Consider the following 56,821-nt stretch of genomic DNA (forward strand, 5'->3'; position numbering starts at 1 on the left):
GCGAGCCGCCCAAGCGCGGCGCCGGCGTGAAGGTGCCCGACGTGGCGACCCTCGTGGACAAGCTCAAGAACGAAGCCAAGGTGATCTGACATGGCCGCACTCGTCATTGCCGAACACGACAACGCGTCCCTCAAGGGCGCGACCCTCAACACCGTGACTGCCGCAGCCGCTTGCGGCGGCGAAGTGCACGTGCTGGTGGCCGGCGAGAACGCCGCCGCCGTGGCCCAGGCCGCCGCCCAGGTGCAGGGCGTGAGCAAGGTGCTGCACGCCGACTCGCCCGCGCTGGGCAAGCAACTTGCGGAGAACGTGGCGGCGCAGGTGCTCGCTGTGGCACCGGCCTACAGCCACATCCTGTTCCCCTCCACCGCCAACGGCCGCAACGCCGCCCCGCGCGTGGCCGCCAAGCTCGACGTGGCGCAGCTCAGCGACATCACCAAGGTCCTGAGTGCCGACACCTTCGAGCGCCCGATCTACGCCGGCAACGCCATCGCCACGGTGCAGAGCGCCGACGCGGTGAAGGTCATCACCGTGCGCACCACGGGCTTCGACGCCGCCCCGGCTACCGGCGGCAACGCCGCGGTTGAAACCATCGCAGCGGTGGGCGACAGCGGCAAGAGCGCCTTCGTCGGCCGCGAGCTGACCAAGTCGGATCGGCCCGAGCTGACCGCCGCGAAGATCATCGTCTCGGGTGGCCGGGCACTGGGCTCCGCTGAAAAATTCACGGAAGTGCTCACGCCGCTGGCCGACAAGCTGGGCGCCGCGCTGGGTGCCTCGCGCGCCGCGGTGGATGCCGGTTACGCCCCCAACGACTGGCAGGTGGGCCAGACGGGCAAGATCGTGGCCCCGCAGCTCTACATCGCCTGCGGCATCAGCGGCGCGATCCAGCACCTGGCGGGCATGAAGGACTCCAAGGTGATCGTGGCGATCAACAAGGACCCGGAGGCGCCGATCTTCAGCGTGGCCGACTACGGCCTGGAGGCCGACGTGTTCACGGCGGTTCCGGAGCTGGTGTCCGCGCTGTAGCCGCATTGAGGCGCACCATGCCTCTGACACGGCGAAGATGCTGTTGTTTGTTGGCGCCGGCGTCTGCTGTACCGCTGCGTTACGTCGACGCCGAGCCTCAAGGTAGCCATTCATGAGACAGCGACAGCTTCCTTCGGGACATGAGTAGCCCGCGCGGACGAAGCGCAGGTAGCGCATCCGCTGGGGATTGAACATGCCGGGCTGCGGGTTGAAGAAAGGGTTGCGCCGGCCCCGGGTACTGGAAGCCTGCAGTCAAGTGCTCAACCGTGAGCGCGTCATGGCGCTCCTGCAGCGTGCGCACGTTCCGCCTCGAAGCGCCGGATCTCATCCAGCGCCTCGGCCAGGTCCATCTCGATGCGCTGCATGAGCTTGCCCACCAGGTGCTCGCTCAAGGGCATGAGCCGCTGCAGCAGCGCCTTGGTCTCGGCATACAGGCGCTCGCTCTGCATCTCCATGATGTTGCGCGTCTCCTCGTCCAGCGCGCGGCCGCCGCCCTGGCCGTCCGACAGTGCCCCAAAGTTCAGCCGCGTCTTGCGGTACATGCCCATCTCGCCCACGGCATGGTGCAGCAGTTGCGTCACGCGGGTGATGTCGTTGAAGGCGCCGTTGGTGGTGCCGTCCTCGCCGAAGAACAGCTCCTCGTTGGCCATGCCGCCCAACAGCACGCGCACGTCGTGCTCGATGTCCCCCTTGGTCTTGAGCAGATTGCCGCCCTGCTTGTAGAAGACGAAACCCAGCGCGTTGTTGCGCGGGATGGCCTTGAGCGAGATCTTGATGGTCTTCATCTCGGCCAGGATGCGGTTCCAGTCGTCGCCCGTCACCCGCCGCTCGCGTTCCAGGTCCACCAGGAAGTGCCCCCACTCGTGCACGGCAATGATGCGGCGGTCGCGTTCGCGCTCGTCGGTGGTGCTGGTGTTGACGTTGCCCACCAGCACGCGCTCGGCAGCCTGCATCAGCGTGTCGGCGCCGATGAGCGTGCCGGCCTGCACGGCCATGATGCCGGCCTGGTTGACGATGGTTTCCAGGTCCGCCGGGCTGCGGCCCTCGGTCACCGCTACCAGGTGGCCCAGGTCCAGGTCGGGCAGCACCTTCTCGGCGCGCTGCGCCAGGTAGTGGTGGATGATCTGCAGACGCTCGTCACGGTTGGGCAGCCTGAAGTCCACCTTCATCTGGAAGCGGCGCAGCATCGCTTCGTCCATCTGCAGGGTCGCGCTGTTGAAGTTGCTGGCCACGACCCAGATGAGTTCGGTGTCCTGGCGCGTGCGCACGCCGTCGAGGAGCGCCAGCAGCGTGTTGGCGGTGTCGTCGTCGAACTTGCGGCGGCCGCCGCGCTTCATGAACAGGTCCTGCGCCTCGTCGAGGAAGATGATGGAGCGCTTGCGCCGCCGCGCGATGGCCACGATGCGGTTGAGCGTGTTGGAGCCGCCGGCCACGTAGCCCGTCTCCAGCGCGGCCGCGGAATGGAACAGGATCGGCAGCCCGAGCTCGCGTGCGAGGTAACTCGCGAGCTTGGTCTTGCCGGTGCCCGCGGGCCCGCTGAACATCACGTTGAAAGGCTTGCGGATGCCGTACTCGGCGTACTCGGCGCGGCGCCGGTACTGGTCCACGATCTGCCCGACCTCGGCCTTGATGTCGTCCATGCCCACCAGTTCATCGAGCGAGCCGCTGATCTGCGACGGTTCGATGAACTTCAGGCTCTTGAATTGGCCCCTGAGCTGGATCGCCAGGAAGCTCAGCAGGCCGATGGTCAGCAGCGCCGACAGCACGCCGCTGGCCGTGCCCCGCCATCCGTCGTCCGCGGATTGCGGGCGGGCATTGGCGAAGCGCTGGTCGAGGCGGTCGAGCAGTTCCTGGCCCGACGCGCCGAGTTCGCCGCGCGGGACGAAGGCGAGCTTGGTGCCCCAGGGCGCGATGACGGCCTTCTCGGCAAAGATGCGGGTCTCGATGTCGCTGGGGTAGTAGGCATGCAGCCGCCCCCGCGACTCCACCAGCACGATGCCCGCACGCACGCTGAAGAGCTGCGGCTCGTAGATCACCGTGATGCGCTCGACCGGCTCGGCCTCCAGGAAACCCAGCAGCGAACCGCTGCCCAGCACCACCGGCAGCCGTTCATTGAGGGCGGATGCGCCGCCCGGTGTGGCCAAGGGGATGGCCTGCACCGCGTCGGCCAGGGCGGCGCGCCGCTGCAGCAGCATGGCCGAGTAGATGGCCGTGGCCGGGATCAGCACGGCCAGGGCTAACACGCCGAGCTTGGCGGCCACGGACTGCATCGCGAACCAGTCCTGCAGCCGGGTGGCCGCTTTTTTCAGCGCCATCCAGGCCCCATCCGTGCGGCTGCTGCTCTTGGGCGAATCTGACATGACCTGACCTCCGTGCTACCGGTGTACTCACCCCCGGCACCTTCAGTGCCCGGCGCCATGCATTCTTGTGCGTCCCGGCAGCATGTCCATGGCGCAGCCCGTGACCGACTTCGACCGCTCCATGCAGCTTCTCTACGAGGTCGATTGCACGGGGCGGCGGCACCGTCTGGCCCAGTACCAGAGCTTCAAGGGCCGCATGGGCGGCGGCGACCCCACGCGCGGCGGGATGGTGTTCGGCGACTGGATGACCGCGGGGCCGGGCACGGTGGGGGGCCACATCACCAAGGTGGTGTGCAACCGCAGCCGAAGCACGGCTGCCAGCCACAGGCATCGCTCATCGAATTCGGGCCGGAAGACAGTGGCCCCGGTGCGGTGAGCGCAAGCGGTGCCACGGGGATGGGAGCGGCGGCGTCCAGTAACGCAAGCTCATGGTCTACGGACTTTGGTCATGCGAACGATAGAGGGGGCTTCTCTGTCACGGACCTTTTCCGTAGATTGGTTGAGCAGTCACAGATTGCCGCCGCTTCGGCAGTCAAGGCAGCAAATTTCGCAAGAACAACAATTGGGAAGGTATTCACATGCCTCTGTGTCTAGGTGCTCTCCCGCTCGCTCCCGGGAAGTCATCGAAAACGGGGGGTTTATGCCCGCTTGCCGGGCATACAAAGGTAGAGCAATGTTGCCGCCTGCTTTGGCGGGAAATGCCGCCCGTCATCGCCCGGCGCTGGATTTTCGGGGCTGACCATGAGCAAACGGCTGTTTCCAGAAGAGGTGCTCTTCTTTTCGCAACCAATCGCGATATGCACCGGAATCTCAGTTGTTAAAGCATTGACGGCACATGAAGAGCCCATCTTTGAGATCGACATGAAAAAGCGGGGTTATCTCGTTGCCTCGTGGAGGCTGTGGGCCTGGTGCGCGGTTACCGGGGTAGTGGCCCTCACCGCCCGCGACGCCGTTGCCGAACCCTCCGCATGTGCCTCTACGCAACAGGTCGTCTTCTTCTGCGCGGTTGAATCACGTGCCGTCTCGGTATGCGCTTCCAGGGAGATCACGGCGGCCACCGGGACCATTCAATACAGGTTTGGTCGTCCAGCTCGCGCGGAATTGGTTTATCCCCGCGCGGGCGACGATTGGCGAGCCGTTACACAAGGCGGTACGCTGCTGTTTTCCGGCGGCGGCGGTGCCTTCATGGTTTTCGCCAAACCGCCGTACCGCTACATCGTTTATTCCGCCATAGGAAAAGGCTGGGGTCAAAAATCCGGAGTCGTGGTCGAGAAAGATGGCAAGCGCATAGCCAACCTGCCTTGCACGGGGCGAACGACCTCCGAACTGGGCCCGGAATTTTTCGAGCGGGCAGGCGTCCGGCCAGCCGATCATGATTTCGAGCTGCCCTGAGCGTTCATCATCAGTCGGCTGAAAGGAGTGACGACACGAGAATCGGATATATCCCTTGCCCACTTGTGTTTCAGTCAACGTTTCCCGCTCTGCAGGGGCGGTTGGTTCCAGGAGGATCTCATGATTGAAGTTGATGCCCAAACCATGCGCGAAATCGCTCCGCGGTTCAGTGGCGCCAATGCCGAACGGCAGAACGCCATCATTACCGCAGTCGGGGAGGTGCTGGCTCCAACGTTGAGCGCCTATGAGATCAACACGCGTTTTCGTATTGCTCACTTTCTTGCCCAAACCTGCCATGAGTCCGCGGGGTTTCGCACTACTGAGGAATTTGCCAGCGGGCAGGCTTATGAGCACCGGGCCGACCTCGGAAACGTCAAAGACGGTGACGGGCCGCGCTACAAAGGCCGCGGATTGATCCAGCTGACCGGGCGCGCCAACTACAGAAGAATGGGTGCGATTCTTCATCAGGATCTTGAAAACAATCCCGTGCTGGCGGCCGAGCCGGTGCTGTCCTTAAAAATTGCCTGTGAATACTGGAAAGACAGAAAAATCAATGTCGCGTGCGATGCCGACGACGTGGTTCGGGTCACGAAGCTGATCAACGGCGGCACGAACGGCCTGGATGATCGCAGGACCTTGACGTCCAAAGCCAAGATGGCGCTTGCCCGGTTGGAAGGCTTGGTGCTGACGGGCGCAGCGCCGCCCAGCCAGAACCGGCCGGTGCTGCGCCGCGGCTCCAAAGGCCATGCCGTGGGCGAATTGCAGCGGCTATTGCAAAAGCTGGGATATATGGTGGCGGTCGATAATGACTTCGGCGCCGGTACCGAAGTCGCCGTGGCGGCTTTCCAAAAGCAGAATCAACTGTTGGTCGATGGAATCGTGGGCGCCAAGACTTGGAAGCTGTTGGATGCCATGGAGGCGAAAATTCACGAAACTACCGTCCCTGGGTGACACGATTCTTTTTGACCCAGTGGCCGCAGTGTGAAATTCGCTGGAGTGGTTTGAAGCCGCGGACTGACGGTCCCATGCTGGCGCGCGGCTTCAATCCTGAGGCACGTACATGTAGCCGCCGTTGCGCATCGTGCGGATGCAGCGCGGCTCGCCTTGCGGCTCCGGCTCCACCTTGCGGCGCAGCCGCCCGATGCGGATGTCGATCGAGCGGTCGAAGGGCTCCCATTCGCGGTTGCGTGTGTGCATCAGCAACTGGTCGCGTGACAGCACCCGGTTCGGATTGGCAAGGAAGACGCGGATGAGCTCGTACTCCATGGCGGTCAACGCCACTTCCGCGCCGCCGCAGGAGAGGTCGAACAGCCGCCGGGCTTCGAGGTCGATCTCGCAGCGCCCGAAGCGTTCGCGCCTCCTTGGGGCACCGGCTGCGGTTGGCCTGGCTGCCGCTGGCGCAAACGATGGGGCAGGCGTCGAGGCAGCGGTTTCCGCGCGCCGGGGCTGCAGGCGCCGCAACACGCTCTTGATGCGCGCCAGCAGCTCGCGCGGATCGAAGGGCTTGCCGATGTAGTCGTCGGCGCCGATCTCCAAGCCGACCACGCGGTCCACCGTGTCGGTGGCGCCGGTGACCATCACGATGCCCACGTCGTGCCGCTCGCGCAGGAAGCGCGCGAGCGCAAGACCGTCTTCGCCAGGCAGGCGCAAATCGAGCAGGATGAGGTCGGGCAGCTCCCGTTCGAGCTGGGCGCGCATGGAGGCGCCGTCCTCCGCGGTGCGCACCGCGAAGCCATGGCCGCCCAGGTACTCCACCAGCATCTGGCGCACCGAGGCGTCATCGTCAACGATCAGCAGCGAGGCCACCGGCTTCATGGCGGGCGATTCTGCGCCGTGTCCGGCCTGGGGAAAACGTCGCGACAAGCCTCCGGCGCGTGTTACCTGCCGGTTGCAAGCCGCTGCCGGGCGCGGCAGCCTCGATACACGACGACGACAAACCGCAACCGGCGCGCAGCAGGCGCGTTACCGGCACGCCCGAAAGTGCTCTCACGCCCCGGCACCGCTGCCAAGGGCGAGTTCACCACCCCAGGAGCACACCATGTCCGTCACGATCGCCGCCGCCTCCGTGTCCAGCCGCTCGGCCCGCTATGCCAAGGTCATCCAGACCTCGCGCCGCGTGCGCTGGGAGATCGAGCGCGACCTCATCCGTGGCCGCCACCTCGACTACACCCGGGCCTTCCTGCCCAGCGGGCTGTCGCTGGTTCATGAGATGCCTTCGCTGAGCGCTGCCGACCAGCGGCTGATGAGCCAGGTGCAGGGCCGCACCTACGCCTACATCTTCGGCCTGGCCGAGCGTTTCATCGGCGCGAAGGTGCTGGAGATCAGCCGCGAGCACTGGCTCGGCGACCAGGTCGCGCTGGAAGCCCTGGTGCGCATGACCGACGAGGAGCTCAAGCACCAGGCGCTGTTCCGCCGCCTCGAAGCCATGATGGCCGCCGACATGCCCGCCGGCTACGTGCAGACGGCCGATGCCAATGCCGTGGCCCAGGCGGTGCTGGGCAAGAGCACCTGGGCGGTACTGGCACTGACGCTGGACATCGAGCTTTTCACGCAAGCCCACTACCGCGCCAGCATCGAGCCCGACGCCAGGCTCTGCGGGCTGTGGAAGGACGTGTTCCTGTTCCACTGGAAGGAGGAGTCGCAGCACGCCGTCCTGGACGAGCTGGAGCTCCTGGCCGAGGACGCGAAGCTCACGCCGGCTGCGCGCGACGCCGCGGTGAACGACCTCATCGCGCTGGTGGGCGCGCTGGACGGCATCCTGCAGGCACAGGCCGCCGCCGATGCACGCTACTTCTGCGCCGTGGCGTCACGGCCCTTCACGCAGGCGCAGCGCGAGCACATCGCCGCGACGGTGCTCAAGGCCTACCGCTGGCAGTACATCGTCTCCGGCGTGATGGAGCCGCGGTTCCAGAAGGTGCTGTTCTCGCTGGTCGATGGGCCGCAGGCCGCGCGCATCCGCGATGCGCTGGCGCCGCTGAGCGACGCCGTGCCGGCGCAGCCCGAGGTGCCGCTACCGATGGCCGCCTGAGCTTGCCTGCTCCGGAGCCGGCAGCCACTGCCGCAGCAATGCCCGCAGTTGCCGCGCCGCCAGCGGCTTGGCCAGCGTCGCGCGCACGCCGCAGCGCTCCAGCTCCTCGGCGTCCAGAGCGCCGAGCTGGCCGCTGATCAGCAGCACCGGCAGGGCGGGGCACAGCTTCACCGCCTCGCAGGCGAGCTGCAGGCCGGTCATCTGCGGCATCGTCAGGTCGGTGATCAGCAAGTCGGGCCGATGGGTGGGTTGCCGCAGCCAGGCCAGTGCAGCCAGCGGATCTCGCTGCAGCACCACCTCCAGGCCCCAGCCGCCGAGCTGCTCGGCCAGGTAGCCGCCTACCATCGCGTCGTCCTCGACCACGAGCACGCGGCCCGCGAGCGCGGGCGGGGTGGGCGCCACCGTCGATGCCGGCGCGCCTGCGGTGCCGGTGTGCGCCGCGGCGGCCGGCAGCAACACCGTGAACGTCGCGCCTTGCCCCGGCGCGCTCTGCAGCAGCAGGTGGCCGCCATGGTCATGCACGATGCCGTGCACCATCGCCAGGCCCATGCCCGAGCCCTGTCCCGGCGCCTTGGTGGAGAAGAAGGGGTCGAAGATGCGCTCGGCGATGTCGGGCGCGACGCCGCCGCCGCTGTCCGCCACGCTCAGCGCCAGCCAGCGGCTGCCGGCGATGCGCGCCTTGCACGAGGCGCAGGCCCCGTGCCCGGCCTGTGGCGCGATGCGTACCGTGATGCGCCCCCGGCCCGCCATCGCGTCGCGCGCGTTGATGCACAGGTTGAACAGCACCTGCTCCAGCTGCACCGGGTCGGCCGACACCGCGAGCGCCTGGTCGTCGGCCAGGGCCGCCGGAGCGTCGATCTCGACCGAGGCCGGCAATGTCGAGCGCAGCAGGCTCAGCGTCTGGCTCACCAGCGGCGGCAGCGCCAGCACACGCCGCTCGCCGCGCTGGCGCCGCGCGAAGGCGAGCATCTGCGCGATCAGGTCGCGTGCCCGCTGTGCCGCCAGCTGCGCCTGGCCGAGCTGGCGCACCAGTGTGGCGTCGCCGATCGCTTCCGCGCGCTCCTGGCCGAGCACCAGGTAGCCGATGACGCTGGTGAGGATGTTGTTGAAGTCATGCGCAATGCCGCCGGTGAGCTGCCCGATGGCTTCCATCTTCTGCGCCTGGCGCAGCTGGGCTTCGAGCTGCATGCGCTCGGCCTCGGCGGTGCGGCGCTCGCTGATGTCGCGCAGGTGGCCCACGAAGATGCTGCCCTCCGGCACCGCGGCCACGCTGATGGCCAGCTCCACCGGGATCTCGCGCCCGTCGGCGTGCAGCGCCGTGGTCTCCACCAGCCGCCCCAGCATCGGGCCGCGCCCGCTGCCGTGGAAATGGCGCAGTCCGCGCGCGTGGGCCTCGCGGTGGTGCTCGGGCAGCAGCACCTCGGCCAGCGTCCGGCCGAGCACGTTCTCGCGCCGGTGGCCGAAGCTGCGTTCGGCCGCGGCGTTGAACTCCACGATGCGGCCCTCGCCGTCCATGCCGACCACGCAGTCGAAAGCCGCCTCCACCGTCGCGCGCAGCCGGGCCTCGCTGCGCTGGAGCTCGCGCTCGCGCTCCAGGCGCTCGGTGATGTCGCGGGTGAAGGCCAGCAGGTGCGGCCGGCCGTCGATGACGGCGGGCTTGATGCGCACCTCGTCCCAGTGCAGCGAGCCGTCGCGGTTGCGCCGCTGCCACTCGAAGGCCGGGCAGCGCCCCAGGCGGCCGAGCTGCAGCCAGCGCGCCGCGTCCTGCGCCGTGTAGGGCGGTTCGCTGGCGCTGATGTCGGCCACGGTGAGCCGGCGCAGTTCCTCGCGCGTCCAGCCGTAGGTCTCGCAGGCCTTGGCGTTGACGTCGAGGATGGCGCCACTGTCCCAGTCGTGCACGAAGATGGCATCTTCGGCGGCGTCGAAGATGGCGCGGTAGCTGGCCTCGGAGCGGCGCAGCGCCTCGGCAGCGTTCAGCCGCTCGATCTCGGCCGCGGCGCGCAGCGCGAAGATCTTGAGCAGCGACTCGATGCGTTCGATCTGCTGCAGCGGCCGGCGCGAGGCCACCGACACGATGCCCAGCGCCGTGCCGTCGAGCGCCATGAGCGGGTAGCCGGCGTAGCCCTCCTGGCACTGGGCGCGGGCGTCCTCGTCATCCGGGAAGCGCTCTTGCAAGGCACTGGCATAGGCCCGGAACTGCTGGCCGAGCACGGTTTCGCAGGGCGTGCCGGCCACCGCGTAGCGGATGCCGTGCAGCAGCTGGCCGTCCTGGTGCAGGGCGAGCATGTGCAGCGCTGCCGGGTCCTCGGGCAGGTGGCGTGCGATGAAGGCGATTTCCACGCCCAGCAGCGTGGCCAGCAGCCGCACCAGCTCGTCGAACACGGTGTCGCCACTGGCGGCGGACACCGCCAGCGCCGCCGAGCGCCACAGCGCGTCGGTGCGGCTGCGCTCGATCTCCGCGGCCAGGCGGCTGGCGACGATCTTGAGCACCGCCTCGGCATGGCCGGCGTCGCCGCCGGCCACGGGGCGGCGGTCCATTGTCACCAGCAGGCCCAGCGGCGCGCCGGCGCTGTCGTGCATCGGGTAGGCGGCGTAGGCATCCATGCCTTGGGCGGCGAAAAGCGTTCCGGGCGGGAACTCTCGGCCCGCCCCTTGGGCCACGTAGCGGAACCCGTCCACGACGCAGGCGCAGGGCGAACCCTCAAGGCGGTAGTCGAAATTCGCCAGCGCCTGCCCGTCGAGGCGGGCGGCCAGGGTGCGCAGGCTCTGCCGTGACTCGTCGGCATGCACGGCGACGAAAGCGATGGCCGCGCCCAGCGCCGCGGCGAGCTCGCACACCAGGTCGTCGAACAGCGTGGGTCCTGCCGGCTGGGCCACTGCCAAAGCGATGCGGTGCAGCGACCGCAGTTGATCCGCGAGCCGGCCGGGTGCCCGGACCGGATCGTGCCGAAGCGAGGCGGTGTGGGCGTTCACGGCGCCAGTCTAGGAGTGCGATACCGGCCATGGGACACGATTGCCATGGCGATACCGGCTCGATACACGCGGGATACAAGGACAAAGGAAAAGAGCGTCGTGCCGCGTCTGGCGGCAGCTCGGAGCGGCCAACCGGGCTTCGAAAGAGACAAGCCGGGCATGCGCAAAGACGTCGCGCTGACTTCTACGGCGCTGTGTGCCATGGGCGCGGTTTCACCGGCATGGCACATGCTGCTTTGGCCATTGGGCCCGTAGCTGCTGTCGGCCAGTACGGGAGTTTCAGGTGCCGTACACGCCAAGCTCGGTACTGCTTCAGGGAAACGCGCTGCGAACGATGACGCGGCCTCCTTGAAACGGTTGCCCCGCACGCGTGGGCAGGACTCGATTCCGTGAAAACAGTCAATGCATGGCCGTGTGGCGGCGGCGAGATGGCGCAGCGCGTGCGCGAGTACGACTGGGCCGCCACGCCGCTGGGCCCTATCCGGCTGTGGCCGATGAGCCTGCGCATGATCGTGCAGACCGTGCTGGCGCACCCCGTCCCCAGCGTCGTGCTGTGGGGGCCGCAGCTCATCCAGATCTACAACGACGCCTACCTCAGCCTCATGGGCATCAGGCATCCGGCCGGGCTGGGACGACCCACGCGCGAGTGCTGGCCCGAGGCCTGGCACATCAACGCGCCGATCTATGAGCGCGTGTGGCAAGGCGAGTCGGTCAGCCTGGAGGATGCGCATTTTTGCGTCATGCGCTCGGGCAAGCTGGAAGACGCCTGGTTCTCGCTGGCGCACAGCCCACTGCGCGACGACGACGGCCTGGTAGCTGGCGTGTTCCTCACCGTCGTCGAGACGACGCAGCGCAAACGCGCCGAAGCCGCGGTGCGCCAGGGCGAGGAACAGCTGGCCATGCTCTTTGAGCGCGCCCTGGTGGGCTTGTCCGAGATTGCACCGGATGGCCGCTTCGTCCGGGTCAATCCCGAGCTCAGCCGCATCGTCGGACGCAGCACCGAAGCCCTGCTGGGCATGACGATCGCGGACGTGACCCATCCCGACGACGTGGGTCCCAGCCTGGAGGCCGCCGCCAGGGTGCTGGCGCAGGGTGGCAGCGCGACGCTGGAAAAGCGTTATCGGCGCCCGGACGGCACGCTGGTCGTGGCCCAGAGCAGCCTCACGCGGCTGGAGCCGCAGCCGGGCGGTGAGCCTCGCCTGCTGGCGGTGACGGTGGACCTCACTGCGCGCCGCCAAGCCGAAGCGGCACGGCGCGAGAGCGAGGCGCAGATGCGCGCCATCGCTGACCTGGTGCCCGACCTGCTTTGGAGCAACGAACCCGACGGCCACGTCAACTGGTACAACAAACGCTGGCACGAGTACACCGGGCTGGACGCGTTCGATAGTACGGGGCAGGGCTGGACGGCCACCATTCACCCCGACGACCTGCCCGCAACCCTGGCGGTCTGGCAGCGTGCCCTTGCCGAGCCCGGGCCGGTCATGCACGAGCACCGCATCCGCCGCCATGACGGTCAATACCGTTGGCACTTGGTGCGGGTCGAGCCCGTTTTCGACGGACGGGGCCGGGCCGTGCGCTGGTTTGGCTCGGCCACCGACATCCATGAGCAGCGCACCGCACGCGACATGCTGGCGCAGCAGGTGCACCAGCACATCGCCGAATTCCAGGCCCTGAGCGAGCGCGAGAAGGCCATCGTGGCCAGTGCACGCATCGCCGTGATCTCCACGGACCTGGAAGGGCACATCACCTCATTCAACCCTGCCGCAGAGGCCATGTTCCGCACCACGGCGCAGCAGGTCCTGGGGCGCCTGGTGACGGACTTCTGCGAGCCCGAGGAATTGACCTACAAGGCGCAGTTCTTCCCGTCCGACGTGCAGGCCGAGGGCTCACGCATGCCCGCAGCGCTGATTGCCGGCCTGCTGCCCGAGCGGGCGCGCCCGGGCGAAGGCCCGCGCAACGAGTGGACCTACGTGCGCGACGACGGCACGTCGTTTCCCGGGCAACTGCACCTGAGCGTGCTGCGTGACGCGCAGGGGCGGGCGATGGGCTTCCTGGTGCTGCTGAACGACCTTACCGAGCGCAAGGCGCTGGAGGAACAGTTGCGCGAACGCACGCGCCAGGCCGAAGTGGCCAGCGCAGCCAAGACGGCGTTCCTGGCCAACACGAGCCATGAGATCCGCACGCCGCTGAACGTCATCCTCGGACTCACGCACCTGATGTTGCGGGACACCCGCGACCCGCTGCAGCAGCAGCGCCTCGACCAGCTCCAGGAAGCGGCCCGGCACCTGTTGCAGGTCCTCAACGACATCCTGGACCTCTCCAAGATCGAGGCCGGCAAGATGGTGCTGGAGGACAACGAGTTCGACCTCGACGAGTTGCTGGGGCGGTCGCTGGCGATGGTGCGTGGCCTGGCGTCCGACAAGGGACTCGAGTTCACCCTGGACACCGACGACCTGCCCAGGCGCTTGAGCGGCGACCCCACGCGGCTGTCGCAGGCACTGTTGAACCTGCTGTCCAACGCGGTGAAGTTCACGGACAGGGGAACGGTGGCGCTGCGCGGCCGGTTGCTGCGCGAGGACGCGCAGCGGCTGCTGGTGCGCTTCGAGGTGCAGGACACCGGGCTGGGTATCCCGCTGGAGCGCCAGCAGGCGGTGTTCGAGGCGTTCGAGCAGGCCGATGGCTCGACCACCCGGCGCCATGGCGGCACCGGCCTGGGCCTGGCGCTGGTACGCCACCTCGCTGCCCTGATGGGCGGGGAAGTCGGGCTGCAAAGTGAGCCGGGCGAGGGCAGCACCTTCTGGTTCACCGCCTGGCTGGGGCGGGCTCGGCACGATGGCCAGGAGGTCGTGGCGCTGGCAGGCTCCGCACGCGAGGAGCTCTCCAGGGAGGAAGCCGAGGCGCTGCTGCGCTCGCGTCACGGCGGTCAGCGCGTGCTGCTGGTGGAGGACCACGTCGTCAACCAGGCCGTGGCCTCCGCGGTGCTGCGTGCCGCGTCGTTGGAGGTCGAGACCGCCGACAACGGACGCAGCGCGCTGGAGCTGGTATCCACCCGGTCCTATGACCTGGTGCTGATGGACATCCAGATGCCCGTGATGGACGGGCTGGAGGCGACAAGGCAGATTCGCCAGCACATCAGCGCCGAACTGCCCATCGTTGCCATGACGGCCAATGCCTTCGGAGAGGATCGGCAGGCTTGCCTGGACGCCGGCATGAACGACCATGTGGCCAAGCCGGTGGATCCCGCGCGGCTGTATGCGACGTTGCTGCAATGGTTGCCGCCGCCCAAGGCTCCTTGATCGCCCACGCAACCACAATGTCCATGGCGGCCACGGGCCGCCTCCCCACGGCCGCCGGCCAGCCAAAGCCATAGAGTCCCCACCTGCAGCACACAGTCCGCCTTGAAATTCAGGTGGCGTCGGCCGGCCGCGACCCCAGGCCATAACCGGCAAGCTGGCCCGACCCGGCAGCGCCGGCGGAAAGTCTGATATCTCGGTTTCGCACTACCTCGCGCGGCACCCCCTTCCTATTCTTTGCCTGCCCGCTTCGATCCGCTCGAAGCGGTCCGAGTGGCAGCCGGGACATGCGACAGCGCGTCCCCGCCTGCCCGGATGGCAAACCCCTGATGGAAGACTGCGATGCCGCTGTTCTTGAATGAAGTCTGGCTCGGCGACGTGAGCCCCAAGGTGATGGACGAGGCCGTCACCTTCTTCGGCAACCTGAGCGTGGGCGACAAGCCCCACAACCTGCCCAACGACCTGCGCATGGTGGCCGGCCCGTGGCTCTCGGCCGAAGAGGCGAAGGTGATGTTCATCTTCGAGATCGATGACCCCTCCACGATGTTCGACGCCTTTGCCGAGCGCATGGTCAGCGGGTTGTTCGCGCGGCGCAAGCTGACGCTGCTGTCCGACTGGGATGGCCTGAAGGCCTACGCCGACCGCCTCAACGCCTGAGCGGCTGCACGCCAGCCCCGAGAAAACCCAGGCTCGAAGCGTCGAGCCCACGAGGAGAGAACGATGCCGATCTTTTTCAATGAAGTCTGGCTCAAGGACATGAGCGCGCCGGTGATGAAGGGCGTGGCCGAGTTCCTGGGCAACCTGCGCCAGGGCGTCAAGCCCCACAACCTGCCCAGCGACCTGAAGCTGCTGGCCGGTCCGTGGCTGTCCAACGAGGAAGCCAAGGTCTGCTTCGTGTTCGAAGTCAACGATCCGACCACCACCTTCGAGGCCTTCGCCGAGAGGGTGGCGGCCGGACTCTTCACCCGGCGCAAGCTGACGCTGGTGCAGAACTGGGACGGCGCCCGCTCGTTCGCCGCCTACCTCAACAGCCGCTGAAGGCACGCAGGGCTGCCGGCCACGGGCCGTGCCGCCCGACGCATGACCAGGAAAGGAGACAAGCACCATGGATACCAACGGCCCGAATCACGGCACTGAAACGGTGTCGCCCGACGTGGTGCCGCGGCGCGCGGCGCTCAGGAAGTTCGCCTCCATCGCCGCGCTCGGAGCCGCGCCCGGATCGCTGCTGGCGCCGCTGTCGGCGCGCGCCGCGCCGGCACGCTTCTCGTACAAGCTGGGCATCGCGCTGGCGCCCTCGCACCCCACCACGGCCGGGCTCACGGCCGCGTGCGCCGAGATCCTGCGCGAATCGCAAGGCCGGCTCTCGATCGAGGTGTTCCCCAACAGCCAGCTGGGCAGCGACACCGACATGATTTCGCAGGTGCGTTCCGGCGCCATCGACTTCGTGAGCACCGCCGGCCTGATCTGGGGCACGCTGGTGCCCGTGGCCTCGATCAGCGGCGTCGGCTTCGCCTTCCCGGACTACCAGGCCGTGTGGTCGGCCATGGATGGCGAGCTGGGTGCCCACATCCGTGCCGGCTTCGCCAAGGCCAACCTCGTGCCGCAGGCGAGGATCTGGGACCACGGCTTCCGCCACGTCACCAGCAGCACGCGGCAGATCAGCACGCCCGCGGACCTGGCCGGCCTCAAGATCCGCGTGCCCCTGAGCCCGGCGCTGACCTCGCTGTTCAAGGCCTTCGGGGCCGCGCCGGCAGGCATCAACATGGCCGAGACCTACACGGCGCTGCAGACCAAGGTCGTTGACGGGCAGGAGAACCCGCTCACCATCCTCGAAACGCAGAAGCTGTACGAGGTGCAGAAATACTGCTCCCAGACCTCCCATGTCTGGGACGGCTTCTGGCTGGTGGGCAACATGCGTTCTTGGAACGCGCTGCCGGAGGACTTGCGGCAGCTCGCGGCGCGCATCTTCGACGCGCACGCCCTGCGCCAGCGCCAGGCGGTGGATGCGCTCAACACCCGGCTGCGCGACGACCTCAAGGCCAAGGGCATGGCCTTCAACACGCCCGAGCTGAACCCGTTCCGGGACGTCCTGCGCAAGGCCGGCTTCTACCGGGACTGGCAGAAGAAGTTCGGGGCCGAGGCCTGGGCCCGCCTCGAAAAGTACGCGGGAACGCTCGCCTAAGGCGCAACCACCACGTTGACCGTGCAAGCGGTGCGGGGCGTGCGGCGCACGCCCTGCAGGCCCGCCCACGCCCCAACCGACCCCTCACGACCTCTCTCGACCCCTCCACACAGGAGACTCGCATGACTCTCACACGCATGCTCAAGGCACTGCGCTGCAGCCTGTTCGCGTTCGCGCTGCCGGGGCTGCACGCGGGCGCGGCATCCGCGCAGGACCTCGACGCCAAGTACATCCGCACGCCCACGGGCTACCTGATGGTGCTGCGCAACGGCGACAACGTGCTGGCCCATCTGGAACGGCTGGCCCTCGCCGAGAAGATCCCGAGTGCCAGTTTCGTCGGCATCGGCTTCATGCGCGAGGCGACCTTCGGTTTCTATGACTTCGGCCGCAAGGCCTTCAACCCGCGCACCTTCAACGACGTGGAACTGGCCCACATGACGGGGACCATCGCCTGGAAGGAAGGAAAACCGTCCATCCACGCACACGGCATCGTCACCGACGGCAGCTTTGCCAGCCACGGCGGACACCTGCTCGGCCTGACGGTGGGCACCGGATCGTCGGAGATCACGGTCGTGCTGCACCCGCATCGGCTGGAGCGCTTCGTCGATCCGCAGATCGGCGCCAACGTGCTCGGCTTGCCGGGACATCCCTAGACGGCCCCAGGCCGCACATCCCCAGCGCAGCAGGAACGAGAGGAGACAAGATGCAGCAGTTGCAGGCACATCTGCCATTGCCGGGAGAACGCCCGGCGCACGACCCGGGTACCGGCGGCATCGCGCCGGCACAGGACAGCGGCGCCGGCACGATGCCGGCCTGGGCCGCGCGGGCCGACCGGATGCTGGGCCATGCCGCCGAGGTGCCGGCGGCCCTGCTGGTGCTCGCCGAGATCGGCGTGCTGTTCAGCGCCGTGGCCAGCCGCTACGTGTTCCACCAGCCCATCGTCTGGGCCGACGAGCTGGCGTCGATCCTGTTCCTGTGGCTGGCCATGTTCGGCGCGGCGGTGGCCTTCCGCCGCGGCGGCCACATGCGCATGACGGCCTTCGTCGACAAGGCCTCGCCGCGCATGCGCAGCCTGCTGGACCTCGTGGCCGTGGTGGCGGCCTTCGTCTACCTGCTGCTGGTGGCCCATCCGGCCTGGGAGTTCGCCAGCGAGGAGCGCATGGTGACCTTGCCGGCACTGGACATCTCCAATGCCTGGCGCGCCGCCGCGCTGCCGGTGGGCATGGCGCTGCTGGCCGCCATGGCCGGCGTGCGCCTGCTGGCCTTCCAGGACCGCCGGCTGCTGCTGGTGGCCGTGGCCGCGGTGGGGGCGGTGGTGGGCGCCCTGGTGCTGCTGCAGCCCGTGCTCGGCGAACTCGGCAACCTGAACCTGCTGATCTTCTTCGTCGGCATCGTCGGCGCGCTGGTCTTCGCCGGCGTGCCCATCGCCTTCGCGTTCGGCCTGGCCACCTTCGGCTATCTCTCGCTGGCGACCTCGACGCCCACCATCGTCGTCATCGGCCGCATGGACGAAGGCATGTCGCACCTGATCCTGCTGGCCGTGCCGCTGTTCGTGTTCCTCGGCCTGCTCATCGAGATGACCTCGATGGCCCGGGCCATGGTGCAGTTCCTGGCCAACCTGCTGGGCCATGTGCGGGGCGGGCTGTCCTACGTGCTGATCGGCGCGATGTACCTGGTCTCCGGCATCTCCGGCTCCAAGGCGGCCGACATGGCGGCCGTCGCGCCGGTGCTGTTTCCCGAGATGAAGCAGCGCGGCGCCAAGGATGGCGAGATGGTGGCGCTGCTGTCGGCCTCGGGGGCGCAGACGGAAACCATCCCGCCCTCGCTGGTGCTGATCACGGTCGGGTCGGTCACGGGCATCTCCATCGCCGACCTGTTCACCGGCGGCCTGCTGCCGGGCGCGGTGCTGGCCGTGATGCTGGGCCTGGTGGTGTGGTGGCGCAGCCGCGCCGATGGCCGCTCGGCCGCCGCGCGCGTGGGCTGGCCGCAGGTCGGCCGCAGCCTGCTGATCGCGGCTCCCGCGCTGGCGCTGCCCTTCGTGATCCGCGCCGCCGTCGTCGAGGGGGTCGCGACCGCGACCGAGGTCTCCACGATCGGCATCGTCTATTCGGTCCTGATGGGGCTGCTGGTCTACCGCCGCTTCGACTGGCGGCGCATCGGGCCGGCGCTGGTGGAAACCGCATCCTTGTCCGGCGCGATCCTGCTGATCATCGGCGCGGCCACCGGCATGGCGTGGTCGCTGACGCAGTCCGGCTTCTCGCGGCAGCTGGCCGAGGCGATGACGCAGCTGCCGGGCGGCGCCGCCGGCTTCATGGTCGTGTCCATCCTGGCCTTCATCGTGCTGGGCAGCGTGCTCGAAGGCATTCCCGCCATCGTGCTGTTCGGGCCGCTGCTGTTCCCCATCGCCCGGCAGCTTGGCATCCACGAGGTGCAGTACGCCATGGTTGTGGTGCTGGCCATGGGCATCGGCCTGTTCGCGCCGCCCTTCGGCGTGGGCTACTACGCCGCGTGCGCCATCAGCCGCATCCATCCCAACGCCGGCATCCGGCCCATCCTGGGCTATCTCGTGGCGCTGGTGGCCGGCACCGCGCTCGTGGCCCTGCTGCCGTGGATCTCCATCGGCTTCCTCGACTGAAGCCCGGCACCGTGCCCTAACGGTTTCCATCACAACCTTTCAAGGAACGACATGACGAACGACCCATCGACGCATTGGCAAGACCTTGCCGCGCGGCTGCGCGGAGCCGCCGACAGCGGCGTGGCCATCGATCCCCTGCGGCACGAGCTGGAGGCCGGCGGCATCGAGGCCGCCTACGCGGTGCAGGAGGCCAACACGCGGCACCACCTGGCCTGCGGGCGCCGGCTCGTGGGCCGCAAGATCGGCCTGACCTCCAGGGCCGTGCAGGCTCAGTTCGGGGTGGACAGCCCCGACTTCGGCATGCTGTTTGCAGACATGGAGTTCGCCTCCGGCGAGGAGGTGCCCCTGGGCCGCGTGATGCAGCCCAAGGCCGAGGCGGAGATCGCGCTCATCCTGCAGCGCGACATCCTGGAGGCGGACGTGACGCTGTCCGGGCTGGTCGCCGCCGTGGCCTACGCGCTGCCGGCGCTGGAGATCGTGGGCAGCCGCATCCGGAACTGGGACATCCGCCTGCTGGACACGGTGGCCGACAACGCATCCTCCGGCCTGTACGTGCTGGGCACCGAGCCGCGGCGGCTGGACCAGGTGGACCTGCGGCTGTGCGGCATGGTGATGGAGCGGGGAGGCGAGGCGGTGTCCGTGGGCGTTGGCGCCGCCTGCCTCGGCCATCCGCTGCACGCGGCGCTGTGGCTGGCCCGGAAGATGGTGGCGGTGGGCCGGCCGCTGCGGGCCGGCGACGTGGTCATGACCGGCGCCCTGGGCCCCATGGTCGGCGTGGCGCCCGGCGAGGTGATCGACACGCACATCGGCGGCCTGGGCTCGGTGCGAGCCGCCTTCCCGGCCTGAGCGTTTGCGCCTGCAACGGTTTCCACGAAACGGAGAAAACACATGCCCTCACGCAAGCTGAAGGCCGCCATCATCGGCAGCGGCAACATTGGTACTGACCTGCTCATCAAGATCCTGCGCCACGGCGTCCATGTCGAGGTCGGCGCCATGGTCGGCATCGACCCGGCCTCCGACGGCCTGGCCCGGGCCGCGCGGCTGGGCGCCGCCACCACGCACGAAGGCGTGCAGGGCCTGGCGGCGCTGCCGGTCTTCGCCGACATCGACATCGTCTTCGACGCCACCAGCGCGTCGGCGCACGTGCGCAACGACGCCTACCTGCGCGCGCTGCGGCCCGGCCTGCGCATGATCGACCTTACGCCCGCGGCCATCGGCCCGTACTGCGTGCCGGTGGTCAACGGCGAGCAGCACCTGGACGCGGCCAACGTCAACATGGTGACCTGCGGCGGGCAGGCGACCATTCCGATGGTGGCGGCGGTGTCGCGCGTGGCGCGGGTGCACTACGCCGAGATCGTGGCCAGCATCTCCAGCCGCTCCGCCGGTCCCGGGACGCGGGCCAACATCGACGAGTTCACGGAGACGACCTCCAAGGCGCTGGAAGCCGTGGGGGGCGCCGCGAAGGGCAAGGCCATCATCATCCTGAACCCGGCCGAGCCGCCGGTGATGATGCGCGACACGGTGTACGCGCTCAGCGAGCTGGCCGACGAGGCCGCGGTGCGCGCCTCGGTGGAGCGCATGGCGGCCGAGGTGCAGCGCTACGTGCCGGGCTACCGCCTGAAACAGGCGGTGCAGTTCGAGCGGGTAGATGGCCTGGATATTCCCGGTGTCGGCCGCGTCAGCGGCCTCAAGACCAGCGTGTTCCTGGAAGTGGAGGGCGCCGCGCATTACCTGCCGCCCTATGCCGGGAACCTCGACATCATGACCAGCGCCGCGCTGGCCACCGCCGAGCGCATGGCCGCGCGCATGCTCCAGCAGCGCCTGGTTCGCGACAGCGCCACCGCCTGAGAAGGAGACCCCCCATGAACCGAAAGCTCTACATCTCCGACGTGACCCTGCGCGACGGCAGCCATGCCGTGCGCCACCGCTACAGCATCGAGCAGGTCCAGCGCATCGCGCGCGCGCTGGACGAGGCCCGGGTCGACTCGATCGAGGTCGCGCACGGCGACGGCCTGCAGGGTTCGAGCTTCAACTACGGCTTCGGTGCGCACACCGACGTGCAGTGGATCGAGGCCGTGGCCTCGGTGGTCCGGCACGCGAGGATCGCGACCTTGCTGATCCCGGGCATCGGCACCGTGCACGACCTCAAGGCGGCCTACGCCGCGGGCGCCCGCGTGGTGCGGGTGGCGACGCACTGTACCGAGGCCGATGTCGCCAGGCAGCACATCGAGACGGCGCGCAATCTGGGCATGGACGTCGCCGGCTTCCTGATGATGAGCCACATGACCACGCCGCAGCGGCTGGCGCAGCAGGCGCGCCTCATGGAGAGCTACGGCGCCCACTGCTGCTACGTGGTGGACTCGGGCGGCGCGCTGGGCATGGCGGACGTGCGCGACCGCTTCCGCGCCTTCAAGGACACGCTGCGGCCCGAGACGCAGACCGGCATGCACGCGCACCACAACCTGGGCCTGGGCGTGGCGAACTCCATCGTCGCCGTGGAGGAAGGATGCGACCGCATCGATGCCAGCCTGGCCGGCATGGGCGCGGGCGCGGGCAACGCCCCGCTGGAGGTGTTCATCGCGGCGGCCGAGCGCCTGGGCTGGAACCACGGCTGCGACCTGTTCGGGCTGATGGATGCGGCCGACGACATCGTGCGTCCGCTGCAGGACCGCCCGGTGCGCGTGGACCGCGAGACGCTGGCGCTGGGCTACGCCGGCGTGTACTCCAGCTTCCTGCGGCACTCGGAAGCGGCCGCGCGCCGCTTCGGGCTCAGGACGGTGGACATCCTGGTGGAGCTGGGCAAGCGCCGGATGGTGGGCGGCCAGGAGGACATGATCGTCGACGTCGCGCTCGACCTGCTGCGTCAGCGGCAGCCCACGGCCTCGTCGGCCGCCGTGGAGCGCTCCGCGAGCGCGGCGGGCTGAGGCTGGGCCTGGTGGCGGATCAGGTCCGCCACCGCGCGGCTGGCCGAGGTCAGCGGATGGTGCGTGGTGGTGGCCAGCACCAGGGTGCGCGTCAGCACCGGCTCCACGATGCGGGCGATCGCCAGCCGGCCCAGCTCCAGCTCCGCGGCCACCGCCTGCCGGGTCAGGATGGTGTAGCCGCCGCCCGTGGCGACGATCTCCTTCATGGCGGTCAGCGAGTCGACCTCGGTCGCCATGTCCAGCTCGATGCCGGCCTGGCGCGCGGCCTGCGTCAGCATCAGGCGCAGGCCGTCGGGCATGCCCGGGAGCACGAGCGGCACCTTGCCCAGGTCGCGGAACGGGAAGACCTCGGCGCCGATCCAGGTATGGCCCGGCGGGCCGACCAGGAACAGGTCGTCGGTCGCAAGCGCTTCGTCGGTGCGCAGCCGGTGGTCTCCGTAGCGCGAGAACACGCCCACGTCGGCCCGGCCATGCGCCAGCAACTCCTCGATGTGGCCGGCAAAGCCCTCCATCAGGCGAAGCTCGATGCGCGGGAAGTCGCGTCGCACGCGCTGGAACAACGAGCCGACGATGATCTGCGTGATGGACGCCTGGACCGCCAGCCTGACGGGCCCGCTCGGGACGCCGGCGCGGGCACGGACCTCGGCCCGGAGCAGCTCGCAATCCGCCAGCAGGGTATGCACGCGCGGCATGACGGCCTGCCCGAATTCGGTCAGCACCACGCCGCGGCCCGTGCGGTAGAAGAGCCGGGCCCCGAAGTCCTGTTCCAGGGCCGTGATCTGCTTGCTCAGCGCCGATTGCGCCACGCCGCGCACGGCGCACACCTTGCTGAGGCTGCCGGCCTCGACCACGTCCTTCAACAACTGCAGTTGCTTGAGGTCCATCAGCGGCTTGCCTCCTGCATGGTTCGTCTCCTGTCTCGCGCGGCACCTCCTGGCGGCCGTCTGGGCGCAGGGGTGTGCGGTCGTGGCCGGAGTATGGGACGAGGCGCTGCCTTGCCGCGGCTCGATGCGTGCAGAACTCTCTTGACCGGAAGTCAAGAATCGACGGGTCCGCGGGCTTGATCGACGCTGCGACGCGGTTACCCCAACTGGATTGCAGGATGCACCTTACGAAAAATCGGCGCGGTGCTCGGACCCATGCGTCGCTCCGCATCGGCGTGCTGCTGTCGGGTCTGTTCTTGGCGAACATTCCGCCGTGAGGGAGTCGCCGTGCAAGTGCTCGGGTGTGACGCCACCAGCGCTACCCTGGTGGACCGGTTCGCCGTGCACGACAAGCCCGGCGCGGTCGAACAGCTGACACATTGAGCCAGGAGTGAATCGCCATGGACAAGGTCTATGCCTGCATCGACGGGCAAGCGAACACCACCGCCGTGATCGACTGGGCCATCTGGTCGGCGGGGCGGCTGGACACGCCCCTGGAGTTCCTGCACATGCTGGAGCGGGCGTCGGTGCCGGTGGCTGGCACCGACTACAGCGGTGCCATCGGGCTGGGCAGCCAGGAAGCGCTGCTGCAGGAGCTCGCCTCGCTGGACGAGCAGCGCGCACGGGTGGCCCAGGAGCTCGGTGGGCAGCTGCTCGCGGCCGCGCGCGAGCGGGCGGCCACGGCGGGAGTGGCGCGCCACGATGGCCGGCTGCGCCATGGCGAGCTGGCCAGTGCCGCGCTGGAGCTGGAAGGCGATGCGCGGCTGTTCGTGCTGGGCCGGCATCCTCATGCCGCACCCTCCCGGATGTACCTGGACCACCATGTCGAGCAGCTGGTGCGCGCCGTGCATCGCCCGGTACTGGTCGTGCCGGGCGAGCATTTCGTGCTGCCCGAGCGGGTGGTGATCGCCTTCGACGGCAGTGCCACGGCATGGCAGGCCGTGGAACGCGTAGCCACCAGTCCGCTGCTGGCCGGGCTGCCGCTGGTGCTGGCGTTTGCCTCGGACAAGGCGGCACCGCAGGAAGTGTTGCTGCCCGCTTGCGAACGGCTGCGGGCGGCCGGCTTCGATGTCGCCATGCAACCGTGTGCGGGAGAGCCTGACGAAGCCTTGCCGCAGGTGATTGCCAATCACGCCGCTGGCTTGCTGGTCATGGGGGCCTACGGCCACTCCCGCATCCGGCAGTTCTTGCTGGGCAGCACCACCACCACGCTGCTGCGCTTGAGCGAGGTGCCGGTGCTGATCCTGCGCTGAGGCTGGGCCATCCACTGAGAACCGGACGTGCGGCTTGGGCCGCATCCGGTTCGAGCGCAACGAACGGCGCCAGCCTCATACCAGTTCTTGACGCCGACTTTAAGAATTCCGTCACACCCGCTCCCCGCCTGCGCGGGGACAGGCCCCGCGGGTGTGACGGGATTCTTCAATTCGGCATCAAAAGTTGGTATCAGGCCGCGGCGCGCAGCAGCGCCGGTGCGTGCTGGCGCAACTGCAGTAGACGCGCCGCCTGGTCCACGGCCTCGTCGATGCGCGCGAGCAGCGCGTCGCTGTTCACGGTGTAGCCGTCGAAGTCGCTTTCGGTGGCATAGACGGCCGAGGGCACGGTGAGCGCGCGGAAGAAGGCGAACAGCGGGCGCAACTGGTGGTCCACCACCAGGGCATGGCGCGGGCTGCCGCCGTTGGCCGCCAGCAGCACCGGGCGATCGACCAGGGCCTCGGGATGGACCAGGTCGAACAGGTGCTTGAACAGGCCGCTGTACGAGCCCTTGTAGACCGGGCTCACGGCGATGACGAGATCGGCGTTCTCGATGGCCTGCACGGCCGCGCGGCCGGCCGGCGGCAGCTCCTGCGTCGCGAGGCCCACGCCGATGGCGGGCGCGATGGCGTGGATTTCGAGCACGCGCAACTGGATGGGCAGCCGTGCGGCCAGGGCATCGGCGATCGCCAACGCCAGCGCCTTGGTGCGCGAGCGTTCGCTGACGTTGCCGATCACGAGGGTGACTTGTCGAGTGTTCATGGGGTCTAACCGTACCCTCAGCCCATGCGCCCCAGGAACGAATCAATGCGCAGATGAGAATGCACATTGAGCATGATCATGAGATTGCGCCATGCAACCAAATGATGAATCCATCCTGGATCGTGCTGGCTCCTGCCACGGCGCGCGCTTCAATGCAGGCGCCCGCCCCGCACCGGACGCACCGGCTCGGCGTCCATGCGTGCAAGCAGCCGGTCCAGGCCGTCGCCGCCGGTGGCAGCCTCGCGCAGCGCCTGCGGCGGCATGTCGCTGCCGTTGCCGCGGCACACCAGCATCGCGTCGCTCCAGGGCGCGTCGTCGGGACGGCGCCGCGCGCGCAGCCAGCCGCCGCGATCCAGCAGGAACTCGGTGCCGGCCAGCGCCTGGGATGGCACCCCGGCCACCAGCGCGTAGGCCTGCCAGGCGGCCTCGGAGACGGCCAGGCAGCCTTGCTGCGTCCGCGCCACGGGCGAGAGCAGGACGGTCTGGAAGCGCGGGTCCTCGCGTGGTGCCGGCTGGTGCGGCCCCAGCGCGACGATGCGCAGCCGCTGGCCCTGCAGCGCCCCCAGCGGGCGCGGCGGGCCGCCGTCGCATTGCACCGTCATCGGCGGCGCGGACAGCGGCAGCTGCCACTCGCCGGCGCGGGCCAGTTGCTGGCCGGCGGCGTGCAACTGCAGCCAGCCCACGAGTTGCCATACCGCCTCGTCGGGCAACTCTTCGGGCAGCGCGGGCATGGTGCGGCGGCCTTGCTCGTCGCTCATGCCGTGGCGGATGTGCCAGAAGAGTTCCCCGTCGCTGCGCCGCCACAGCAGGCTGCGGTTGAAGGTCGGCGGCCAGCGTGGCCCCTCCGCCGCGCGCGGGCCGTCACCGTCGCCGTTTTCGCCGTGGCAACCGAGGCAATGCCGGGCATAGAGGCGAGCGGCGTGCAGCGGGGCGCTGGCCTGGGCGGCTTCGGGCAGGCGGTGAAAGCTGGTCGGCACGGCCGGCACCCACAGCAGCACCGGCGACGGCCACTGCCAGGCGGCGCCGCCCAGGCCCGCCGCCGCCAGGCCCAGCATGAACGCTGCACCGCGATGCGCACGCAACGGCCAGCGCAGCAGCGCGGCCAACAGCAGCGCCAGCGCGGCCAGGCCCAGGAGCAGCAGTACCGTGCCGACCTGGCGTGCGTGGCTGGGGTCCAGCGTGAGCATCGCCGCCGATACGCGCACATCGAAGGGCCAGGCCGGCTGGCCATGGACCAGGGGCGCCAGCCCCAGGGAATGCAGGGCGCGCAATAGACCCTGCTCAAGCTGCGTGATGAACGCCAGCAAGGCGTCCAGGCCGGAGCCGCGCCACCAACCGTTTTCCATGGAGGCTGAACCTCACCAGCTCTGATCCAGCCCCAAGTGCCGCAGCGCCTCGTGGCGCAGTCGCGCCAGCGCCTCGTCGCCGCGGTGGCGCGGGTAGGGCAGGTCCACGCGCAGCTCGGCCAGCACGCGTGCCGGGCGCGGGCCCATCACCAGCACCCGCTGCGCCATGAACAGCGCCTCCTCCACGTCGTGCGTGACCATCAGCACGCTCAGGCCCGCGCGCTGCCACAGCGCGACGAGCTCCGTCTGCATCGCCAGCCGCGTGAGCGAGTCCAGCTTGCCCAACGGCTCGTCCAGGATCAGCAGCGCCGGGTCGTTGACCAGCGCCCGGGCCAGCGCCGCGCGCTGCGCCATGCCGCCCGAGAGCTGATGCGGATAGCCCTGCGCGAACTCCGACAGGCCCACCAGCGCCAGCGCCTCGTCCACGCGATGGCGCTTGTGGTCCAGCTCGCCGCGCGCCTGCAGGCCCAGCGCCACGTTCTCCCACACGGTGCGCCAGGGGTAGAGCGTCGGGTCCTGGAACACCACCACGCGCGAGGGCTCGGGGCGCAGGATGGGCCGGCCGTCATGGTGGATGCTGCCGCTGCTGGCCGTCTCCAGCCCCGCCACCAGCCGCAGCAGCGTGCTCTTGCCGCAGCCGCTGGGCCCCAGCAGCGCGACGAACTCGCCGGGGCGGATGTCGATGTCCACCGCCTGCAGCACCGGCAGCGGCCCCTGCGGTCGCTCGAAGGCGTGGCTCACGCCCCGCACCGCGATGTGGGCGCCCGCGGCGCGCGCCGGCGCGGCGGCTTGTCGTTCCAGCGTGGTGCCTACCATTTCAGCGTCCCTTTCTGCCAGGCCAGCGCGCGGTCGCGCACGGCAAACAGCGCGGTGATGAGGCCCGAGAACAGGGCCGCCATCACGAACAGCGCCGCGAACATGTTGGTGTAGGCGGCCCAGCCCTGGGCCCACGTGAGATACCAGCCCAGCCCGGACTTCACGCCCATCATCTCGGCCGCCACCAGCACCGAGAAGCTGGCGCCGAGGCCCATGAAGATGCCCACGAACACCTGCGGCAGCGCCGCGGGCACGGCCACGCGCCAGATCAGGAACCATTCGCTGGCGCCCAGCGTGCGCGCCACGTCGTAGTACTGGCGGTTGACGCTGGCCACGCCGGACCAGGTCAGCACCGTCACCGGGAAGCCCGTGGCCAGCGCGATCAGGAAGGCGGCGGCCGACCAGCTCGACGGCGCCAGGAAGAAGGCCATGGGCAGCAGCGCGGTGGACGGGATGGGGCCGAGGAAGCGCAGCAGCGGGTGGATCCAGTAGCCGGCACTGCGCGACCAGCCGATGATCACGCCGGTGAGGAAGCCCGCCAGCGCGCCAACGGCCACGCCCGCCGAGAGCAGCAGCAGCGAGTGCGCGGCGCACTCGGCCAGGCGCTGGTAGTCGCCGCCATAGACCTCGATGAGCGACTGCGGCGGCGCGAAGAAGGGCGCCGGCAGCCAGGCCAGCTTGGCCGTGAGCAGTTCCCACAGCGCCAGCAGCAGCGGCAGCGCCACCAGCCAGGGGCCGAGCCGGCGCAGCGCGGTTTCCGCCCGCGCCAGCCACCCGCCCTGCGCCGCGGCCAGTGTCGGCAGCGTGGCCGCCACCACCAGCACCAGCGCCGCCAGCAGCAGCGCGGCCACGCCCAGCTCCGTGGTGTAGGCCCACTCGCTGAAGCCCAGCTCCACGTTGGGCAGCCGCCAGGTCAGCAACCCGAAGGCCGCCCAGGCCAGCGCGGACAGCGCGCCGGTCCACCACACCGGCAGCGGCCGGCGCGCGGCATCGGGCCGCGACAGCGCGGGCGAAAGCCCGGAAGACAAGATGCTCATCACCGCTCCTTCAGGCCAGCACGTCCGCCACCACGTGCGCGGCGAACTTCGCCGGGTCCGTGCCCGGCTTGAACACGCCGATGGACTTGAAGTCGCGGGCGTAGAACTCGATCTGCTGGCGCAGCGCGACGCCGGAGGGGTGGTGGTTGTGCGTGAGCGTGCCCAGGATGGCGCGCAGGTCGGCTTCGGGCACGGGCGAGAACTTCGAGAAGATGCGCGCGCTCTCGTTGGGGTTGTTGGCTACCCAGTCGCTGGCCTCGACGATGGCGCGCGTGAGCGCCGCGGCGGTGGCCTTGTCGCCGCGCACCAGCGAGCCGCGCACACCCAGCACGCAGCAGGTCTTGTCGGCGTACTCGCCGGAGAGGTTCGTTGCCACCTCCACCAGATCCTTGTGGCGCTTCTGGATCAGGTGGAGGTTGGGGTCGCCGTCGGCAATGGCCTGGATCTCCCCCTTCTCCACCGCCAGGCCCAGCAGGTCCGCGGGGTACTGGCGCCACTGCACGTCCCTGTTCGGGTCGATGCCGTGCTTGCTCAGCAGGATGGCGAAGAAGTTCCTGCCCGGGCTGGCGAGGTCGCTGACGCCGATGGTCTTGCCCTTGAGGTGCTTCAGCTCGGTGACACCGGCCGCCTTGGAGCCGGCCAGGCGGGTGCAGCCGCCGTGCGAGGCGCCGGTGATCTTGACGTCGAAGCCCTGCTCCAGCGCCTTGAGCCAGCGGTGCACCATGCCCACGCCGGCGTCGGCCTTGCCGGTGGCGATGGACTCCAGCAGCGCGTCCGTGGAGCCGCTGAAGTTGGTGAGCTCCACCTTCACGCCGTGCTTCTTGAAGAAGCCCAGCTGATCGGCCACCGGCACCGGGACGAGGCAGATGGCGTTGGCGTTCCAGGCCACCGTCAGTGGCTTGCCCAGGTTTTGCGCCACGGCGACGCGATGCGCGCCCAGCCCCGCGCCGGCCGCCACCACGGCGGCCGCGCCGGCGCCGCCAAGGAGCTGGCGGCGGGTCAGAGGGGTGTGTTCAGGGGCGGCTGGTGCCTTCATCGTTCCTCCCGGAAGTTGCGTTGCGAAAGCGCATTGCACCGGGAGGACGTTCAACAGGCAAATAATGTTTGGGTGGATTCATATGCGGGACGCATGAACCCGGTTGCCGTGGAGGCCGGCCTTACTTTCTCGATCGACCGGTGGAGCGGGCCGCCGCCTTCTGTTCCGCGCCCATGCCGCGCACCAGCGCCGCGCCAAAGTGCTCGATGGCCCGCTGCAGGTTGCCTTGCGCGGTACTGCTGACCATCCACACGTCCAGCGCCAGCCCGAAGTCGCGCACCGTCAGCACGTCCAGGGCTTCGGCATGGCAACTGGCCTGCAGGGCAGGGCGCGAGACGAATCCCAGGCCCAGGCCGGCGGCCACCAGGCCGAGCTGCAGCTCGCTGCCGTAGGTCTCCAGGTTGAGCCGGAAGGGCAGGCCCTGCGCGGACAGCGCGCGCTGCAGCGCGGCGCGGAAGCCGCAGCCGTCGGGGTTGAGGATCCAGCCCGCGTCGAAGATGTCCTTGAGCCGCACGCTGGTCTTTGCCAGCCGGCCCTTGGCGGCCACGACCAGCAATTCCGTGGAGGCCAGGCGTTGCGCGCTGAGGGTGTCGGGCCAAACCTGGGATGCCGGCATGAACACCGCGGCTGCGTCGAGCCGGCCTTGGCGGACCGCGTCCACCAGCCGGGCGCTCCAGTCGGTTGCCACTTGCAACCGTACCTCGGGGAAGCTGCGCTGCATGTCCAGCAGCAGCTCCACCAGGCTGGACGCTCCCATCGAATGCGTCAGCCCCAGGCGCAGGCGGCCGGTGGGCATGGCGTCGGTGGTGACCAGGTCACGCAAGGCATCGATCTCGCGCAGCGCGGCGCGGGTCTGCGCATGCACGCGCAAGCCCAGCGGGGAGGGCTTGGGGGGCTTGATGCTGCGGTCCAGCAGTTGCACCCCCAACGACTCCTCCAGGTTCTGGATGCGGCGCGTGGTGGCGGGCTGGGTCAGGCCGAGCTCGCGCGCGGCCAGGCTGATCGAGCCGTGGCGCACCACGGCGTCGAAGGCGCGCAGGTCTTCCGTTTTCATCGAGGCGTTCAGGGAGCGGGACTGGGGCGGCACTGTATCGCCTGTCCCGCGCGCTCCACGCCCAGGTTCGACCGCTTCGGCCGTACCGTCGCGGCGCGGCGACGAGCCGTGCGCGCCGGCGTCGGCCGGACACGATCCCGAGCGGTCATCGCTCACGGCGCTCCCAGCACCTTGAAGCCGTGCGTGCCGTCGCGGCCCAGTTGCGCCACCAGCCCGAATTCCCAGTCCAGGTAGGCCTGCATCGCCTCGCGCGGCGCGTCGGTGCCCTCGTAGGGCCGGCGGTAGCGGTCGATGCGCGGGCTCGCCAGCCGCTGCTCGCCCGCCTCCAGCGGCCGGCCCTCGGCGGCCCAGGCGGCGTTGCCGCCTTCCAGCACCGCCACCGGCACGTCGGTCAGCCTGGCCAGGTCCGCCGCGGCGAAGCGGGCCAGCGCGCTGCTGCCGCAGGTCACCACGATGCGCCGCGGCGCCGGCAGCGCCCGCAGCGCCTGAGGCAGTTGCGCGCGCAGCACCCACCACGCGCCCGGGATGTGGCCCTTGACGTGGTTGGCACTGGTGGTGACGTCGAGCAGCAGCGTGCCGTCGTCCCGGGCGAGCTGGTCGGCCAGCTCGGCCGGCGTCACCGAGTCCACCGCCGGAAACGGCGCATGCGGCGGCTTCCAGGCGCCGGTCTCGGTGAACTGCGACGGGCCGACGTCGGTGAGCCAGCCCACTTCCCAGCCCAGCTGCGCCAGCCAGTGCGCCGTCATGGCCGCGCGCACCCCGTCGGATTCGATGCCGCCGTCCGCCAGCACGATGCGCGCGCCGCGCACGGCGGCGAACACGTCGGTCTCCTGCACCAGTTGCCCACCGGGCGCGCTGCCGAAGCCCGGCAGGTGGCCGGCGGCGTATTCCTCGGGCGTGCGCACGTCCCAGCGGTAGAGGGTGCGCTGCCGGTCCAGCGTCCAGGCGGCCAGGCTGTCCCGCGTCAGGCGCAGCGCGCCGGCACGGTCGGCCAGGGCCTGGGCGGCGCCCTGCGCGGCACGGCGGTTGGCCCCGCTGGCCGGACCGAAGCGGCGCTGCGCGCCGTGGTCCAGCTCGAAGCCGGCCAGGGTCCAGCCGATGGTGCCGTTGCGCAGGGCGGCCACGGGGTTGGGAATGCCGGCGTTGACCAGGCTCTGCGTGCCGATGAGGCTGCGCGTGCGCCCGGCGCAGTTGACGATGACGCGCGTGGACGGATCGGGCGCCAGGTCGCGCACGCGCAGCGCCAGCTCGGCGCCGGGCACGCTGATGCCGCCCGGGATGCTCATGGTCTGGTACTCGTCGAAACGGCGCGCGTCCAGCACCACCACGTCCGCTTTGGCGTCCAGCAGCGCCTTGACCTCCTCGGCCGGCAGCGAGGGCGTGCCGCGCTCATGCTCCACCAGCTCGCCGAAGGCCTTGCTCGGTACGTTCACGTCGCGGAACAGCTCGCCGCCGGCGTCGCGCCAGCCTTGCAGGCCGCCTTCGAGCAGGTGCACGCGGGTGTAGCCCAGCGCCTGCAGCCGCCGTGCCGCGGGCTCGGCCAGGCCCTCGCCGTCGTCGTACACGGCGATCGTGACGTCGCGCCGCGGCAGCCGCCAGGGGGCGTCGAGCTCGATGCGGCCGGCCGAGATCTGCACCGCGAACAGCGGGTGCTCCTGGGCGAAGGGGTCTTCCTCGCGCACGTCGATCAGCGCGATCTCGCGCTTGGCCAGCAACGTGGCGCGCACGTCGGACGCGCTCAGGCGCGGCAGGTCGGGGGAAGCGGGCATCAAGTGGTCTCCTTGGAACGGTCCCAGAGGTTGGGGACCCAGGTGTTGGAATAGCCGGAAACGAAGGGTTTCCTGGTGCCGTCCGGGGCGTAGACCCAGCGGTGCACGGCACCGATGTTGGCACCGTAGACGTGGATGGAGATGGAGGTGCGGTCGTCGAAGGCGTTGCTGACCTGGTGGATGTCGCCCAGCGTGGGCGACACGGCCTCCACCTCGCCCGGGTGCAGCCGCTGCGCCGGCCCGGCGGGCACCAGGCAGCCCGCGGCGTCGTAGGCGAAGTTCTGCGCGATCTCCTCGCCGCGCAGCATGCCGATGAGGCCCCAGACGGTGTGGTCGTGCACCGGCGTGCGCTGGCCCGGGCCCCAGACGAAGCTCACGACGGAGAAGCGCTCCAGCGGATCGGCGTGCAGCAGGTACTGGCGGTAGTGCTGGGGATGCGGCTGGGCCAGCTCCTCGGGGAGCCAGTCGTCACGCGCCACCAGGCGGGCGAGGTGGCCGCGCACGGCGGCCAGGCGCTCGGCTTCGCTGGCGTCATGGTCCAGCTCGCGCGTGACCGCGACCACGAAGTCGCGCAGGGGTGAGGTGCTCAAGGGAGTCTCCTGAAGGTTCGGGAATGCGGGTTCAGACTGTCGTGGCCGGGTGCAGCGCGACGCGGCCGGCCGCGACCAGGGCGCTGTCTTCCTGCGGCGTGTGCACGCGCCCGCACAGCACGTCGCGGTGGTAGCGCTGCAGCGGGTTGGCGCGGTCCAGCCCGTGGTTGCCGGACTGGCGCAGCGCCAGCTCGGTCACGGCGATGGCGTTGCGCGTGACGGCGACCTTGAGCAGGCCGCTGTCCGCCACCGACCAGGGCCGTCCCGCGTCCGCCGAGGCGGTGGCGTCGTCGAGCTGCGCCTGGCTGGCGAGCAGCAGCAGCTCGATCTCGCCCACCGCCTCCTGCGCGCGCGGCAGGCTCGCCAGCGGCGCGCCCAGGCTCGATGGCACGCGCTGGCGCAGGAAATCCAGCAGCCAGTCGCGCGCGTTGCGCGCCACGGCGTCGTAGAGCGTGCCCAGCAGCACGTTCATCCAGGCCTGCTGCTCCGGGTCCGGCCGCGTGATCCATTCGGCCGGTGCGCGCAGGTCCACCGCGTGGTCCAGCGGGATCGGCACCTCGTCGAGCAGCACTTCGTCGCTGGCCGTGGCGCGCATGCCCAGGTGGTTCCAGCTGCGCTGCACGCGCAGCCCCGGCGCGTCGGCCGGCACCAGGAACTGGCCCACGCGCGGCTCGGCCTCGTCGGTGCGGCCCCACACCACCAGCCAGCGCAGGCCGTCGATGCCGGTGGTGTAGAGCTTGTGGCCCGAGAGCCGCCAGCCGTCGGGCGTGCGCCGTGCCACGGTGCCGGGCAGGCCGCCGCGCGCGGGCGAGCCCAGCTCCGGTTCCACGCGCAAATGGTTGCCCAGCGCACCTTCGCGCACGGCGCTGCGCAGCACGCGCTCGCGCAGCGCCGCCGGCCAGCGGCAATCGGGATGGCTCAGCAGCCGCGTGAGCAGCAGCTGCATCACCAGCACCAGCGCCGTGGCCGGCTCGCCGCGGGCCACGGCGGCGACCAGCTCGCGCGCCTCGGCCAGCCGTCCGCCGGCGCCGCCAAGCTCGCGCGGCACCACCAGACCCGGCAGGCCGTGGCGGCGCAGCAGCTCGAAGTTGGCGTGCGGGAAGCGGCCGCTGGCGTCGTGCTCGGCCGCCGTGGCGGCCAGGGTGCGCGTGATGTGGGCCAGCAACGCCGCATCGGGCCGGCCCGCCGCTGCGAAGGCGGGCTCGGGCGTCGTGCCGAAGGCGGGTGGAGCGCTTGCACGCGCCGGTGCCAAGGTGTCGAGGCTCATGCGAAGTCCATGCGAGGTGTGATTCGGCGGCCAGCGTAGGAGCGGAGGGGCGGTGCGGTCAAACATGCAATCCAAACATGAATAGCAGATTTGATTATTTGTCTTGATGCGGGTCGTGGCTCTACGGTTGCGGCCATTCCCACCCAACCACGCAAGCAAGGAGCCCCTCCATGAGCGTCGAGATCATCGGCATGATCACCACCCAGCGGCAGTCGGAGACGCTGCGCCCGCAAGGGCCCGTGATCGACCGCGACTACGTGCGCCGCTTCGCGCAGGCGCACGAGGCCGCGGGCTTCGACCGCATCCTGGTGCCGCAGCACTCGACCGGTCCGGATGCCAGCCAGGTCATCGCCTACGCCGCCAGCGTGACCGAGCGCGTGCACTTCCTGCTGGCGCACCGCCCGGGCTTCATCGCGCCCGCCTTCGCCGCGCGGCAGCTGGCCACGCTGGAGAATTTCACGGGCGGCAGGCTGGCGGTGCACATCATCTCCGGCGGCTCGGACGAGGAGCAGCGCCGCGACGGCGACTTCCTCGACCATGACCAGCGTTACGCGCGCACCGACGAGTACCTGCAGGTGCTGCGCCGCACCTGGACGGCCGAGGAGCCCTTCGACCACGAGGGGCCGCTCTATCGCTACGAGAAGGCCTTCTCGGAGGTCAAGCCGCTGCAGAAGCCGCACATCCCGATCTATTTCGGTGGCGCCAGCGAGGCCGCGCTGCGCGTGGCCGGCAAGCATGCCGACGCCTACGCGCTGTGGGGCGAGTCGCTGGAGCAGACGCGCGAGCTGACGCAGCGCGTGCGTGCCGAGGCCGTCCGGCATGGGCGCAACATCCGCTTCTCGGTCTCCTTCCGGCCGATCCTGGCCGACACGGAAAGCCAGGCCTGGGAGAAGGCCGAGCACATCCTGGCCGAGACGCGCCGCCTGCGCACGGAGGCGGGCTGGTCGCGTGGCGGCCCGCAGCAGAGCGAGGGCGCGCGCCGGCTGCTGAGCGCGGCCGAGCGCGGCGACGTGGTGGACGAGCGGCTGTGGACGGCGGTGGCGCGCGAGACCGGCGCGCGCTCCAACAGCACGGCGCTGGTGGGCACGCCGGAGCAGGTGGCGCAGGCGCTGCTGAAGTACGTGGAACTGGGCGTGGGCACGCTGCTCATCCGCGGCTTCGATCCGCTCGACGACGCCGCGGACTACGGCCGCGAGCTGATTCCGCGCGTGCGTGCCCTGGTTGCCGAGCGGGAAGCGCGGCAGGCCTCGCAAGCGCCTGCGGCAGCCCTGGCGTGATGGCGGTGCCCGGGGGCATGCGAAAGGATTCGCTGCCATCGTGTTTCCTGAGCATGCTGCTTCTTGGCAGCTGTCGTCAGGACTTGCCGATCTTGGCCTGCCGAGCCAATGACAGCGCAACGAAGTCCACGAATGCCCGCACGCGCGTTGCCACCTGGTGGCGCTGCGGGTAGACGGCATGGATGTCCGCATCGGGCGTGTAGTACTGCGGCAGCACCTGCGCGAGCCGACCGCTTTGCAGATAGCGCTCGATGCGCCACTCGGCGCGCATGAGGGTGCCGTGGCCGTCGAGCGCCCAGTTTGAAGACGTCGAGCGCGAAGTCACGCGCCAGCGCCGGGACGGGGGCCGAGCACGCGCAGCCGCCAAGCCCAAGCCGGGCGGGACTGTGTCCGGTGTGTGAACTCGCATGCCGCGTGCGTCCGCGCGGATCAAGTTGCGTTCCCGGAAACCGATGAATGGGCCACTGGCGACGCGTCCTGCAAGCCGGTCGGCTTGACTCGCAGTTTTCGCTCCTCGCACCGGTTGATGAAATTGATCAAGAAAACAGAAGAATTTCCAGGGCCACAGGGCTCCTCGCCTGGTCCCGTTCTGGGGTCCGGGTGTCATGAGCTCCCCATGATGCGTTGAACGGTGCCGCTCCCCGTGATGCGGGAAAGCAGCCCGTGCTCGCCGTTTGAAACCGCCCATGAAAGCTTCCGTGCCCACCACTGCTCTGAGCAGGTGCGTGCTGGCGATAGCCCTGTACGCCGCGAGTCCGCTGGTCAGCGCAAGCCCCGACCTGACGGCGCTGGGCCTGGAGGAGTTGATGGCCCTTAAGGTCGTCGGCGCCTCGAAGTACGAGCAGCGCCAGTCCGAGGTGGCCGCGGCGGTCAGCGTGATCACGCGCGAGGACATTCGCAGCTTCGGCTGGCGCACACTGGACGAGGCACTGGCCACGCTGCCAGGCGTTCACGTCACCTACGACCGCCAGTACAAGTACCTGGGCACGCGGGGCTTCGGGCTGCCCGGGGACTACAACACCCGCGTGCTCGTCACCATCAACGGCAATCGGGTCAACGATTCAACGTTCGACGCGGGCCAGGTCGGCCGGCAGCTTCCGCTTGACATGGAACTGGTCGAGCGCATCGAGTTCATTCCGGGCCCGGGCGGAGCCGTCTACGGCCAGAACGCCATGTTCGGCGTCGTCAACGTCATCACGCGCACCGGCATGGACATGGATGCCACGGAGCTCGCAGTGCGAGCACAGCAGCCGCAGGGGTTGCGCGAAGGGCGCGTGAGCTTTGGCAAGCGCTTCGACGGCGGGCTGGACCTGCTGCTGTCCACCTCGGCGCTGAACGCGCGCGGCCAGGACCATTTCTTCGAGTTCGGTGCGACCGGGGTGTCCGGCATCGCGCGGGGCATGGATGGCGAGCGCGACCGGGAGTTCTTCATCCGCCTGGCCCGCGGCGCCTGGTCCTTCGACCTGGTCAGCGGCAACGACCGCAAGGACGATCCCACGGCTTCCTACTTCAGCAGCCCGCTGGTGCCCGGACAGTCCCAGCGCGACCGCTACACGCTCGCCCAACTGCAACACCAGCATGGTCGGCCTGAAGACGCGCTGCGGTTCCACGCCCGCCTCTTCGCCGGGCAGGAGCGCTACACCGGCCACTTCAACTATGGCACGCCGATCACCAGCCCAATCGCCGGCGACTGGCGTGGCGGCGAGTGGCAGCTGTTCTACAGCGGCTGGGACGCGCACAGGCTGATGCTGGGGCTGGAGATCCAGGACAACGCACGGGCCCGACAGCAATTCATCGACCCAGCCAATCCCGCCAATGACTTCACGATCCACAGTCCGGGCTGGCGCGCTGGCGTGTATGTGCAGGACGAATGGCTCCTGGCCGATACGCTGCGGGCCACACTGGGCCTGCGCGTGGATCGCAACGACGTCACGGGCACCCAGACCAGCCCGCGCCTGGGCCTGATCTGGCAGGCCACGCCGGCCACCACGCTCAAGGCGCTCTACGGCCGGGCGCATCGCGCGCCCAACGCCTTCGAGCGCGACTACAGCGACAGCGTGTCGCAGGTGGGCAATCCAGCCCTCCAGGGCGAGCGCATCGACACGCTGGAACTCGTGGCCGGCCACCGCGTGGGCGGCGAACTGCTCTTGCGCGGCTCCGTGTACCAGTGGCGCATGTCGGACCTCATCGTCCTGGGCGTGGACCCGGTCAGTGGGCTGACGCAATACCAGCCGGGCGGGCAGGTCCGGGCCAAGGGGCTGGAGCTGTCTGCCGACCAGGTCTGGTCCTGGGGCGGGCGGCTGCGCGGCAGCGTTTCGATGCAGCACGCGCGCGACGCCGGTGGCGTCCGGATCGCCAATGCGCCGCCACTGCTGGGCAAGCTCAACTTCTCGGCGCCGTTGCCCCTGGCCGGCCTGCGTCTGGGCTGGGAGCTGCAGTTCGACGGCCGCCGAAGCACGCTTGCCGGCAAGGAGACGGGTGGCCATGCCGTATCGAACCTGCACTTGAGCACGGAGCGCCTGCTCCCGGGACTGAAAGTGAGCCTTGCCATCCGCAACCTGTTCGACAAGCGCTACGAGCACCCGGCGTCCGACAGCAACTGGCAGGACTCGCTGGGCCAGGACGGCCGCAGCGTCCGTGCCGAAGCCCGCTATCGGTTCTGACGATGCCGCGAACTTCGACAGCGACCGCGATGATTCATCGCGCCGTCCGGGACTGGCGCCTGTCCCTGCTGTGCGCCTTGGTGGCCATGGGCCAGGCTGCCTCTGGCGTGGCCGATGCCTGTTCGCTCGATACCCTGTTGCGCCTGCCTCTGGAACAGCTGCTGGAACTGAAGATCGGGCCATCGAGTTGCAGCCCCGGCCCGTCCACATCCCCCGCACTGCAGCCGCGCATCGCGCCGGGGAGCCGGCCATGAGGGTCCGTGTCCTTTGGCGTGGCCTGCTGCGGACCTTGTCGGTGCTGAGCGCCGTCGGCATGGCGCTCGCCGCCCATGGTGGGGAGCTGCCCGAATACCGGCTCAAGGCCGCCTTTCTCTACAACTTCGCCGCCTACACCGAGTGGCCGGCGGAGGTCGGTAGCACGCTCAACGTGTGCATCTACGGCGCGGACCCCTTCGGCATCGAAGCCGCCGCCTTGAACGGGAAGCGGGCCGGAGCGCGGACCCTGGCGGTGCACCGCAGGACGCAGGCCGAGACGCTCAAGGGCTGCCAGGTGGTCTTCATCGCCAACGCGGGCAGCGAGACGGTGCGGCGCGTGCTCGACGTGCTGCGCGGGCTGCCGGTGCTGACGGTGGCCGACACGCCGCAGGCCTTGCAGCATGGCGTGGCCCTCAACATGAATCTCTCGCAGGAGCGCGTCACCTTCGAGGCCAGCCTCCGGGCCGCGCGCGAGGCGCGGTTGGAACTCAGCTCCCGGCTCCTGCGCTTGGCTACGGAGGTACGGCAATGAGCCGCATGAACAATGGCCTGTGCGGCAGTACGCTGGGACAGCGCCTGCGTCGCGTGAACCGCATCACGCTCGGCGCGGCCACCGCCATCGTGGCGCTGGTCATCACGGCCAGCAGTGCCGTGCTGGGCCTGCTGTCCATGATCGACACCAGCCGCCTGCAGGCCCGGATGCTGGCCGAGAGCGCCGCCGCGGCGTTGATGTTCCAGGATCAGAAGGCGGCCACGGAGCTGCTGCAGCCGCTGCGCAACATGCCGCAGGTGCTTGGCGCGGCGGTGTACACCGCCGAGCAGGTCGCGTTCGCGCACTACGCCGCCGAAGGGCAAGCGCCGCCCATGGCGCCGCTACCGGGCCGTGCCGGGGCGCGCGAGCTCGGTCCGACCCGGCTGCGGGTCGCGCAGCCGGTGCTGTTCGAGGGCCAGCACCGCGGCAGCGTGGAGCTGACACTGACGCTGGCGCCGCTGTACCAGCAGCTCCTGTGGCAGCTGGCGGCGACGCTGGGCGCCACGGCACTGGCGCTGGCCATCAGCCAGCTGCTGCTGCGGCGGCTCAACGCCTCGGTGCTCAACCCCATCGCCGAGCTCAACGCCCTCACGCAGCGGGTCTCGCTCAATGCCGACTACACGCTGCGCGCGCGCAGCAGCGACATCGTGGAGCTGCGCTCGTTGGCGCAGGGCTTCAACGCCATGCTGGAGCAGATCCAGCAGCGCGACACCAGCCTCGAGGCGCATCGCAACCACCTGGAAGAGGAGGTGAGCCGGCGCACCGCGGAGCTGGTGCAGGCCAGGGACGCCGCCGAGGCCGCCAGCCGAGCCAAGAGCGAGTTCCTGGCCACGATGAGCCACGAGATCCGCACGCCCATGAACGGCGTGCTGGGCATGAACCAGCTGCTGCTGGACACGGCGCTGGACCCGCTGCAGCGCCAGTGGGCCGAGTCGGCGCAGGCTTCGGGGCAGCACCTGCTGGGTGTGCTCAACGACATCCTGGACTTTTCCAAGATCGAGGCTGGCCACTTGGAACTGGAGGACGCGGCCTTCAGCGTGGTGCGGGTCGTGGAAGAGGCCATCGCGATGTTCGCGCAGCCGGCCGAAGTCAAGGGCTTGGAGCTGGCGATGCAGATCGTGCCCCACGATGCCGAACTGACCGTGCGTGGCGACGCGTTCCGGCTGCGCCAGGTGGTGGCCAACCTGGTGGGCAACGCCATCAAGTTCACGGAGGCGGGCGAGGTGGTGGTGCGGGTCGTCATGCTGGAGCGGCACGGGGGCATGGCCTCGCTGCGCATTGGCGTCGAGGACACCGGCATTGGCATCGCACCGCAGGCCTGCATGCACATCTTCGAGCACTTCGCGCAGGCCGACGGCTCGACCACGCGCCAGTACGGCGGCACCGGGCTGGGGCTGGCCATCTGCCAGCGCCTGGTACACCTGATGGGGGGCCGTATCGGCGTGCGCAGCGAGCTCGGCGCGGGATCGACGTTCAGCGTGGAACTGCGCCTGCCTGTGGCCGGCAACGGCACGGCGCTGCCGCTGGACGGCGCCCTGCTGGAGGGTGCGCGCGTACTGGTTGTGGATGACAACCAGACCAACCGCGACATCCTGCTGCACCAGCTGCAGGGCTGGCGCATGTCGGTGCACTGCGTGGACGGCGCCACGCCGGCGCTGGCCGCGCTGCACCAGGCCGCGCGCACGGGACGCCCCTTCGATTTGGCCATCCTGGACATGCACATGCCTGGCATGGATGGGCTGGCGCTGGCGCGCTCCATCCGCGCCGAGCCCGCGATGGCCGCCACCCGTCTGGTGCTGCTGAGCTCGACCTACGCCGATGCCGACGCGCGCACGCGGGCGCACGCCGGGCTGTGCCGCAGCCTGAGCAAGCCCATTCGCCGCGCCGATCTGCACCGCGTTCTCGTGGGGGTGCTGGCGGGCGCACAGGACGACACGCCGGCTGGGACCAAGGCGCCGCAGGCGCGGCACGGCACACTGCGGGGCCACGTGCTGGTGGTGGAGGACAACCCGGTCAACCAGGCCGTCGCCCAGGCCATGCTCGATCGGCTCGGGCTGCGCTGGACGCTGGCCCAGCACGGGGCCGAAGCCGTGGAACTGGTGCGCGGCAACGACTTCGACCTGGTGCTGATGGATTGCCAGATGCCGGTCATGGACGGCTACCAGGCGGCGACGGCCATCCGCGAGCTGCCCGCGAGCCGCGGTGCGGCGTTGCCCATCGTTGCCGTGACGGCCAACGCATTGCGCGGCGACGAGCAGGCCTGCCTGGACGCCGGCATGAACGGCTTCCTGGCCAAGCCCTACACCTTCACGGCGCTGCATGCCGCGCTGGCGGCCTGGCTGCCCGCCGGATCGGACACCACGGACCTCGTGGAAGATGCGGACGCCAGCCCGGCGCCGCCCCCATCGGTACTGGGCACGGCCTCGAACATCAACGCCAAGACCATTGCCATGCTGCGTGAGATGGACGAACACGGCGGCCTGGGGCTGCTGTCGCAACTCGTGGCCTCGTTCAATGCATGCGCGGACGGCAGCGTGCAACGCATGAGTGCGGCGCTTGATGAGCGCAATGCCCGGGGACTGCGGCAACTGGCGCACGCCCTGAAATCCGCCGCCGCGAATCTGGGCGCCGATGCGCTGGCCGCCTGCTACCGCGAGATCGAGCACTGCGCCCGCGATGGACGGCTCGAAGCCGTGCCGGTGCTGCTGGCGCCGACGCACGCCGAACAGCAGCGCGCGCTAGCCGCGCTGCACGCCATCGTCGCCGAGGCCACCGCATGAGCGCGTTCAAGCAATCGATCCTGGTGGCCGACGACGACGCCGGCGCCCGTCTGGTGATGCAGGCGGCGCTGCGCAAGGCTGGCTACGACGTGCGGCTGGCCAGCGGCGGTCACGAGGCCTTGCAGCAGTTCGGCGCCCACCCCTGCGACATGGTCATGCTCGACGTCGACATGCCCGACCTCGACGGCTACGCGGTGTGCGCCAAGCTGCGAGCCCAGGCCGGGGCGCTGCTGCCCATCGTCATGGTCACCGGCATGGACGACGTGGCCTCGGTGGAGGCGGCGTACGAGTGCGGCGCCACGGACTTCATCGCCAAGCCGGTCCACTGGGCGCTGATCGGCCATCGCGTGCGCTACCTGTTTCGCAGCCACCAGGCGATGCTGGACGTGCATGCTGCCGAGGCCCGCATCGCGCGGCTGGCCTACTTCGACAGTCTCACGGGGCTGCCCAACCGGCACGCCTTCCTGGAACGCCTGGAGCACGAGGTACAACGTGCCCGGCAGCACCGTGGCCGGCTGGGCGTGCTGTTCATGGATCTGGACGGGTTCAAGAATATCAACGACACCCTGGGCCATGACGTGGGCGACCGAGTGCTGGTGTCGGCCGCGGAGCGGCTGCGCGAGAGCGTGCGCGCGCGACCTCGTGTCGCGCCCGCTGACGCCCGAGCCCGGCCTGCGGACGATCGAGGCTGCGCCGGACATCACGCTGGCGCGCCTGGGCGGGGACGAGTTCACCGCGGTGGTGAGGGACATCGGTCATGTCCAGGACGCCGTCGCCATCGCGCAGCGCATCGCGCAGTCCCTGCGCGTGCCCTTCGTGCTGGAAGGCCGCGAGTTGAACCTGGCCGCCAGCATCGGCATCGCCTGCTATCCCGACGACGGCTGTGACTCGGCCACCTTGCTCAAGCACGCCGACGCGGCCATGTACCAGGCCAAGCGCTCGGGCCGCAACGGCATCAGCCTCTACCGTGCCGGCCTGACGGACCAGCTGCTGCAGCGCATGGACCTTGAAAGTAGCCTGCGCGCCGCGCTGGCGCGCCAGGAGTTCCACCTCGTCTACCAGCCCCAGGTCGAGGCGGCCACCGGGCGCATCCGCTCGGTCGAGGCGCTGCTGCGCTGGAGCCATCCGACGCGGGGGCTGGTTCCGCCGGCGGAGTTCATCCCGCTGGCCGAGGAAAGCGGCCTGATCAACAGCATCGGCCAGTGGGTGCTGCGCACGGCCTGCATGCAGGCCGCGCTATGGAATCGCGACGGTCCGCCCGTGACCGTGGCGGTCAACCTGTCGCCGCGCCAGTTCGAACAGCCCGGGCTGGCGCGCATGGTGCTGGACGTGCTCGACCAGACCGGCCTGGCGCCGCAGCTGCTGGAGCTGGAGGTCACGGAAGGCGCCGTGATGGAGAACGCCGATGCCGCGCGGCTGATCCTGCAGGCGCTGCGGGAGCGCGGCATCCGTATCGCGCTGGACGACTTCGGCACCGGCTACTCGTCGCTGGCCTACCTCACCCGCATGCCGATCCAAAGCATCAAGATCGACCGCTGCTTTGTCAACGGATTGCTGGCCGGCGGGGAGAACGAAGCCATCGTGCGCGCGGTGCTGGCCATGGCTCACAGCCTGCGCATGCGCGTCACGGCCGAGGGCGTGGAGACGCAGGAGCAGGCCCGAATGCTCAAGGCGCTGGCCTGCGACCTGCTACAGGGCTACCACTTCAGCCGCCCGGTGCCCGCGGCACAGGTGCCGCAGCTGTTGCAGCGCAGCTGGGTGGTGAGTGACTGACGAACGCAGGGCAGGGCCTCGTTTATTGCTGATGCTGCAATTCGCTATTGGGCGAGGCGCTCTTTTTCCTGGGCGTGCCGGCACCTACTCTTCATGCCATCGATGACGCCAGCCACGCAGCAGCGCATCGAAGACCGAAGCCACAGCGGCGCCAACCGGTCCCAAGCTGCGGCATCACCAGGAACTGCCATGTCCAAACTGCTTCAATACGTTGCCATCTCCACCATTGCGGTCGCCAGTGCCTTCGTGACGGCACAGGCTCATGAGGCCGACGACGCACCTTCCGGCGCCACCGCAACGCCGGCCGTCCACGAATCCGCTCCCGTCTTCAGCGCTCAGCCTTCCGCGCTGAGCCGGGCGGAGGTGCTGGCAGACCTGCAGGTCTGGCAGGACTCGGGGTTGGCCGCGCTCCAGCACGGCGAAACGCCGGATGTCTTCAGTGCCGAATACCAGCGCGCGTCGGCGCTGTACGACGCGCTGCGCAAGTCGCCGCGCTTCGCGATGCTGGTGCAGAGCATCGCCGCCAAGCGGGGCGAAGTCACTGCCGGCACGGCATTCGACGCCACGCGAGCCGTGCGCTAAGCGAAGCCGGCGGCCGGGCACTCGGGTCGCCATTGCGCAACCTTCGACCATGGACCAGCCTGAGGCCAAACCGGCGCAACCGGTGCGGCGCCACCGCCTGTGCGACGCCGCGGTGGTGGCGGCGCTGCGTGCCGACCCCCCGCCGGGACTGAACTGCCGCAGCGAGGCGGAGCTCGAAGCCACGCTGGACGCGGTGCTGCGGGCGCACGATCCGGCCCTGGACCTGCACGTCTTCGGCTACGGCTCGCTGATGTGGGACCCGGCGATGGACGTGCTGGGCAGCACCGTCGCGCTGGTGCCGGGCTGGCATCGGCGCTTCTGCCTGCGCATGGTCTTCGGCCGCGGTACGCCGCAGGCGCCGGGCGTCATGCTGGCACTGGACCGCGGCGGCAGCTGCCACGGCGTGCTCTACCGTATCGAGGCCTGCAAGGTGAGGGAGGAGCTGCGGCTGCTGTGGCGGCGCGAGATGCTGGCCGGCTCCTATGACGCGCGCTGGGTCTGGGCCTGGGCCGGTGGGCGCCGGGTGCGCGCCCTCACGTTCGTCGCCATCCGCCGCCACGAGCGCTACATCGGCGGCCTGCCGGTCGATGCCGTCGCGCGGCTCGTGTGCACCGGCCAGGGCCGGTACGGCAACTGCCGCAGCTACTTCGACGCGACGGTCCAGGCCCTGCAGCGGCTGGGCATACGGGACGCCGGCATCGAGCGGCTGCGGCGCGCGGTGGCGGGCGCCGACCGCGAAGCCGGCTTGCCGGTGCCGGTCACGCCGGGCGGAGGCACGCGTGGCGTTCGAAAAGCTGGACCGCCCAGTCGATGAAGACGCGCACCTTGGCGCTGAGGTAGCGGTTGGGTGCATAGATCACATGCACCGGCATGTCCGGCCTGCGCCAGTCCTCCAGCAGCGGCACCAGGCGTCCGGCCTGCACCGCCTGGTGCACCGCGTAGGACGGCGCCTGGATGATGCCCAGACCTGCCAGGCCGGCGGCCAGGTAGGCGTTGGTATCGTTGACGACGAGCTTGTGGTTCAACACCGGCTCGATCTCGCTGCCGCCGTGGGAGAACCTGAAGGGCAGGGCCCGCGTGCTCTGCGCGGTGATCATGCCGACCGTGGGCAGGCGCGCGACGTCCTCAGGCGTCCCGGGCTTGCCGTGCGCCTGCAGCAAGGCCGGCGCGGCGCAGGTGGTGAAGCCGAAGCGTCCGATGCGCCGGGCCACCATCAGCTGCTCGTCGACGTTGCCGGCGCGGATGGCGCAGTCGATGCCTTCGGCCACCAGGTCGATGTGCTTGTGCCCCGTGCCCAGTTCCACTTCGACGTCGGGATACTCGCGGTAGAACCCGGCCAGCGCCGGCACGATGACCATCGTGGCGATGCCCGGAGCCGTCTCCACGCGCACCCGGCCCGAGGGCTTGGCCAGCGACTGGCGCGTGGCCGACTCGATGTCGGCCAGGTCCGCCAGCAGGCGCACCACCCGCTCGTAGTAGGTGGCGCCTTCGGCAGTGACGGTGACCGAGCGCGTGGTGCGATGCAAGAGCCGCACCTTGAGGTCCTGCTCCAGGGCCTGGATCAGCCGGGTCACGGTGGCGTTGGGCAGGTTCATCGTTTCGGCTGCCTTGGTGAAGGTGCCGGCCTCAACCACCCGGACGAAGGCGTTCATCGCGGCGATGCGGTCCATGCTTTCGAGTCCAATCCGAACAAGCTCAAGACGCCCATCAGGTCATTGGGGATGACAAGGAAATTTAGGCCGAGAAGAAAATGGGTGTTGAGTTGGGCCGGAAGACTATTGCTGAAACTGCAAAGCCGTGTTTCAGCCGGCCCGGCTTTTTCGCCACCCCGCTTGAACCATATCCTTTTCGGGACTGCTGACGGCGCAGCAGCAGGCCGTCAGGCCAGCATAGTCGCGGCAGCGGCGTGTACCGAATCCGAGCGCCCCATGCCCGGCCGATAACCTGCATCGCAATCCGCACGCCATCTTGGTGGATTGGAACGCAAATCTCGAAGAGGACCCAAATGCCTAGCGAAGTTGTCATTGCCTCTGCAGTGCGTACGCCCGTCGGCGCATTTTCAGGCGCGCTCAAGGACGTCCCGGCCGCGGCCCTGGGCGGGCACGCCATTGCGGCCGCGCTCGGCCGGGCCGGTCTGGAGCCCAGCGTCGTGGACTCGGTGGTGTTCGGCAATGTCGTGCAGGCCGGCAACGGCATGAACGTCGCCCGCCAGGCCGCCCTGGCCGGTGGGCTGCCCTGGCCGGTGGGCTGCCGAATGCGGTACCCGCCTATACCGTCAACCGTGTCTGCGGGTCGGGTGCGCAGGCCGTCGTCAGTGCCTATGCCGAAGTCCTCAGCGGGATGTCAGGCGTCGTGGTGGCCGGCGGCACGGAGAACATGGACCGCGCCCCCTACCTGCTGCCAGGCATGAGGTTCGGCAGCCGCATGGGTGACGCCTCAGCCGTCGATGCGCTGCTGCGCGACGGGCTGCACGATGCGTTCTCCGGTCGGCATTCCGGCTGGCATACCGAGGATCTCGTGCAGCGCTTCGACATCTCGCGCGGCAGGCAGGATGCCTATGCCGCGGAAAGCCAGCGGCGCTTTGCAGCCGCGCAGGAAGCAGGGTGGTTCGACCACGAGATCGCGCCCGTCACCATCCGAGGCCGCAAGGGCGACGTCGTGTTCGGCAAGGATGAGTCCAACCGGCCGGAGACAACGGTAGAGAGCCTTGCGAAGCTGCGTCCCGCGTTTCGACCGGACGGCACCATCACCGCGGGAAACGCCCCCGGCGTCAACGCCGGCGCTTCGGCCATGGTCGTGACCAGCGCCGAGACGGCCCGCTCGCTGGGCCTGGAGCCGATGCTGCTGATCGGTCCGTGGGGCTGGCCGCGGTCGAGCCGGGCATGTTCGGCCTGGGGCCCATCCCGGCGATAGAGAAGGCGCTGGCGCTCGCCGGGTGGAAGACCGGCGACGTGGACAGGTTTGAGGTCAATGAAGCCTTTGCCGCCATCGCGCTTGCGGTGCGGGATGAACTGCGCATCGACGAGCACAGGTTCAACATCGACGGCGGCGCCATTGCCCATGGCCATCCCATCGGCGCCACGGGTGCCATCCTCATCACCAAGGTGGCGCATGCATTGCGGCGCACCGGCGAGCGCAAGGCCGTCGTGGCGCTGTGCATCGGAGGGGGACAAGGGATAGCGCTGTGCCTTGAGCGTGCCTGAGGGTTGCGCTGGCGCGCGGCTTGCCGGAAGGCAAGCCGCGTCCGGCCTTACTGGGCGGGCGCTGCCCGCGGTGTATGGCGGAGCAGGTCCCGCATGGGCGTGTCCAGACAGGAGGCGCAGTTGCTGATTCGACCATCAGCCGGGAGCTGCGCCTTCGGGGGCGAGGTCACTTGCTGGCGTTGCGGGCTTTCGCCACCTCACTCATGAATTCAGCCAGCAGCACCGGGTCGATCTGCTTGGCGAACTTTTCCGTGACGGGCTTGAGCCGCTCGCGCATGCGCTCGCGCTCGGCCTGCGGGACGTCGTTGACGGCCATGCCCTTGGCCGGCGATTCCTTGAGCATGGCCGCTTCGCGCTCACGGTTGAGCTTGCGCTCGTAGTCCGTGGCCTCCTGGGCGGCATCGGCCACGATCTTCTGGTCCTGCGGGCTCATGCGGTCCCAGGTCTTCTTGCTGATGAGCACGACCAGCGGGTCGTAGACGATGCGCGTGGTCGAAAGGTACTTCTGCACCTCCGCGAAGTTGGCCGTGGCGATGGTCGGCAGCGCCGTCTCCTGACCGTCCACTGCCTTCTGCTCCAGCGCGGTGTAGAGCTCGGGGAAGGGCATGGGCACCGCGTTCGCGCCCAGCGTGGTGTAGATGTCCACGAAGATAGGGATCTGGATCACGCGGAACTTCAGGCCCTGGAAGTCTTCCCACTTCGTGATCGGCCGTTTGGAGTTGGTGACGTTGCGAAAGCCGTGCTCCCAGTACGCCAGTCCCACCAGTCCCTTCTCGGGCAGCTTGTCGAGCAGCTTCTTTCCAAAGGGGCTGTCGACCACCGCGTCGGCTTCCCTGGCGTCGTTGAAGACCATCGGCAGGTAGTAGACCGCGAAGTCCTTGTTCATGGTGGACAGCAGCCCGGTGCTCACCACCGTGATGTCGATGGTTCCTCCCTGCAGCGAGGAGATCACCTGGGCGTCGCCGCCCAGCGTGGCGCCTGGAAACAGCTTGGCCTTGATCCTGCCGCTGCTCTTGGCGGACATCAGGTCGGCGAACTTCTGGGCGCCCACGCTGAAAGGGTGGTCCGCGGTCTGCGCGGAGGCGATCTTCAGCGAATACTCCTTGCCCTGGTTGGCTTGAACGTTGGTTGACAGGACAACACCCGTTGCAAGTGCTGCGGTCCACAGCCAGTGGCGACGTGTCTTCATGGCGTAATCCTTCGAATGGTTTGACAGGGGGCGATGCGAATCGGTCGGGTCGGTGGTGGTGTTCTAGAACGCGACCTGGTGCGCGCCCTTCAAGTCCAGGATCTCGCGCGCCTCGTCGGGCGTGGCGATGTCGATGTTCAGCGCCTCCAGCACGGCGCGGATGCGCCGCACCTGCTCGGCGCTGGAGACGGCCAGGCGGCCGGGGCCGATCCACAGCGAGTCTTCCAGGCCGACACGCACGTTGGCGCCCATGGCCGCTCCGATGGTGGCCAGCGGAATCTGGTTGCGCCCGGTGCCCAGGATCGACCAACGGAAACGGTCGCCGAACAGCCGTGCGGCCGTGCGGTGCATGTGCATCAGGTCTTCCGGATCGGCACCGATGCCCCCGAGGATGCCGAACACGGACTGCACGAACACGGGCGCCTTGACCAGGCCGCGGTCCATGAAGTGCTTGAGGTTGTTGAGGTGGCTGATGTCGTAGCACTCGAACTCGAAGCGGGTGCCGTTGGCATTGCCGATCTCGAGGATGCTTTCGATGTCGCTGAAGGTGTTCTTGAAAATCAGGTTGCGGCTGTTTTGCAGGTGCTCGCGCTCCCAGTCGTGCCTGAATTCCTTGAAGCGGTCGAGCATCGGGAACAGGCCGAAGTTCATCGAGCCCATGTTCAGCGAGGCCAGCTCGGGCTTGAAGGTGGTGGCGGGCAGCATGCGCTCCTGCACCGTCATGTGCGGGCTGCCCCCCGTGGTGATGTTGATCACCGCGTTGGTGGCCGCCTTGATCTTGGAAAGGAAGGGGCGGAACAGCTCCGGGTCCTGGGAGGGGCGCCCGTCTTTCGGGTCGCGCGCATGCAGGTGCAGGATCGCCGCGCCTGCCTCGGCAGCTTCGATCGCCGCGGCGGCGATCTCGTCGGCCGTCACCGGCAGGTGGGGCGACATGCTGGGCGTGTGGATGGCGCCGGTGGGCGCGCAGGTGATGATGGCTTTGGCTCGGGTGGCCATGGTGGACTCCATGAATCGGGAGGGCGCCCTGGCGTGCCGGGCGCGGTGTGACCGTGCAGGGCTTTGCGCGGGTCAGCTCAGGGCTTGCGTGAGGCCATCGACGACCAGTTCCTGGCCGGTGACGTTGGCCGCCAGGTCGCTGGCGGCGAACAGCGCCATGTTGGCGATGTCGCGCGCCGTCACCATGCGCCCCAGTGCCGCCTGCGAGGTGTAGTCGCGCGTGACTTCCTCCAGCGGCTTGCCGTTGGCCTGCGCCTTGGCAGCAATCACGGCGCGGATGCGCGGCCCGTCCACGGCGCCGGGCAGGATCGCGTTGACCCGGATGCCGTCGCGGCCGAGTTCGATGGCCAGCGACTTCGTGAAGCCCACCACGGCCCACTTGGATGCCGAGTACGGCGTGCGCCCCGGCATGCCCAGGTGCCCCGCGGCCGAGGAGAGATTGATGATCGACGCATCGGCGCTCCTGCGCAGGCGCGGCACGGCCTGGCGCACGCACAGGAACTGGCCCGTGAGGTTGACGGCCAGCGTGCGCTCCCAATCCGCCAGCGACAGGGTTTCCACGCCGCCCGTCGGGCCGGCGACACCGGCGTTGTTCACCAGCACGTCCAGGCCGCCGAGCTTGCGATCCAGCGTCTCGAACAGGGCGGCGACGGCGGCTTCGCTCGACACGTCGGCCAGGCAGACGTCCACCTCCGGCAGCTCGCGGGCCAGCCGTTCCAGGCTGGCGGCCTGGACGTCGCACACCATCACCCTGGCGCCGGCGGCGGCAAAGCCGCGCGTGATCTCCAGCCCTATGCCGTCAGCGCCGGCCGTCACCAGCACGCGCTTGCCGGCCAGCGAAGTCTGATTCCACATCTGCAGTCACTCCATGAGGGGTTGGATTCGGTATGTGGTGATCCTAGATCTGTGATCACAGATCACTTATATGGAATTACCCCAGTTGGCTATACTGCTTAGATGGCCCTTACTGAGCTTGTCACTCCGCTGAAGCGCCAGACCTTGAGTGCGAACGTCTACGAGCAGCTCAAGGAACTGGTGATGTCCGGGCAGATGATGCCGGGCGAACAGATCTCGCTGCGTAGCGCCGCCGTGGCGCTCGGTGTGAGCGTGATGCCCGTGCGTGAAGCGATGCAGCGCCTGGTGGCGGAGCAGGCGCTGGAGGTGACGCCCAATCGTGCGTTGCGGGTGCCGACGATGACCGTGAGCCAGTTCCGCGAGATCACCACCATCCGAGTCAATCTGGAGGGTTTGGCCACCGAACAGGCGGCCGCGGCGATCGACGAGGAAAGCCTGAGCAAGGTGCTGCAGTGGCACGACCGGTTTTCCGCCGAGATGTCGGCTGCGAGGCCGGACGGCTCGCGCCTGATCACGTTCAACAAGGAACTGCACTTCGCGATCTACGCGGCCGCCAGGATGCCGATGCTGCTGCACATGATCGAGGCCCTGTGGCTGCGTATCGGCCCGATCCTGAACCACGACCTTCGCGCGGGCTCGCGGCGCATTGCCGAACAGGTCGCGGTGACGCACCACACGGCACTCGTCGAGGCGCTCGCCAGGCGCGACGGTGCGGCCGCGCGCCGGGCTCTGCAGGGCGACATCGGCAGTGCGGCGGAGTTCATCATTTCCGCTGGTGTGCTGCTGGCTGCTGACGCCACGCCCGCCAACCCGCCGGCGGGCGCCGCAATGCCGCCGCGACGCCCGAATCGGGCGTGAGCGCCTCGGCGTCGCATGGCCGAACGCCTGGCTCTCACCCCACTCAAGACGACAGCGCCTGTGCCCGCCGCCAGGCCGCGGGCGGCAGCCCGGTCGCGCGCTTGAACGCGCGCGAGAACGCCGCCTCGGACTCGTAGCCCACTTGTTGCGCGATCGAGGCCACCACCGTGTGGCCTTCGCTCAAGAGCCGCGCACCACACTGCAGCCGCCACTGCGTGAGGTACTGCATTGGCGGCATGCCGACGAGCGCGACGAAGCGCTCGTGCAGCGCAGATCGCGACAGGCCCACGCGGCGCCCCAGCTCTTCGAGCGTCCAAGGCTGCGCGGGGTCGCCGTGCATCAGCGAGAGCGCGCGTCCGACCTGGCGGTCGCGCAGCGCGCCCAGCCAGCCTTGCGACTGCTCGGGCAGCGCGTCGAGGTAGCGCTTGACCGCATCGACGAAGACCATCTCGCTGACCCGCTGCAGCAACGCGGCGCCCCCCGCACGCTGCGCGCCACATTCCTGCGCCGCCTGCTCCAGCACCGGCGCCACCCAGGCGCCCACGCCCGCTGCCGGCAGGTGCAGCAGGCGCGGCAGCGCGTCGATGAGCGGGTTGAACGGCTTGAGGTCACAGGCGATGAAGCCGCACAGGATGACCGCCGACGCGTCTTCCGTGGGCAGGCTTTCGCCGGCCGCGAAGGCGCCGCCCCGGTACGAGATCGGGATGGGCTTCGGGTCGTCGCGCATGCGCGTGAGCCAGTCGCCCTCTTGAGCGGGCGAGACGCCGGGTGCACTGGACACCACGTGCGCATCGCCGTGCGGCAGCATGACGATGTCGCCGGCGCTGAGCCGCAACGGCGGCTCGCCCTCCACCGCGACCCAGCCGCTGCCCTTCACGAACAGGTGGTATTCGATGACGTGATCGGCGCCCGGCATCACGGCCGGCCCCAATTCCTGCGAGGGCGGCGCCCATGCCGACCACTCGTCGCGGCAGCTCACGTGAAAGAACACGGAGCCTCGCAGCCGCACGCTGCGAAGCACGTCGGACAGCGGATCGAGCTTGTTCATGCCTGCCTCGCCGATGCAATCGCGGACGGATGAGCAAACGCGGGCGACGGCAGGGAAAGCGCGCCCAGGGTCAGCGGCCAATCATGAACGCACCGATGCACGGATGCACCGGACCACTCTCCGACACAGGAACGCGACACCATGACCACCGCCTCTACCCCGGAACCAACGCCCGACTACACCGCGATCAAGCAGCGCCAGCAGGCGACCTGGGCCAGCGGCGACTATGCCGTCGTCGGCACGACGCTGCAGATCGTCGGCGAGCAGCTTGCCGAGGCCGCCGATGTGCGCAGCGACGAGCGCGTGCTCGACGTGGCCGCCGGCAATGGCAACGCCACGCTCGCCGCCGCGCGCCGCTACGCTCGCGTCACCTCCACCGACTACGTGCCCGAGCTGCTCGACAAGGGCCGCCGGCGTGCCGAGGCCGAAGGCCTCGACGTCAGCTTCGAGGTGGCTGACGTCGAAGCGCTGCCTTACGAGGCGGCGAGCTTCGACGTGGTGATCTCGACCTTCGGTGTCATGTTCGCCCCCGACCATGCGTCGGCCGCGCGCGAGATGCTGCGCGTCACGCGCCCGGGCGGCCGCATCGCGATGGCGAACTGGACGCCCGAGGGCTTCATCGGTCGCCTGTTCAAGACTATCGGCGCCCACGTCCCCCCGCCGGCAGGCGTGCGCTCGCCCGCACTGTGGGGCAACGAGGCGCACCTCACCTCACTGTTCGGTCCAGCGGCGCGCGCGCTGCGGGTCGAGCGCAAGCATTTCAACTTCCGCTACCGCTCGGCGGCGCATTTCCTCCAGGTGTTCGGCGACTACTACGGTCCGACCCACAAGGCGCTCGCCTCGCTGAACGCCCAAGGCCGCGCGGCGCTGCTGGCCGACATCGCCTCGCTGCTCGGCGAGCTCGATGTCGGCCGTGGCCGCGGCCTGGTCGTGCCCAGTGAGTACGCGGAAGTCGTCATCACGGTCGCCTGATCCGTCAGAGTGAGCGCGGCGGGCGGGCCACTCCCGCCACCCGTCGCGCCCAGAAGAGAAGAGCCGAACCATGTCGATAGGCGCAGAGCCTCGTCCACGAGGCCCAGGCCAGGCGGCGCACGCCAGCGTGCGCCGGTTCAGTCGCCCCCAGGGCCGTAGCTCTCTTGTAGGCGCTGCAGTTCACCGCTGTCGCGGGCACGGCGCAGCTCCTCCTTCACCTCGGCGCGGGTCTTGCCGCCCTGCATGGCCGCTTCGCCTCTGTCGAAGCTGCGGCCGGCGGCGCCCGCCGGGGCGGTGCCCTGGTTCGTGCTGTCCCACCAGTCGTAGTAATCGCTGTTGAGCCTTTGCAGCGAGCCGTCGGCGCGTGCGCGTTCGAGCTCGGCCTTGACCTCGGCGCGCGTGAGCGGCCGATCCTGCGCCCAGACTGCCGTGGAAGCCAGTGCCACAGCCAGCGCTGCCATCGGGATGTAGAGCTTCATGGGCATCTCCTCGCCGGCCTTCGAATGAAGCCGGCTGCAGCCACTGTAGGCGCCGCGGCGTGACCCGGCGCAATCAGGCGGCGGGAACAGGGATACCCGGCGCCGCAGAGGTGCGAGCCTCAAGGCGGGTCGCGTCCTGGCTGCGATCCTGGAGAACGACATCCGCTCGGGGACGAGGCAGGCCGCCGCAGCCTGTTCGGGCGTGACATGGAAGGCGGCCACCGCGCGAAGCCCACCTGCCAGGCGCGTCAGGAAGTCGTGGAAGGCCGCCCCTGTCGAGCCTCACACCACGTCCCATGTGCTTCACCCGCCGATGTGGGCTTGATCGCGGCACGAATACCGCGTGTGCCCGGGTGCGCTCGGGGCCTGGATTTCGTCAAAGCGGCCTTGTTCGTGCAGGGGCCTCGAACCGCGGCCATCGAGCCAGGCGAGATAGTGGATGTCCATGGCGTTCGACCGGGACAATGCGGTTGCTTCGATGTGAATGCAACTGCATGGTTGACCTTTCACCAGGAATCGGGTGAACAAGGCGATGAAGGTGCCGCATGGGCTCAATGGCGGCTCGACCACTGCCAACGTCCTGAGCGACGCCCACTACACGCCGGAGCTCTGGAATCCGGCCACGGGCCGTTGGACACCTACCGCGCGCGCCACGCAGGCAAGGCTCTACCACTCGGCCGCGATCCTGCTGTCCGATGTCAGTATGCTGACCGGCGGCGGTAGTGCCTACGGACTGGTTGCTCAACTCAATCTTCATCTTCAACGGCGTGCCTTCCAAAGCCAGGATGCTGCGCATCACTGCACCGCCACCGGCCTGATGTGCGCCGCCACGGCAGTGTTGATACCGCCGCAACGTTGCGCCGCTGTTCGAAGTACGGCCGCAAGGCTCACCGGTCGAGCGCCAAGGGATTGCCTGGCGCGGATTTCAACGATCGTGGATGCCCATTTCAGGCTGATTGTGGACGGCAGAGCCGGTGCCGTCCGTGACGGCGCGCTGAGCGGGCTTGCTGAACGCGGATCTTGCTTCCTTGGATGCTTGGCGCAGGCCGTCTTCGGCAATTCGTGTCTTCTCGGGGTGGTTTCGAGGACTCCTTCGGACGCGCTCCTCGAATGGATCCGGCGACAGGGAGTGACTCGACTGCTCCATCGAGCAACAGTGGACGCGGGGCAGGCCAGGGTTTGGGCTTACGTGATTTCCGTGATGCGCGGTTGAGATTGATAAATGACAATTGGCGTCATGCAGCACACCGACAGCTGAGGCGTCCATCAGCCCCCTGGCTGGATGAGCGCCCTTGGCGGTAATCCTCTCCACCCAGACGCTGATCATGGACAACAACTCGCTTTCACGCCCACCTGCCGAAGCACCGCCCGCTGAATATCTCTCAGCCATGGCTGATCTGGAGCGGCGTGCCTTCCGTGGTGAATTGAGCCTTCGCCAAGTCCGCCACGAGATCTTCGCGCTGCGCGAACGGTTTGGTGCCGAGCCCGCGCTCGTGATGCAGTGGGCCGCCGGCTCACGCTGATCCCGGGCTGACCGCGTCTCCCCGCGCGGCCGGCCTGCGCCCGCGCTCCGAATCCGCGCGGACTGCCCCGGTTGCCCTGCGGATGGCAGGTCGTGCGTGTCATCTGCCTGCCGAGCGGTTTCAGCGGCTTGCCAGAGCGCCGGCGCTGAAAGCCGGGCCTGGCAAGCCTGTCCTCCATGCCCGGACAGCGACCACGCTGTTTCGGTGGTCGTGGAGCCCGTTGGGCATACCCCCGATGCCCAACGGCCTGCACACAGGCGCTGGACTACAGGAGGAACAGCGCGGCCCCTGATCAGAGCAAGCGCACCGCTCCCAGCAGTTCGAAGGCTTTGTCTTCCGAAAGCGTGCCTTGCCGTGCCTTGAGCACCAGCATCTTGATAAGCGCTTCCGTGATGGGCGCCAAACCGCCTTCGATGACCAGGGTCTGCGACACCATCGCCGTGAAGTCGACAGGCTGCAAAGGCAACGATCCAGGGCTTTGCAGGGCCGGAGGCTGCGCCGGCACAGCGTTTGGGACCGGTGCAGGGGCAGCCACGACTTCGGCCTGCCGCCGTACGGGCACAAGCGCTTGCGCCGCTGGATCAACTTCTGCTTCCGCTGGTGCCAGTAGGTCGGCCGGGGCCGCAGCGGTTGCAGGCGCGCTGGTGGATGCTGCGGCCAGATCAGCGGGATCGAGGGACTGCTGGCTGCCGCGTTGGGATACTTCTTGGGTGCGCCGCCCCTTTGGCTTCTTGACCGCAGTGGCCAGGGAAACCGCAGCACTTCCAGCGGGGCCTGCCGGCGCGGCATTGAATCCACTCGACACCGTTGCGGCTGCAGGGGCTGCCTCGGCTGTGTTGATGGCGCCCATGGGCGCGGGTAACGCCGGCGCTGGGGCCGCGTCGCTGCTGCCCGGGGTGGTTTCGGCGTCGATGACCGTATCCCGCAAGGGCGCAAGGCGTTGGAGCGTGGTTGCAGGAATGTCGGCAGCCGTACGCGGCGCCTCGAACCAGTCATCAGGCAGACCCAGCGCGCGCGCCATGCTGTGGCAGAGGTCCTTGTCCAGGCTCTTGCGCCCGCTGAGCATGGTCGATACGTACGGTGGCTTGGCATGGAGGACCCTGGCCAGCGCGCTCTTGGCGCCTTTGCCCTGAAGCAACACGGTCAGGTTCTGCTTGCGCAACTCGGGAGTGGCCATGGAGGAGGTTTGTTTCGAGCCGGACCGCGGCGTGAGAGCGATCTCGGAAAGCGGCAGCTGCGCTTCGGCGACGCTTGCAACGCGTTGTCCAGCCTTTTGTTGTCGTCCAGGAGCAGCGAGGGTTTTGGCGCGGCCCGTGGCCGAGAAGGCGGCTTGGGGTACTGTTTCCATAGCGTCGTGGTCCATGGCGCCCGGGGGCGGCTCCACGGACTTGGAAGCTGCGGCGTCGGCAACCCGGGCTTGCCGCGAGGCGGGCGCTAGTTGGGCTGCGGCCGCGGGTTGCGCCGAGGCGTGGCTCAGCGTGGGCAATGGCTCTGGGGAGGCCTCGTCAAGATCGTCGTCGTCATGCAAGGCGACCTTGTCAGGGTTCTTCAACAGATCCACCGTGCGCGTAGGCACCTCCCTGTTGAGTCCGTCCAGCCACTTGCCGGGCAGCTTCAAGGTTCTTTCGATATGGAATGCCGTCTCGTCGGGACACAAGGCGCCCTGGGACATGGCTTCCAGCCGCTCCAAGGGTACCTCGGCCACCAATGCCAAGGCTTCGCGCACGGGTGCGTGTTCCAGCAACAGACGCAAATTTGCAGCTCGCAAGGCGCCATTCACTCCTTGCTTGGCGACTTGCGCCTTGGAGTTATCTTGCCGCGGCCCCTTGGAGCGTGGGTTCGACGCCGGGTGCAAGAGGACGTTATCCCGTACCGGCTCGCGGGGGCCACGGTCGCGGCTGCGGCCGCGGTCGCCGTTACGGTGCTTCGGTTGCCAATCAGGCTTTGCCAAATGAAGTCCCTCAATTTTCGAAAGGCGAGGCTGTCTTGCCTTGCGCTCAGTCCTGCAATCAAAAGTGTGCTCGGTGTGGAGGAGTCCGTGCCAGTGCTTGTCCCATGGTTCCGTCGCGGCTGGGGTGGTACAGCGCCAGGAAGACGCCACCTTCAGCCGCTCGTATTGCGGGAACATGGCGCGCCGCGCCTCGTCATCCATAGTAGTGGAACCTGACCACGAAA

At 69.1% G+C, this 56,821-nt stretch carries 48 protein-coding genes and 3 pseudogenes; 30 read left to right on the forward strand and 21 right to left on the reverse strand.

The features are described from left to right. Positions 1-89 (forward strand): annotated as a pseudogene (locus tag Q0741_RS09480) (electron transfer flavoprotein subunit beta/FixA family protein); the annotation flags it as partial. A 1-nt stretch (position 90) separates the two neighbouring features. Next, positions 91-1,023 (forward strand): electron transfer flavoprotein subunit alpha/FixB family protein, encoded by a 933-nt coding sequence (locus Q0741_RS09485; protein WP_298232956.1) that lies wholly within the window; start codon positions 91-93, stop codon positions 1,021-1,023. Between the two features lie 275 nt (positions 1,024-1,298). Here the strand turns inward: Q0741_RS09485 and Q0741_RS09490 are convergent, their stop codons facing one another. Continuing rightward, complete coding sequence (locus Q0741_RS09490; protein WP_298232957.1) at positions 1,299-3,383, reverse strand: AAA family ATPase; 2,085 nt, start codon at positions 3,381-3,383, stop codon at positions 1,299-1,301. An 88-nt stretch (positions 3,384-3,471) separates the two neighbouring features. On the opposite strand from Q0741_RS09490, the gene Q0741_RS09495 reads away from it, so the two are divergent. The 3 genes from Q0741_RS09495 (at position 3,472) to Q0741_RS09505 (ending at position 5,726) form a co-directional block, all read left to right on the forward strand. Continuing rightward, entirely contained in the window at positions 3,472-3,759 is a 288-nt protein-coding gene (locus Q0741_RS09495; RefSeq protein WP_298232958.1) for a surface-adhesin E family protein, read from the forward strand. Between the two features lie 365 nt (positions 3,760-4,124). Beyond that, complete coding sequence (locus tag Q0741_RS09500) at positions 4,125-4,775, forward strand: hypothetical protein (protein WP_298232959.1); 651 nt, start codon at positions 4,125-4,127, stop codon at positions 4,773-4,775. 120 nt (positions 4,776-4,895) lie between these two features. Next, on the forward strand, positions 4,896-5,726 hold the full coding sequence (locus Q0741_RS09505; protein ID WP_298232960.1) for a peptidoglycan-binding protein: 831 nt from the start codon (positions 4,896-4,898) through the stop codon (positions 5,724-5,726). Positions 5,727-5,816: 90 nt separating this feature from the next. Here Q0741_RS09505 and Q0741_RS09510 read toward each other — a convergent pair whose 3' ends face one another. Continuing rightward, positions 5,817-6,590 (reverse strand): response regulator, encoded by a 774-nt coding sequence (locus tag Q0741_RS09510; RefSeq protein ID WP_298232961.1) that lies wholly within the window; start codon positions 6,588-6,590, stop codon positions 5,817-5,819. Positions 6,591-6,813: 223 nt separating this feature from the next. Here Q0741_RS09510 and Q0741_RS09515 point away from each other — a divergent pair, with 223 nt between their 5' ends. Beyond that, a complete protein-coding gene (locus Q0741_RS09515) occupies positions 6,814-7,803 on the forward strand; it encodes a hypothetical protein (protein WP_298232962.1) in 990 nt (329 codons plus the stop codon). Here the strand turns inward: Q0741_RS09515 and Q0741_RS09520 are convergent. After that, on the reverse strand, positions 7,786-10,776 hold the full coding sequence (locus Q0741_RS09520) for a PAS domain S-box protein (protein WP_298232963.1): 2,991 nt from the start codon (positions 10,774-10,776) through the stop codon (positions 7,786-7,788). The genes Q0741_RS09515 and Q0741_RS09520 overlap by 18 nt on opposite strands. A gap of 389 nt (positions 10,777-11,165) precedes the next feature. Between Q0741_RS09520 and Q0741_RS09525 the strand changes: the two genes are divergently transcribed. From Q0741_RS09525 to dmpG, 9 genes are all read left to right on the forward strand, one after another. Further along, entirely contained in the window at positions 11,166-14,072 is a 2,907-nt protein-coding gene (locus Q0741_RS09525) for a PAS domain S-box protein (RefSeq protein ID WP_298232964.1), read from the forward strand. A 339-nt stretch (positions 14,073-14,411) separates the two neighbouring features. Next, the gene (locus Q0741_RS09530; protein WP_298232965.1) at positions 14,412-14,726 is read left to right on the forward strand and encodes a hypothetical protein; all 315 of its coding nucleotides are present in this window, start codon (positions 14,412-14,414) and stop codon (positions 14,724-14,726) included. Between the two features lie 63 nt (positions 14,727-14,789). Then, positions 14,790-15,107: a hypothetical protein gene (locus Q0741_RS09535; RefSeq protein WP_298232966.1), complete on the forward strand. Its 318-nt coding sequence runs from the start codon at positions 14,790-14,792 to the stop codon at positions 15,105-15,107. A gap of 67 nt (positions 15,108-15,174) precedes the next feature. Further along, on the forward strand, positions 15,175-16,251 hold the full coding sequence (locus tag Q0741_RS09540; RefSeq protein WP_298232967.1) for a TRAP transporter substrate-binding protein: 1,077 nt from the start codon (positions 15,175-15,177) through the stop codon (positions 16,249-16,251). Between the two features lie 122 nt (positions 16,252-16,373). After that, a complete protein-coding gene (locus Q0741_RS09545; RefSeq protein WP_298232968.1) occupies positions 16,374-16,904 on the forward strand; it encodes a PPC domain-containing DNA-binding protein in 531 nt (176 codons plus the stop codon). Positions 16,905-17,056: 152 nt separating this feature from the next. After that, positions 17,057-18,886, forward strand: a complete 1,830-nt coding sequence (locus Q0741_RS09550; RefSeq protein WP_298233002.1) for a TRAP transporter large permease subunit — start codon at positions 17,057-17,059, stop codon at positions 18,884-18,886. 51 nt (positions 18,887-18,937) lie between these two features. After that, complete coding sequence (gene mhpD / locus Q0741_RS09555) at positions 18,938-19,732, forward strand: 2-keto-4-pentenoate hydratase (RefSeq protein WP_298232969.1); 795 nt, start codon at positions 18,938-18,940, stop codon at positions 19,730-19,732. Between the two features lie 42 nt (positions 19,733-19,774). Further along, positions 19,775-20,734 carry an acetaldehyde dehydrogenase (acetylating) gene (locus tag Q0741_RS09560; protein ID WP_298232970.1) on the forward strand — a complete coding sequence of 320 codons (960 nt, stop codon included), beginning with the start codon at positions 19,775-19,777 and terminating at the stop codon, positions 20,732-20,734. 14 nt (positions 20,735-20,748) lie between these two features. After that, the gene (gene dmpG / locus Q0741_RS09565) at positions 20,749-21,810 is read left to right on the forward strand and encodes a 4-hydroxy-2-oxovalerate aldolase (RefSeq protein WP_298232971.1); all 1,062 of its coding nucleotides are present in this window, start codon (positions 20,749-20,751) and stop codon (positions 21,808-21,810) included. Here dmpG and Q0741_RS09570 read toward each other — a convergent pair. Then, positions 21,750-22,694, reverse strand: coding sequence for a LysR family transcriptional regulator (locus Q0741_RS09570; protein WP_298232972.1), 945 nt, complete (start codon positions 22,692-22,694; stop codon positions 21,750-21,752). The genes dmpG and Q0741_RS09570 overlap by 61 nt on opposite strands. 440 nt (positions 22,695-23,134) lie before the next feature. Here Q0741_RS09570 and Q0741_RS09575 point away from each other — a divergent pair, with 440 nt between their 5' ends. Further along, positions 23,135-23,986 carry a universal stress protein gene (locus Q0741_RS09575; protein WP_298232973.1) on the forward strand — a complete coding sequence of 284 codons (852 nt, stop codon included), beginning with the start codon at positions 23,135-23,137 and terminating at the stop codon, positions 23,984-23,986. 190 nt (positions 23,987-24,176) lie between these two features. On the opposite strand, the gene msuE is transcribed toward Q0741_RS09575, so the two are convergent. The 9 genes from msuE to Q0741_RS09620 form a co-directional block, all read right to left on the reverse strand. Further along, entirely contained in the window at positions 24,177-24,746 is a 570-nt protein-coding gene (msuE, locus tag Q0741_RS09580) for an FMN reductase (RefSeq protein ID WP_298232974.1), read from the reverse strand. A gap of 149 nt (positions 24,747-24,895) precedes the next feature. Next, positions 24,896-26,092: a cytochrome c gene (locus Q0741_RS09585; RefSeq protein ID WP_298232975.1), complete on the reverse strand. Its 1,197-nt coding sequence runs from the start codon at positions 26,090-26,092 to the stop codon at positions 24,896-24,898. Positions 26,093-26,104: 12 nt separating this feature from the next. Beyond that, positions 26,105-26,908, reverse strand: coding sequence for an ABC transporter ATP-binding protein (locus Q0741_RS09590; RefSeq protein ID WP_298232976.1), 804 nt, complete (start codon positions 26,906-26,908; stop codon positions 26,105-26,107). Beyond that, on the reverse strand, positions 26,902-27,945 hold the full coding sequence (locus Q0741_RS09595) for an ABC transporter permease (protein WP_298232977.1): 1,044 nt from the start codon (positions 27,943-27,945) through the stop codon (positions 26,902-26,904). The genes Q0741_RS09590 and Q0741_RS09595 overlap by 7 nt, the downstream gene beginning before the upstream one ends. Positions 27,946-27,955: 10 nt before the next feature. Next, entirely contained in the window at positions 27,956-28,981 is a 1,026-nt protein-coding gene (locus Q0741_RS09600; RefSeq protein WP_298232978.1) for an ABC transporter substrate-binding protein, read from the reverse strand. A 121-nt stretch (positions 28,982-29,102) separates the two neighbouring features. Then, positions 29,103-30,035, reverse strand: coding sequence for a LysR family transcriptional regulator (locus Q0741_RS09605; RefSeq protein WP_298232979.1), 933 nt, complete (start codon positions 30,033-30,035; stop codon positions 29,103-29,105). Positions 30,036-30,187: 152 nt separating this feature from the next. After that, positions 30,188-31,804 carry a rhodanese homology domain-containing protein gene (locus tag Q0741_RS09610; protein ID WP_298232980.1) on the reverse strand — a complete coding sequence of 539 codons (1,617 nt, stop codon included), beginning with the start codon at positions 31,802-31,804 and terminating at the stop codon, positions 30,188-30,190. Further along, entirely contained in the window at positions 31,804-32,346 is a 543-nt protein-coding gene (locus Q0741_RS09615; RefSeq protein WP_298233003.1) for a cysteine dioxygenase, read from the reverse strand. Before Q0741_RS09615 ends, Q0741_RS09610 begins: the two co-directional genes overlap by 1 nt. Positions 32,347-32,425: 79 nt before the next feature. After that, a complete protein-coding gene (locus Q0741_RS09620) occupies positions 32,426-33,661 on the reverse strand; it encodes an acyl-CoA dehydrogenase family protein (protein WP_298232981.1) in 1,236 nt (411 codons plus the stop codon). A 170-nt stretch (positions 33,662-33,831) separates the two neighbouring features. Here Q0741_RS09620 and Q0741_RS09625 point away from each other — a divergent pair, with 170 nt between their 5' ends. Then, a complete protein-coding gene (locus Q0741_RS09625) occupies positions 33,832-34,938 on the forward strand; it encodes an LLM class flavin-dependent oxidoreductase (protein WP_298232982.1) in 1,107 nt (368 codons plus the stop codon). 76 nt (positions 34,939-35,014) lie between these two features. Here the strand turns inward: Q0741_RS09625 and Q0741_RS28880 are convergent, their stop codons facing one another. After that, positions 35,015-35,626 carry a LysR substrate-binding domain-containing protein gene (locus Q0741_RS28880; protein ID WP_367184092.1) on the reverse strand — a complete coding sequence of 204 codons (612 nt, stop codon included), beginning with the start codon at positions 35,624-35,626 and terminating at the stop codon, positions 35,015-35,017. Here Q0741_RS28880 and Q0741_RS09635 point away from each other — a divergent pair. The 8 genes and pseudogenes from Q0741_RS09635 (at position 35,625) to Q0741_RS09670 (ending at position 44,337) form a co-directional block, all read left to right on the forward strand. Then, positions 35,625-37,601 (forward strand): TonB-dependent receptor, encoded by a 1,977-nt coding sequence (locus tag Q0741_RS09635; RefSeq protein WP_298232983.1) that lies wholly within the window; start codon positions 35,625-35,627, stop codon positions 37,599-37,601. The genes Q0741_RS28880 and Q0741_RS09635 overlap by 2 nt on opposite strands. 29 nt (positions 37,602-37,630) lie before the next feature. Then, on the forward strand, positions 37,631-37,855 hold the full coding sequence (locus Q0741_RS09640) for a hypothetical protein (protein ID WP_298232984.1): 225 nt from the start codon (positions 37,631-37,633) through the stop codon (positions 37,853-37,855). Next, the gene (locus tag Q0741_RS09645; protein ID WP_298232985.1) at positions 37,852-38,388 is read left to right on the forward strand and encodes a YfiR family protein; all 537 of its coding nucleotides are present in this window, start codon (positions 37,852-37,854) and stop codon (positions 38,386-38,388) included. Before Q0741_RS09640 ends, Q0741_RS09645 begins: the two co-directional genes overlap by 4 nt. Continuing rightward, a complete protein-coding gene (locus Q0741_RS09650; protein WP_298232986.1) occupies positions 38,385-41,168 on the forward strand; it encodes a response regulator in 2,784 nt (927 codons plus the stop codon). Before Q0741_RS09645 ends, Q0741_RS09650 begins: the two co-directional genes overlap by 4 nt. 56 nt (positions 41,169-41,224) lie before the next feature. After that, positions 41,225-41,749, forward strand: a pseudogene (locus tag Q0741_RS09655) (response regulator); the annotation flags it as partial. 160 nt (positions 41,750-41,909) lie between these two features. Further along, on the forward strand, positions 41,910-42,941 hold the full coding sequence (locus Q0741_RS09660) for a bifunctional diguanylate cyclase/phosphodiesterase (RefSeq protein WP_298232987.1): 1,032 nt from the start codon (positions 41,910-41,912) through the stop codon (positions 42,939-42,941). 189 nt (positions 42,942-43,130) lie between these two features. Next, positions 43,131-43,523, forward strand: a complete 393-nt coding sequence (locus Q0741_RS09665) for a hypothetical protein (RefSeq protein ID WP_298232988.1) — start codon at positions 43,131-43,133, stop codon at positions 43,521-43,523. Positions 43,524-43,572: 49 nt separating this feature from the next. Then, entirely contained in the window at positions 43,573-44,337 is a 765-nt protein-coding gene (locus Q0741_RS09670) for a gamma-glutamylcyclotransferase (protein WP_298232989.1), read from the forward strand. Here the strand turns inward: Q0741_RS09670 and Q0741_RS09675 are convergent. Next, positions 44,282-45,193 carry a LysR family transcriptional regulator gene (locus Q0741_RS09675; protein ID WP_298232990.1) on the reverse strand — a complete coding sequence of 304 codons (912 nt, stop codon included), beginning with the start codon at positions 45,191-45,193 and terminating at the stop codon, positions 44,282-44,284. The genes Q0741_RS09670 and Q0741_RS09675 overlap by 56 nt on opposite strands. A gap of 335 nt (positions 45,194-45,528) precedes the next feature. On the opposite strand from Q0741_RS09675, the pseudogene Q0741_RS09680 reads away from it, so the two are divergent. Further along, positions 45,529-46,726: pseudogene (locus Q0741_RS09680) on the forward strand (acetyl-CoA C-acyltransferase). Between the two features lie 166 nt (positions 46,727-46,892). Here the strand turns inward: Q0741_RS09680 and Q0741_RS09685 are convergent. The 3 genes from Q0741_RS09685 to Q0741_RS09695 form a co-directional block, all read right to left on the reverse strand. Then, positions 46,893-47,915, reverse strand: a complete 1,023-nt coding sequence (locus Q0741_RS09685; RefSeq protein ID WP_298232991.1) for a TRAP transporter substrate-binding protein — start codon at positions 47,913-47,915, stop codon at positions 46,893-46,895. Between the two features lie 63 nt (positions 47,916-47,978). Then, on the reverse strand, positions 47,979-48,911 hold the full coding sequence (locus Q0741_RS09690) for a 3-keto-5-aminohexanoate cleavage protein (protein ID WP_298232992.1): 933 nt from the start codon (positions 48,909-48,911) through the stop codon (positions 47,979-47,981). A 72-nt stretch (positions 48,912-48,983) separates the two neighbouring features. Next, positions 48,984-49,766: an SDR family oxidoreductase gene (locus Q0741_RS09695; RefSeq protein WP_298232993.1), complete on the reverse strand. Its 783-nt coding sequence runs from the start codon at positions 49,764-49,766 to the stop codon at positions 48,984-48,986. A 102-nt stretch (positions 49,767-49,868) separates the two neighbouring features. Here Q0741_RS09695 and Q0741_RS09700 point away from each other — a divergent pair, with 102 nt between their 5' ends. Then, positions 49,869-50,624 (forward strand): GntR family transcriptional regulator, encoded by a 756-nt coding sequence (locus Q0741_RS09700; protein ID WP_298232994.1) that lies wholly within the window; start codon positions 49,869-49,871, stop codon positions 50,622-50,624. A 43-nt stretch (positions 50,625-50,667) separates the two neighbouring features. On the opposite strand, the gene Q0741_RS09705 is transcribed toward Q0741_RS09700, so the two are convergent. Next, a complete protein-coding gene (locus tag Q0741_RS09705; protein WP_298232995.1) occupies positions 50,668-51,672 on the reverse strand; it encodes an AraC family transcriptional regulator in 1,005 nt (334 codons plus the stop codon). 141 nt (positions 51,673-51,813) lie between these two features. Between Q0741_RS09705 and Q0741_RS09710 the strand changes: the two genes are divergently transcribed. Then, a complete protein-coding gene (locus tag Q0741_RS09710) occupies positions 51,814-52,644 on the forward strand; it encodes a class I SAM-dependent methyltransferase (protein WP_298232996.1) in 831 nt (276 codons plus the stop codon). Between the two features lie 137 nt (positions 52,645-52,781). Here Q0741_RS09710 and Q0741_RS09715 read toward each other — a convergent pair whose 3' ends face one another. Next, positions 52,782-53,123, reverse strand: a complete 342-nt coding sequence (locus tag Q0741_RS09715; protein WP_298232997.1) for a DUF4148 domain-containing protein — start codon at positions 53,121-53,123, stop codon at positions 52,782-52,784. Positions 53,124-53,643: 520 nt separating this feature from the next. Here Q0741_RS09715 and Q0741_RS09720 point away from each other — a divergent pair. Continuing rightward, positions 53,644-54,336, forward strand: a complete 693-nt coding sequence (locus Q0741_RS09720; protein ID WP_298232998.1) for a hypothetical protein — start codon at positions 53,644-53,646, stop codon at positions 54,334-54,336. Between the two features lie 79 nt (positions 54,337-54,415). After that, a complete protein-coding gene (locus Q0741_RS09725) occupies positions 54,416-54,646 on the forward strand; it encodes a hypothetical protein (RefSeq protein WP_298232999.1) in 231 nt (76 codons plus the stop codon). Positions 54,647-54,938: 292 nt separating this feature from the next. On the opposite strand, the gene Q0741_RS09730 is transcribed toward Q0741_RS09725, so the two are convergent. After that, a complete protein-coding gene (locus tag Q0741_RS09730; protein ID WP_298233000.1) occupies positions 54,939-56,798 on the reverse strand; it encodes a hypothetical protein in 1,860 nt (619 codons plus the stop codon). Positions 56,799-56,821: the final 23 nt, after the last annotated feature.

It is taken from the genome of uncultured Azohydromonas sp. (assembly GCF_937926365.1).
Taxonomy (GTDB): Bacteria; Pseudomonadota; Gammaproteobacteria; order Burkholderiales; family Burkholderiaceae_C; genus Azohydromonas.

Bases quoted from the DNA above. Each gene is read 5' to 3' on its own strand.
- Q0741_RS09675 (WP_298232990.1), bottom strand. From the start codon at position 45,193: ATGGACCGCATCGCCGCGATGAACGCCTTCGTCCGGGTGGTTGAGGCC.
- Q0741_RS09590 (WP_298232976.1), bottom strand. From the start codon at position 26,908: ATGGTAGGCACCACGCTGGAACGACAAGCCGCCGCGCCGGCGCGCGCC.
- Q0741_RS09710 (WP_298232996.1), top strand. From the start codon at position 51,814: ATGACCACCGCCTCTACCCCGGAACCAACGCCCGACTACACCGCGATC.
- Q0741_RS09595 (WP_298232977.1), bottom strand. From the start codon at position 27,945: ATGAGCATCTTGTCTTCCGGGCTTTCGCCCGCGCTGTCGCGGCCCGAT.
- Q0741_RS09495 (WP_298232958.1), top strand. From the start codon at position 3,472: ATGGCGCAGCCCGTGACCGACTTCGACCGCTCCATGCAGCTTCTCTAC.
- Q0741_RS09490 (WP_298232957.1), bottom strand. From the start codon at position 3,383: ATGTCAGATTCGCCCAAGAGCAGCAGCCGCACGGATGGGGCCTGGATG.
- Q0741_RS09635 (WP_298232983.1), top strand. From the start codon at position 35,625: ATGAAAGCTTCCGTGCCCACCACTGCTCTGAGCAGGTGCGTGCTGGCG.
- dmpG (WP_298232971.1), top strand. From the start codon at position 20,749: ATGAACCGAAAGCTCTACATCTCCGACGTGACCCTGCGCGACGGCAGC.
- Q0741_RS09485 (WP_298232956.1), top strand. From the start codon at position 91: ATGGCCGCACTCGTCATTGCCGAACACGACAACGCGTCCCTCAAGGGC.
- Q0741_RS09685 (WP_298232991.1), bottom strand. From the start codon at position 47,915: ATGAAGACACGTCGCCACTGGCTGTGGACCGCAGCACTTGCAACGGGT.
- mhpD (WP_298232969.1), top strand. From the start codon at position 18,938: ATGACGAACGACCCATCGACGCATTGGCAAGACCTTGCCGCGCGGCTG.
- Q0741_RS09645 (WP_298232985.1), top strand. From the start codon at position 37,852: ATGAGGGTCCGTGTCCTTTGGCGTGGCCTGCTGCGGACCTTGTCGGTG.
- Q0741_RS09600 (WP_298232978.1), bottom strand. From the start codon at position 28,981: ATGAAGGCACCAGCCGCCCCTGAACACACCCCTCTGACCCGCCGCCAG.
- Q0741_RS09730 (WP_298233000.1), bottom strand. From the start codon at position 56,798: ATGGATGACGAGGCGCGGCGCGCCATGTTCCCGCAATACGAGCGGCTG.
- Q0741_RS09620 (WP_298232981.1), bottom strand. From the start codon at position 33,661: ATGAGCCTCGACACCTTGGCACCGGCGCGTGCAAGCGCTCCACCCGCC.
- Q0741_RS09690 (WP_298232992.1), bottom strand. From the start codon at position 48,911: ATGGCCACCCGAGCCAAAGCCATCATCACCTGCGCGCCCACCGGCGCC.
- Q0741_RS09510 (WP_298232961.1), bottom strand. From the start codon at position 6,590: ATGAAGCCGGTGGCCTCGCTGCTGATCGTTGACGATGACGCCTCGGTG.
- Q0741_RS09705 (WP_298232995.1), bottom strand. From the start codon at position 51,672: ATGAACAAGCTCGATCCGCTGTCCGACGTGCTTCGCAGCGTGCGGCTG.
- Q0741_RS09545 (WP_298232968.1), top strand. From the start codon at position 16,374: ATGACTCTCACACGCATGCTCAAGGCACTGCGCTGCAGCCTGTTCGCG.
- Q0741_RS09640 (WP_298232984.1), top strand. From the start codon at position 37,631: ATGATTCATCGCGCCGTCCGGGACTGGCGCCTGTCCCTGCTGTGCGCC.
- Q0741_RS09625 (WP_298232982.1), top strand. From the start codon at position 33,832: ATGAGCGTCGAGATCATCGGCATGATCACCACCCAGCGGCAGTCGGAG.
- Q0741_RS09515 (WP_298232962.1), top strand. From the start codon at position 6,814: ATGTCCGTCACGATCGCCGCCGCCTCCGTGTCCAGCCGCTCGGCCCGC.
- Q0741_RS09560 (WP_298232970.1), top strand. From the start codon at position 19,775: ATGCCCTCACGCAAGCTGAAGGCCGCCATCATCGGCAGCGGCAACATT.
- Q0741_RS09500 (WP_298232959.1), top strand. From the start codon at position 4,125: ATGAGCAAACGGCTGTTTCCAGAAGAGGTGCTCTTCTTTTCGCAACCA.
- Q0741_RS09605 (WP_298232979.1), bottom strand. From the start codon at position 30,035: ATGAAAACGGAAGACCTGCGCGCCTTCGACGCCGTGGTGCGCCACGGC.
- Q0741_RS09505 (WP_298232960.1), top strand. From the start codon at position 4,896: ATGATTGAAGTTGATGCCCAAACCATGCGCGAAATCGCTCCGCGGTTC.
- Q0741_RS09695 (WP_298232993.1), bottom strand. From the start codon at position 49,766: ATGTGGAATCAGACTTCGCTGGCCGGCAAGCGCGTGCTGGTGACGGCC.
- Q0741_RS09715 (WP_298232997.1), bottom strand. From the start codon at position 53,123: ATGAAGCTCTACATCCCGATGGCAGCGCTGGCTGTGGCACTGGCTTCC.
- Q0741_RS09585 (WP_298232975.1), bottom strand. From the start codon at position 26,092: ATGGAAAACGGTTGGTGGCGCGGCTCCGGCCTGGACGCCTTGCTGGCG.
- Q0741_RS09700 (WP_298232994.1), top strand. From the start codon at position 49,869: ATGGCCCTTACTGAGCTTGTCACTCCGCTGAAGCGCCAGACCTTGAGT.
- Q0741_RS09570 (WP_298232972.1), bottom strand. From the start codon at position 22,694: ATGGACCTCAAGCAACTGCAGTTGTTGAAGGACGTGGTCGAGGCCGGC.
- Q0741_RS09610 (WP_298232980.1), bottom strand. From the start codon at position 31,804: ATGCCCGCTTCCCCCGACCTGCCGCGCCTGAGCGCGTCCGACGTGCGC.
- Q0741_RS09665 (WP_298232988.1), top strand. From the start codon at position 43,131: ATGTCCAAACTGCTTCAATACGTTGCCATCTCCACCATTGCGGTCGCC.
- msuE (WP_298232974.1), bottom strand. From the start codon at position 24,746: ATGAACACTCGACAAGTCACCCTCGTGATCGGCAACGTCAGCGAACGC.
- Q0741_RS09650 (WP_298232986.1), top strand. From the start codon at position 38,385: ATGAGCCGCATGAACAATGGCCTGTGCGGCAGTACGCTGGGACAGCGC.
- Q0741_RS09550 (WP_298233002.1), top strand. From the start codon at position 17,057: ATGCCGGCCTGGGCCGCGCGGGCCGACCGGATGCTGGGCCATGCCGCC.
- Q0741_RS28880 (WP_367184092.1), bottom strand. From the start codon at position 35,626: ATGGGCGGTTTCAAACGGCGAGCACGGGCTGCTTTCCCGCATCACGGG.
- Q0741_RS09540 (WP_298232967.1), top strand. From the start codon at position 15,175: ATGGATACCAACGGCCCGAATCACGGCACTGAAACGGTGTCGCCCGAC.
- Q0741_RS09535 (WP_298232966.1), top strand. From the start codon at position 14,790: ATGCCGATCTTTTTCAATGAAGTCTGGCTCAAGGACATGAGCGCGCCG.
- Q0741_RS09530 (WP_298232965.1), top strand. From the start codon at position 14,412: ATGCCGCTGTTCTTGAATGAAGTCTGGCTCGGCGACGTGAGCCCCAAG.
- Q0741_RS09575 (WP_298232973.1), top strand. From the start codon at position 23,135: ATGGACAAGGTCTATGCCTGCATCGACGGGCAAGCGAACACCACCGCC.
- Q0741_RS09670 (WP_298232989.1), top strand. From the start codon at position 43,573: ATGGACCAGCCTGAGGCCAAACCGGCGCAACCGGTGCGGCGCCACCGC.